We start from the raw sequence: 57,671 nt of genomic DNA, 5'->3' as shown, positions 1-57,671 counted from the left end.
TGGGCAAGATTGAGTACAATTTTTCTAATGGACTTAGGTATTTCCCTGTAATTAAGGAAAATATAAACGACGAATCTAGTCCTACTTTAGGTTTGGAATATATTTATATGGATCCCAATGAGTATAAAGAGCTCACAGGAGATAAAAGTATAATGTCCTATGGATTTGATGTGGCGGATAGCGAAAAGGAAAATTTTGATAATTTATTAAAATCATTTGAAAATGAACCAGACTTTTCCTACGATTCAAGGGATCTTCAAATAAAGTCCATAATGAATTTTAAAAATCTAATAGAATTTGCTGGCTACAGTCTATCTATAGTATTATTCTTAATATCTGTACTGAATTTTATTAACATTATTGCTACTGAAATTTTGAGAAATATGGTTAACTTATCAATTCTTGAAGCAATTGGAATGACTAAGAAAAATATTAAAAAATATTTAGTAAAAAAGAATTTGATATATTCAATTTCAAGCTTAGTGTTTTCTTTTATAGTTATGCTACTTGTAAATAAATTTATATTGATAGATTTTATGGAAGAGACGAAGTGGACTTCCTATAAATTTGTAATCATGCCACTTATTATTGTAAACTTTGTAAATATAATCATTGGAATAATATTTACTGGCAAGTTCTATGAAAAGCACAGCCAAAATAGTCTTGTAGATAGGATAAAAAGTTTAGAATAATATCTTCCGAAAACAAAAAATAAAGGCGTGAGCTTTTAAACTCATAGCCTTTATCTAGCTTTAGGGAAAATTTTAAATAAATTAATTTTTTAATCTAATTTTCCTCTGTCAATATTTTTAATATTTCTGAATAAATATTTTCTGCATTCTTTTTAAAGTTTGCAGAAATTTTTTTTGCCATTTCCTCATCGGATGTTTCAATTTTTAAATCTAAGACATCTATTTCATCGTCTTTTATTTTTAGATGAGCATAGTTTGCGCCACTTTCTTCAAAGGTTTCTGCTAAAACTGAATTTTTTAGGACTAGTTCGTGGCCATAAATTTCTATTTTTTCGTCTAAAAATTTTATGTTTTCTTCAGGAATTTGTTCATAAAAAATATTTAGGGTATTAACTCCATCTTCTGATAGATAATATTTTTTGTCGCCGTCAAAGAGAACTAAACCTGTTGACTCTAACTCCTTTAAATATTGTTTGAAGTAAAAGTAGTTAAAGAGTTCTATGTCTAAGACAAAAAAACTAAGGTCATTTTCCTTTAGCTTATGATTGAAATTATCTATTATATATAGGATTAATAATTTATTTAATGCAAGTTCAAAGGAACTTTTTTTCATATAATCACCTTCTCTGTAATTATACCAAAGCAAGGCTTCTAATAGCAATTAAAGATGAATTTTCAGCATTTTTTGATATAATGTAAGTGGAGGAATTATGGAAAGACAAATTTTATTTTCTCGGGAAGAGATTAAGGAAAAAGTAGAAAGCCTAGGCAAAAGAATAAGCAAAGACATGGGAGATGATTTCGTAGTGATTTCTCTTTTGAGAGGGAGCTTTATTTTTGCGGCTGATTTAGTTAGAGAGATTGACAAGTTAGTTGAGATAGATTTTCTCACAACTTCATCCTATGGACATAGTGAATCTTCTAGTGGAGAAGTGAGATTTTTAACAGAACTTAGAACAAATATAGAGGGAAGAGATGTTCTTGTTGTTGATGATATTTTAGACACAGGTAACACTCTTTATGCAGTGAAGGAAAAACTTTTAAGTTATAAGCCAAAATCCTTAAAGACTTGTGTGCTTTTAGATAAGCCTTCAAGAAGAGAAGCAGATGTATCTGCTGATTATGTTGGCTTTGAAATTGATGATATTTTTATTGTTGGCTATGGTTTAAATTATGGCGATTATTATAGGAATGTGCCATACATTTACACTTATAAGGAAAAAAATGAAGCGTTATAAAAAAAGAACTTAAATGTTATGAGTGTCAACACATTGACACTTATTCTTGCAATTATTTTTTTAACTATTGGTTTTAATATTCAAGAAAAATACAGTTTTTGGGGCACTTTTATTACAGAAATTTTTATAATTTTACTTCCTGCAATTTTTATTTCTTCAACGGGAAATATTAAAGAGGTTTTAAAAGTAAAAAGGATTTCTTTTGAAAATATTTTAAAGGCTATTATCCTTGTGATTTTGGCTTATCCTCTTATTTTGCTTTTAAATGGAATTTTTTTGTCCCTTCTTTCAAATTTTATTGAATACAAAAATTTTCCCATGGAATTAATGCTACAAAATGTTCCAATTTTTAATTATTTAATATTTATGTGCCTTGTGCCTGCAATTTGCGAAGAAGTTTTCTTTAGAGGAACTTTAACTAATGCCTATAATGTCTATGGCGAGAAATTTGCCATTATTGTATCGGCTCTTGTCTTCGCCTTATTTCATTTTGACATACAAAATTTTATAGCCCCCTTCTTGTTGGGACTTTTGTTTTCAACTTTAATAGAAGTTACTGGTTCTATTATTCCAGCTATTGTGGCTCACTTTGTTAATAATGTCATTGCAGTTTTGACGGCAAGATATGTAAATGAAAGGCTCTTTGAATTTTTGCGCAAGACAAAACTTTCACGTGAAATTGGTTCTCTTGAGCTGTCAATTATAATTTTATTAATTGTAATTTCAATTATTTCTGTAATTTTAATTAGACTTATCCTTAAAAATTTGAAAAAGGAAAATGAAGAAGACAAGGAAATAAAAATTATGTATAGAGATGTGGAAGGCATTGATTTATTTAACTTCGTGCCAATAATTGCCCTAGTAATTTTGTATTTTATATATCACTACATTGTTTTTTAGGAGATAGGATATGGATAAGATAAAAGAAGCAGCTAATTTAATTTTAAAGTCAAAAAAAGTTTTTGCCCTAACTGGTGCAGGAATTTCTACGGATTCAGGTATACCTGACTTTAGGTCTTCCTCTGGCTACTATTCAAAGATGGACCCAACGCTTGCCCTTTCAAAGGATAGACTCTTAAATCATCCAGAAATTTTTTATAAGGAAGGCTACAAAATTTTGGAAGACTTAAATGACCAAGAGCCAAATGGCGGACACAAGGCACTGGCAAAAATGGAAGAGCTTGGTTATCTTGCAGGAATAATTACACAAAATATTGATAATCTTCACGCTAAGGCTGGCTCAAAAAATATTTACGAAGTTCATGGCGAAACTCGTGGCACTCACTGTATGAAGTGTGGTCATGAATATCCCTTCGCGATAATGCGTGAAAAAGTTGAAGAGGGAGAGATACCACCTAAGTGTGGACATTGTGGCGGCACAATTCGTCCAAATGTAGTAATGTTTGGGGACATGATGCCTGACGATTTTGAAAGAGGGGCAAGAGAGCTTGATGACGCAGACACCTTAATAGTTGTTGGCTCATCACTTACAGTGTCTCCAGTAAATTTTTTGCCAAATTATGTTGATCATTTGATTATAATAAATAATGACCCTACACCGATGGATCGCCGTGCAGATGTAGTTATTCATGAAAATTCTACAATAGTGCTCCAAGAAATTTTAAAGGAGATTGAAAATAGAAAATGATGTACGGAGATTTCGCATATTTTTACGACAAGCTCATGTACGATTTGGACTACGAGAAAATTTATAAATTTATAAGAGATCTACTAGAGAAAAAGTCTTTAGAGCCTAAATTAATTTTAGAAATGGCTTGTGGGACAGGTGGACTTACAGAAAAAATTGCAAAGGACTACAAGCTTCATGCCTTTGATTTGTCCGATGATATGTTAAGCGTCTGTGAAAATAAAATAAGAAGTAAAAATTTAAAATTATTCAAGCAAAATATGGCGGGTTTTTCTGCACCATCAACTTACGATGCAATAATTTCTGTTGGCGATAGCCTAAATTATGTGACAGATACGAAGGACTTTGAAGCTGCAATAAAATCTACCTACGCTCATTTAATGGAAGATGGAATTTTTATTTTTGACTTAAACACAGAATACAAATTTAAAAATATTCCACCAGTGACAGTGGACGAAGTGGAAGATGTCTTATATATTTGGGAAAATATTTATGATGAAGAGAAAAAATTAAACACCTACGGAGTTAATTTTTTTAGAAATATAAAGGACAATGATTACAAGAGATTTTACGAGGAACACTTAGAGAGGGCCTACGACTTAACTTTCGTGAAAAATTTATTGGAAAAAATTGGATTTAAAGAAATAGAAATTTATGACGATTATGAATTTAAAGCAGCTGGAGAAAAAACTTCAAGATACACAATAGCGGCAAAAAAATAAAAGGAGAAGTAAAGTTATGATTAAAAATATAAATAAATTAATATTTAGACTTGCTGAATTATGCCTAGTTATAGCTGGTTTATATTTACTACTTAGATGATAAAAAAAGCTGAGGAAAAAATAAAAATAAATTGAAATTAAGTACAAAACATTGTACAATAACTTAAAAGAGGTGAGCTTATGTTAGCTGTTAATTATAGTGAACTTAGAAAAAATTTGAAGGATTATTGCGACGCAGCCGTTGATAATTTGGAAACAGTTTTGGTTACAAGAAAAGATGACAAAAATGTTGTTGTAATAAGTTTAGATGAATACAATAATTTAATAGAAAATGCTCATATTATGAAAGATCCAAAGTATTATAAAGAATTAATTTCAAGAGCAGAGGATATTGAAAAGGGAATTTATAAAGAAAGAGAACTCATTGACATAGAATGAAAATATTATTTCACGACAAGGCTTTTTTAGAATATTTATCCTGGCAAAATACTGACAAAAAAACTTTAAAGAGAATAAATGAATTAATAAAGGATATAATGAGAAACCCTTATGAAGGAATTGGAAAACCTGAGCCTTTGCGTTATCAATTAAGTGGATATTGGTCAAGGAGAATCAATAAAGAAGATAGACTTATTTACAAAGTTGAAGGGGATTTATTAATTATAATTTCCTGTTCAGAACATTATAAGAAAAATAGATAGCTCAAGCTATCTTTTTTTAGGAGGAAAATTTGGGATATATTTTAAGAGCAATAGATGAAACTGAAACTATAAAAATTTCTGCGGCTATTACAACTGATGTTGTTGAAGAAGCTGCGAGAATTCATAAATTATCAAAGGCTACAAGTGCTGCTTTGGGTAGAGTATTAACTGCTGCTGCAATTATTGGCTCATGGCAAAAAAATGAGAAGGACTCAATAACTCTTTCTATTAAGGGAAATGGTGCGGCAGGAAGTATTGTTGCTACTTGCAAAAATGACGGATTTGTCAAAGGCTATGTGACAAATCCTCAGGCAGACCTTCCTATAAGAGAATCAGATGGTAAAATTGATGTGGCAGGCATTGTGGGAGATGGGAATTTAACTCTAACTATAGATACAGGAATGAAAAAACCCTACACTGGCACAGTAAATCTAACTACGGGCGAGATTGCAGAAGATTTAGCTGTATATTTTCTTCAATCTGACCAAGTGCCTTCTGCCGTTGGTTTAGGAGTCCTCGTTGATGTCGATTATTCAATAAAGGCTGCTGGTGGATTTATTATTCAACTAATGCCTGATGCAAGTGAAGAGCAAATTTCTAAGTTAGAGGAAAATTTAAAGGGACTTCCAAGTGTAACTTCAATTTTGGACGAGTATCACGATGCAGAAAAATTAATTGAGATTTTAATGAAGGACATTGATTTTAAAATTCTTGAAAAGAGAGATATTGATTACAAGTGCAACTGCTCTCGTGAAAAAGTTGAAGATGCAATTGTATCTGTTGGTCCAAAGGAAATTGAAGAAATTTTAAGAGAAGAAAAAAAGGCTGAAGTGTCCTGTTATTTCTGCGACAAGGTCTATAATTTTGAGGAAGAAGATTTGGAAAGAATGTTAAAGAAGGCAAAGGACATTAATAAAAATCGAGAAATTATTATTAATGATGATTTTTAAGTAAAAATTTGCAAAAGAAAAAGATAGCAGTTCAGCTATCTTTTTTTAATGCTCTTCAAAAATTAATTAAAGTTTTTAAAAACTTTTTCCATTGGCTTTAATACTACAAGGACAATTACAGATGAAACTGCAATTTGAATGATATTACCTGGTATTGATGCCAGTGGTGTTACAAAAGATGAAAGTATAAAAATTTCTCCAATGTAGTAAACTAGAACCTTTACTAGGGCAACTAGGATAAAGGAAAGTAGTAAATTTTTTAATTTCAAGTGTTTGTAATTAAATTTGTTAAGTATGTAACCCATGATGAGTGCTGATATAACTGTCATAGGAGACCACAGGACCCAGCCGCTTGTGAGGTCAAAGAGTCCCATGCCGAGAGCACCTGCTGTCATGCCAACTCTTTTGTCAAAAAAAATTGCAGCTAAAAAGAAGGGAACATTGCCAAGGTGGATGAGTCCTCCATTAGGTGCAAAGGGCAGCTGAATTTTTACAATCCATGTAAATACATAGACAAGTGCGATAAAAAGTGATGTGATAACTAAGTCTTTTACTTTAAAATTTTTCATGATTGCTCCTTTTTATTTTGTTAATTCTATAATAGCACGATTTATGTCACAAATAAAGTAAAAAAAGGTCGACAATGCGACCCTTTGTAAAAATTTTTTTACTCTTCAAAATTTTAACAATAAAAGACAAAATAATATATTTAGATACAAACAATAATAGAAAGAATAATTCAGCATAAAAATACCAGAGAAGATACAAATTATCTCTGGCATTTTATTAACTTTATGTGCTCATGGCAAAATTCTATATTTTTTAGAATATTTAAAAATATATATTAGTCTACAAGTCTAATTTGATAGATGAAACCACAAGTGTACAAATCTTAATTTAAGCATAGAATAGAGTTTCTTAAACAAATCGGTATATAAAACAAAAATTAATTATAAAAGTTATTATAAATTTTTTTCTTTAAGATACTTCAAATTTTTTTCTACTAAATTTATTCCTTTTTGGAAGGCACTTAAATAGTATTTTAGAATTAGATTTAAAGTTGATTCTGAGTAACTGCTAAGCTCGCCTTTAAAGTAATATTCTATTGTTGTCCTAGCTGCACTTTGTGATGGATTGTACAAGTCTCTATTGTTATCTAAGAGTTCAGGATTATTCTTCTTTATTTCTTCTTCCCAATTCATGTAAATTAGCATTATTGAATTGACAGTATTTTTTTTATAATCTGAAATCGGTGGTAGATGCTTTTTTATTTTGTTAAAATATTCAGGGTCGGTGTATTGCATCATATAGGCGTATTTTTCTGTTACCAAGTTTCTATTGTTATTTTTTGCATTTTCCAAGTCATTAAGATAAGAAGTAAGGATTATGTCATTGTATATATTCCAATAGCAAAGGCGAGAGTATATGAATGTGAAAGAATTATCTTGGCAGTAAGCTCGTTTGCCTATGTTATTTACATTTGTAAAAAAGTTCCATTCATTTATTACAATTTTTTTCAGCGTCTCTTCTCTTTTTTTTGACATAAGTTCATTTTTCATATTCCACCTACTTTATCCAAGTGTCTTCATTTCTCAATTCTTCATTGTTTATTCTTTTTACGATTTCTGAAGAGTGATACTTTAAAAAATCGGCATTAGAATTTGAAAGTTTTGTTTTGTTTAAGTGGTCTACTAATGTTTTGCACATTTCTTCAATAATTTCAACTTTCTTTTGAGATTCATTAGTGTCATTAAAAGACAATAATTTGTCAAAATTTAGGCAAGTATATTCTCCGAGTAAAGGCAATGTTTTTAATGACTCGTATTGCCATTTATAGAAAGGCATATACTTTTTATTGATAAGATGTATAAATTCACAATAGTATTGTAAAAATTCACTTAGGGCAATTTGTGCTCCCATATAGTTATTTCTTTTTAAACATCTTGAATAATTATATTGACCTGATTGTGCGATTTTATTGCAAAGGTAGGCTAGTTTTTTTAGTATCAAGTCTTTTGGATAATAGGCAAGAAGTCTTTGCCTTGTGTATGAAAATTTTCCATAATTATCTTCAAATACTTTTCCATTTGTTGCCACTGATAAAAGATCTTGTGGTACTTTTCTAAATTCTTTTATAGACAAAGGCCCTTTTTCAAAAAGAGTGTAGTATTTATAAAAATCTTCTATTGCAATAATTTTTACAACTCCACCTGATAAGTTAAGTTCACTCAAAGGAACTTGGTTTATCATATCTTTTGGCAAGAACCAAGAGCATCTTTTGATAAAATCATGGTCTCGAGATATTTCATCATCAAATCCGTAACATTCTGAGCCTTCTCCGACTAAACCAAAGGCAGAATATCTTATTAATTCTGGATAATTTTTTAATATAAAGGGTTTTACTTCATTAAAATAGAAATCTTCAGATATTTCCAGACCTTTTTTTATATTGTCAGTGGGCAAAGATGTTTTGCTTTTGTGGGTTGTGTTTGAGTTCTTTTTTATGAAGTTTAAGTTGCTGTTTATATTTTTGTAAGCTTCGCTTTCTTTTCCGTAAGTGCTTTCAATAATTGTTTTAGATATACTGTAAAGAGATTCACTTTTTTCTATCTCGCCTATGTTGAAATAATATTTTGCAAGATTATTAAGCACGCTTGCGTAAAGGGGATTAGCTGGCGAAATTTTACTTTCGAGAAAGTCTTTTGCTTTAAAAATATATTCCTTTGCTTCATCATTCTTTTTAAGAAGAGTGCAAACTTCAAAGAGATTATTATATGTAGTTGCAAGTTGGATGCTGTGATGAGGAATTTCTGATAAAATCTTTTCTGAGGACTTTAAAAGAACATAGGCTTTCTCAGGACTTCCATCTTCTAAATAAAGAAGAGCTAAATTGTTAGCATTTGATGCATAAGAATAATTGTAAAGATTTAATTTTTTGAAAATGTCATCGGCTTGTTGGAATAAAATTAAAGCTTCTTTTCTATTGGAATTCATTCTGTACGCATTTGCTAAATTCATTAGAGTATTTGCATAGGCTTCTGAATCTTTGTTAAAGTAAGTTTCCATAAGACTTTTTGCAGTTAGCAAGCTTTGGATACTCTTAGCATAATTACCTGTATTTCTAAGGGCACCACCGTAGTCGTTGAGAAGTTCTACTAATTTGCCAAAGTCTTTGTTAGAAAGTGAAATTTCAATAGCTTCTTCGAGAAGAGGAAGCATTTCAACTTCTTTACCATCTCTTAAAAGAGAGTGGTATTTTTTTTGTATATTTTCTATTTTTTTTAAATACATTTTATTAATTCTCCTACTGGATTTTCTATAATTTCTAAAGCAATGATATCTCTGTTTGAAAAGTTATCTAAAATAATTTTTTTCGAATTTTCAAGACCAGACAATAGACCGCTTAATATTGTAATACCTTTTCCAAAAAGTCCTATTTGAAAATGAATTTTAACAAGAGAGATATTAGACTCCTTTAAGCATAAGTCAGAAGCTTTTATTGCTGAAATGCTGTCTTTAAATTCGCAGATCATTAAGGATGATATTTTTAATGATTTATCAGCAGTATTTATTCTTTTCATAATATCTTCGTGTATATTTAGGACAGGTATAGCAGAAATATTTTTTTCTGTTAAATATTTTTTTATTTCTAGTACATCGTGGTCGCCACCTTTAAAAATAAAGAGTATATGACCAGGACAAATATTTTTCGTCATAAAAAGTTCCACTGGATAATTTAAAATTATAAAATTTACTTCTTTATAACCAATAGCTATACTTGAAAATTCAACAAGTAAATAAGAAGAATCCATAACAATCACTTCCTTATATAGAATTAATTTTATTTAAAGAAGTAATTAATTTCAATAAGCTACAAGGAAAAGGTTTTGATTGTATAACAAAAAGTTTGTTTTGTCACTTTTTCGAAAAAAAACTATTAAAAGAATACTTAAAGAGCACAAGAAAACTATAAAATAAAAGTTTAAATTTTACCTTATAAAGGTTTGCATAATATTTCTAACATAAAATGGGCAAAGTATATAATTTACTCAAGCTTGTTGATTATACATAAGCACAAATAAAATTTAGGAGGTATTCTATGTTAGAAAAAGGGTTTTCACAACCTACAGAAAGAGTGAAAAGACTTAGACAAGTTATTATTGATGCAACACCTCAAGTTGAATCTGACAGAGCTAGATTAATAACAGAGTCTTACAAAGAAACAGAAGGTCTTTCAAACATATTAAGAAGAGCGAAAGCAGTTGAAAAATTATTCAATGAACTTCCAGTAACTATTAGAGAAGATGAATTGGTAGTAGGTTCAATTACAAAAGCTCCAAGATCAACAGGTCTTTGCCCTGAGTTTTCTTATGAATGGGTAGAAGCTGAGTTTGATACTATGGCAACAAGACTTGCCGATCCTTTTGTAATTCCAGAAGAAACTAAAAAAGAATTACATGAAGTTTTCAAATACTGGAAAGGAAAAACTACATCAGAATTTGCAGATTCATTAATGAGTACAGAAGCTAAAGACTGTATAGCAAATGGAATTTTCACAGTAGGAAATTATTTCTACGGTGGAGTAGGACACGTAAATGTTGATTATGAAAAGATAATCAAAAAAGGTTTCAGAGGAGTTCTTGAAGAAACAGTAAAAGCAATGTCTGAACTTGATGATTCTCAACCTGAAGCAATCCAAAAGATGCAATTCTATAAAGCTGTTATTATTTCTTACAATGCTGCAATTAATTTTGCTCACAGATATTCTAAGAAAGCTGAAGAACTTGCAAACCTTGAAATGAATCCTCAAAGAAAACAAGAACTTTTAAGAATTGCAGAAAACTGTAAGAGAGTTCCTGAATATGGTGCAAGAGATTTCTGGGAAGCTTGTCAAGCATTTTGGTTTATACAAATAATGGTTCAAATCGAATCAAATGGACACTCAATTTCTCCAGGAAGATTTGACCAATATATGTATCCTTCTTATAAGGCAGATAAAAATATTACTAGAGAGTTTGCTCAAGAATTAGTAGATTGTATTTGGGTTAAATTAAATGATATAAATAAAACTCGTGATGAAGTTTCGGCTCAAGCTTTTGCTGGATACTCAGTATTCCAAAATCTATGCGTAGGTGGACAAGATTCTCAAGGTTTTGATGCTACTAACGATGTATCTTATATGTGTATGGAAGCTGTTGCCCATGTTGCATTACCAGCACCATCATTCTCAGTAAGAGTACACCAAAATTCTCCTTATGAATTCTTGCTTAGAGCTTGCGAAGTTTCAAGATTAGGATATGGCGTTCCTGCTTTCTATAATGACGAAGTAATTGTACTTAACTTAGTATCAAGAGGAGTTAAGATAGAAGATGCAAGAGATTATTCAATAATCGGATGCGTTGAACCTCAAGCAGGACACAGAACTGAAGGATGGCACGATGCTGCATTCTTTAACATTGCAAAAGTTCTTGAAATTACATTAAATAATGGTAGATGTAATGGAAAACAACTTGGACCTAAGACAGGCGAACTTACTGATATGAATTCAATAGAAGATATATTCCTTGCATATCAAAAACAAATGGCTTACTTTGTAAAATATTTAGCTGAAGCTGATAACTGCGTTGACTATGCTCATATGGAAAAAGGAAATCTTCCATTTATGTCAGCAATGGTTGATGATTGTATCAAGAGAGGTAAATCAGCTCAATCAGGTGGAGCTATTTATAACTTCACAGGACCTCAAGCTTTTGGTGTAGCAGATTCTGGAGATTCTTTATACGCTATTTACAAGAATGTATTTGAAGATAAGAAAATTTCTCTTGCTGATTTAAAACAAGCATTAGAAGAAAACTTTGGATTTACAGATTCATTAATGCCAGGATGTGGATGCAATACTCAAACTGTTTCTGCTAAAGTTGGAGAAATGAATGAAAGCGAAATTTATGAAGCTGTTAAGAAGATTTTAGCTTCTACAGGTTCTATAAATGTAGATGAACTTGAAAGCAAATTAAATGGCGAATGCCTAGTAACAAATGATTGCGGTTGTGGTTCTCAAGAAACTACTGGAAAGTTCAGAACAATTCAAAAAATACTTGATAACACTGATAGTTTCGGAAATGACAATGAACTTTGTGATGAATTTGCAATCAGAGCTGCAAAGATTTATTGTGATGAAGTTGACAAATATGTTAACCCAAGAGGAGGAGCATTCCAAGCAGGAATTTATCCAGTATCTGCCAATGTACTATTTGGTAAAGATGTAGGAGCACTTCCTGATGGTAGACTTGCATACGCACCACTTGCTGATGGAGTATCTCCAAGACAAGGTAAGGATGCTAATGGTCCTACAGCTGCTGCAAACTCTGTAGCTAAACTTCCACATATGCAAGCTTCAAACGGAACTCTTTACAATCAAAAGTTCTCTCCTAAGGCTGTTGCAGGAGATCAAGGTTTAAGAAACTTCGTATCAATAGTTAGAAGTTATTTCGACCACAAAGGAGCTCATGTTCAATTCAATGTAGTAGATAAAAATACTCTAATTGAAGCTCAAAAGAATCCTCAAGACCATAAGGACTTATTAGTTCGTGTAGCAGGATATTCAGCTCACTTTGTAACATTAGCTAAGGAAGTACAAGACGATATCATAAATAGAACAGAACATACTATGTAAGTTGGAGGTGACTATGGATTCTATAAATTACAATGAAGAGGGTGTCGTATTTGATATTCAAAAGTATTCAATAAATGACGGACCTGGGATTAGAACCATAGTATTCTTAAAAGGCTGCCCCTTGAGATGTATTTGGTGCTCAAATCCTGAATCGCAAAGAAAAGGAAAAGAGCTTATGTTTAGAGAAATTCTTTGCATACATTGTGGGATGTGTATTAAGGTTTGTAAACAAAAGGCACTTGACCCTAAGAACCCAAACTTTATTGATAGAGAAAAATGCGTAATGTGTGAAGAATGTGCAAATGTGTGTCCTTCCAGCGCATTAGAGGTTAAGGGAAAAGTTATGAATGTAGAAGAAGTTATCAATGAACTCAAAAAAGATGATTCTTTCTATTACAGGTCAAACGGAGGTATAACACTCTCTGGTGGAGAAACTTTAATGCAACCGAAGTTTGCAAAAGAAATCTTTAAAGCTTGCCGTTCAAGAGGTTGGCATACTGCAATTGAGACTGAAGGATACGCTCCTGAAGAAGTCGTAAGAGATGTCATTCCACACATTGATTTGGTTTTACTTGATATTAAAGCTAATGATGATGAACTACACAAGAAAGTTACTGGTGTTAGTAACGAAATTATAAAGAGGAATGCAAGAATTATTCAGGAAATTGCAAATACAATAATAAGAGTTCCAACTATCCCTGGTATTAATGCCGATGAGAAGGAATTTGGGGATATAGTTGATTTTGTAAAAACTTTGCCAAATGTAAAAGAGCTACACATATTGCCTTATCACAATTATGGCGAAGGAAAATATAATTTGTTAGGTAGAGAATATGAATTATCTAACACAAAAAAATTAGAAGAAGACCACATAGATAAATTAAAGAATATAGTTGAATCTAAAGGGTTAATTTGTAAAGTCGGAGGTTAAGGAGGAAACAATGGATAAAGATTTATTAGAAAAAATAATGGGACAAGTATCTAATGAATTAGGAATTGATAAAAAAGATACTGAGTGCTGTTCTTCTAACGGATGCAAAAGAGTAGATGTTACAGAATTTGTAGGAACAGCAATAGGAGATACAATCGGTTTAGTAATAGCAAGCGTTGATCCAATGCTAGTAGATAAGTTAAATCTTGGCAAATATAAATCAATAGGTATTATTGGTTCAAGAACTGGAGCAGGCCCACAAATTATGGCTGTTGATGATGCTGTAAAGGCAACTAATACAGAAGTAATTACTGTTGAACTTCCAAGAGATACAAAGGGTGGAGCAGGTCACGGATGCTTAATCTATATTGGTGCAGATGATGTATCTGATGCAAGACGTGCTGTTGAGATTGCTTTAGATGTTCTTCCAAAATATTTTGGAGATGTTTATTCAAATGATGCAGGACACTTAGAATTCCAATACACTGCAAGAGCAAGCTATTGCTTAGAAAAAGCTTTTGGAACTCCTAATGGAAAGAGTTTCGGTATGGTAATCGGAGGACCTGCTGCTATAGGAACAGTTCTTGCCGATGTTGCTGTTAAAGCTGCAAGTGTTGAAGTTGTAGGTTATGCTTCTCCAGCACAAGGCACAAGTTTCTCTAACGAGGTTATATTAAGCTTCACAGGAGATTCAGGTGCAGTTCGTCAAGCTGTAAAAGCAGCTATTGAAGTTGGTAAAAAGTTACTTGGTGCTTTAGGTGATGAACCTAAATCAACAACAAGTCCATATATTTAATAAAAATCAAACGGAGGTAAATTATGAATTCAGACGCTTTAGGAATGGTTGAAACAAAAGGTTTAGTAGGAGCTATAGAAGCAGCAGATGCTATGGTAAAGGCTGCAAATGTAAATCTAGTAGGATATGAAAAAATCGGTTCTGGTTTAGTTACTGTAATGGTAAGAGGAGATGTAGGTGCAGTTAAAGCTGCAACAGATGCAGGTGCTGCTTCAGCTAGAGCTATTGGCGAAGTAGTTTCAGTTCATGTAATCCCAAGACCACATTCAGATACTGAAAAGATTATTCCTCACTTCGATAAATAATATTTAGTCATAAGATAATTTAGAAAAGTTAAAATATCTTTTTAGGTATTTTAACTTTTCTATTACTTAAATAAGCAAGGTGATTAAATGAATATAAGTAAAAAAGAACTGGAAGAAATTATTAAGCTTATAGTAAAACAAATTTCTGAAAAGAAAAAAATTAATTTTATATTCTCAAAGCCGTGGAACAACAAATATTATATTGCACTAGATGTTTTGAAAAGATTCAAATTAAATGCAAATGCAGTTATAAGTAAAGATTTAGAAGAAAGTTATAGAGATATAGTAAAAAATTATTGTAACTGGAAAGAGATAATAGATTTGGATGAAGACAATCTTGATTTGATTTCCCAAAACGATACTTTTTTTCTGGATATAAAAATGAAAAACATAACAAATATCATTATGTTTAACGAAGATGAACTTGAGTCTGCACTTGTAATGAAACTTTTTGAAATGGGCAAAGAAGTATATTTGTGGAAAGAAACAGTAAAAAATGTAACAGGGAAAGAACCTGAAAATTATATAAAAAAACTATTAAGTTATTATGACGAAATTTTGAGTTATGGAATAAAAATAGTTGATATAGAGGAAGTGAAAATTTATGAATAGAGCACTGGGACTTATAGAAGTAGTAGGTCTTACAAACGCTATTATAGTAGCGGACACAATGCTTAAAGCTTCAAATATAAAAATGGAAGATGTAGAAATCACAAAGGGAATGGGCTTTGTTACTGTAAAAGTATCTGGGGATGTAGGAGCTGTAAAGGCTGCTATAGATTCTGGTAAAAGTTTGGCTGTTTCTTTTGATAAATTTGTTTCATCTAAAGTTATACCAAGACCTGCAAATGGCCTTGATGGTGTGTTTAATTTAGATAAAGAGGAGTCTTTAGAAGTTAAACCAGAAAAAAAAGATGAAAAAAAAGAAGAAATTGTTGAAAAAAAATCTGAGCCTGAGAAAAAAATAAGTGAGACAGATGTTAAGGAAGTTGAATCTAAAATAGACTTAAGTAAGGATAACAAAAAGCCTCAAAACAAAAAAGTTACAAAAGATTTAAAGAATCCTAAGACAAGTGAGTAGTGATATTATGTTTATCGCAAAAGTAGTTGGAAATGTTGTAGCAACAAGAAAAAATGATACTTTAGTAGGATACAAGCTTATGATTATACAACCTATTAATGCCAATGGAGAAAAATATAGAAATGAATCCGTTGCAGCTGACTATGTAGGAGCAGGTATAGGCGAACTTGTTCTTGTTGGATCAGGTTCTTCGGTTCGTGTTGAAGATGATAGAAAATCTTCAGTTATAGATTTGGCAATTATAGGTATAATTGATGATTTAATTGTGTGAGGTAGATTATGAACAAAAGAGCGGTTTTTGATACAGTATGTGATGCAATAGATGCTGTAAAATCATCCTTTCAATTGTATAAAGAACTTGGTATTTCCAATAGAGAGGAAATAATAAGAGAAATAAGAAAAGAGCTTTTAAATCATGTAGATGAGCTTGCACAAAAAAGTTTTGATGAAACTTGTATGGGAAATGTTGAATCAAAAGTTGCAAAAATAAAATTGAGCATAGAAAAAACTCCAGGAACAGAAGATTTAGTTTCAGAAGTTTTAACTAAAGATAGAGTGATGACTCTTTATGAATATTCTGCTTTTGGAATAGCTTGTGCAATTATGCCAAGTACAAATCCTGTGGCAACTGTTGTAAATAATGTAATAAGTCTCTTGGCTGCTGGAAATGCAGTTATACTTTGTCCTCATCCAAGAGCTATTGAGGTAACGAAGTATTTAACAGATATAATAGCGACAACTATACTTAGAACATCAGGTATTGATAATTTAGTAACTACCTTGTCTGAGGTTAGTATGAGGAATATTTCAGAAATAATGCATCACCCAGATGTCAATTTACTTGTTGTAACTGGTGGAAGTGATATTGCCAGATCTGCAAATAAGTGTGACAAGAAAGTAATATCTGCGGGAGCAGGTAATCCGACTTTCATGGTAGATGAAACTGCGAATATTGAAAAAGCGGCAAGTTGCATAGTAAAGGGTGCAAGTTTTGATAACAATATACTTTGTGTAACTGAAAAGAACATAGTAGTTGTTGAGTCAATTTATGATAAGTTTAGAGAAGCACTTGAAAAAGAAAAAGTTTTTTACATAGATACAATAGAAAATATGTTAAAACTTTCTAAAGTTCTTTTAACAGAAGATTTGAAACCAAATAAATTTTTGGGTGGAAAAGATGTTAAAGAAATTTTAAACTTTGCAGGAATTGAATTTTATGGAGATTATAAATTAATAGCTGTTGATGTTCCTAAGATTCATCCTTTTGCAACAGAAGAGTTGTTAATGCCAGTTATTTCGATAATTAAAGTTAAAGATTTTGAAGAAGCGCTTGATACATCATTAACTCTTGAACAAGGCTTACATCATACTGCAGGTATCCATTCTAATAGTATTGAGAGACTCAATATAGCAGCTAAAAAAATGCAAACATCTATATTTGTAAAAAATGGTTGCTCATTAGATGGAATAGGTTTCTCAGATGATAATCCTGTAAGTTTTACTATAGCAAATAAAACCGGAGAAGGTTCAACAAGTGCTAGGAATTTTGCACGCAGGAGAAGATGTGCTTTAGTTGATGCCTTTTCTATAAGGTGATGAAAGATGAAAGATTTAAAAAACAAAACAGAGATTGTATTTGAAGTCAACGCTCTTAGTAAGTTAAAAGAAATTGAAGATAAAAAAATTTTAATAATGACAGATTCTTTTATTGCTAAGAGTGTCCTTATGAAAGAGCTTTTAAAAAATATAAATTCTTCAAATAAAGTGATTATATACGACAAAGTAATGCCAGATCCAAGTCTTGAAATAGTAGGACAGTCCCTTGCCTTATATATAAAAGAGGATATTGATATTATAGTGGGTTTTGGAGGAGGATCTTCAATAGATTCTGCAAAGGGTGTGATTTATTTTGCATCTGAAGTTTCTCACAAAGATATTTATTTTATAGCGATACCAACGACAAGTGGAACAGGTTCTGAAGTTACAAGCGTTGCTGTACTAAAAGATAATGACACTCAAGTAAAGCATCTATTACAATCAGATGATATGTTACCAGATTTAGCAATACTGGATCCTTGTCTTGTAAAGGAACTGCCAAAAAAAATTATTGCTAATACAGGTATTGATGTTTTAACACATGCGATTGAAGCCTATGTTGGTAAGAATAGAAGTTCCTATTCTGATGCTTTGTCTGAAAAAGCTGGAGAATTAGTTGTCAAATATCTTTATAGAAGTTACAACAATATAAGAGATGTTGAAGCTAAAGAAGAGATGCATTTGGCGTCAATGATGGCAGGCAAATCTTTTGAGATGGCAGGACTTGGAATAAATCATGCCATAGCACATCAATTAGGAGCTGAATTTCATATACCGCATGGACTTTGCAATGGACTTCTCTTAACAAGTGTTATAGATTTCAATTCAAGTAAAAAGAATATCAAAAAAAGATATGCCAATTATGCAAGAAAAATTGGAATAACAAAAGCAAAGGAAGATACTGAAGCTGTAAATAATTTGAAAACATTTATAAAAAGCTTACAAGGAATAATGGAAATGCCAAAAAGTTTAAGCGAATGTAATGTTTCAAAGGACAAATTATTAAAGGCAAAGGATAAGCTTGCTGAAAATGCTTTAAAAGATAATTGTATGAAATCTGCACCTATGAGCATAGATATTAAAGCGACAAAAGAAATTATTGAAAAGATATATTAGATTTTATAATATTATTGTAATAATAAATCATCGTGGAGGGGTTTATGAACACTAATAAAAAATATAAAGAAGATATACCTAATATAAAAATCAATGAAAAATATACTGATGGAAGAACTGATGTTGATATATATTCAATATTTGGGAAAGAGTATTTAGAAGAGATACAAAGAGTTATTTCTGATGTTACAGGGCTTGCTTTTGTAACAATAGATTACAAGGGAGAACCTTTAACAGAGATGACTAATTTTTCCAAAAGGTGTAGTCACATAAGAGAGAACTCTATGTGTAAAAAGATATGTGAATTATCGGATGCCTCTGGTGCCATAAGAGCAGCAGTCGCAAAAAAGACTTCTATATATTTTTGTCCATTTAATCTATTAGAGGTTGCAATTCCAATAATAATTAATGACAAATATCTAGGTGCTTTTATAGGAGGACAAGTAATATGCGAAGATGCTCCTGATAGGGTACTTAGAATGCAAGATCAACTTTTGCTTGATGAAATAGATTTTGAGAATTTACACTTAAATGCAATAGATGTAAATTCAAAAAAATATACTTTTAGAGAGTTTGAGTCAATAGTAAAGTTGGTTGAACTTATAATTTCAGAGATAGTGAAGAAAGAATTAATTTCTAGTTATCATGAAAATAAAAACAAAAAGAGAATAAAAGATTTAGAAGAAAATATAGAAAAACTTGAAGAAAAAAACTTAGAACTTAAAAATAAAATTTTAACTATTAATAATAATTTGAATAAACTTTTTTTAAACAATATGATGGAATCACTTTCAAATCTTGCTTTAATAGAAGAAGCGGAAAATACTAGCAAATATAGTGAGTATTTGAGGAATTTTTTTATAAATTCAATTGAAATTGATTCCGATTCTATAAATGTTGTTTACAAAACTTTAGTAAATTATTTTAAGATGAAAGAAATTCAATATAAAGACAGATTTAAGTACGAGATTAATATTAATGATGATATTAAGGATTATACTATGCCTTTAAAGATATTAATTTCCTATGTACTTGCAATGTGTTATTTAGGGCTTAACTTTAATGATGGCGATTACTACATAAGAGTTGATTTATCAAAAGATGGAGATGAAGTAAGCGCATTAATTGAAGATAATGGAGTAGGAATTTCTAAGGAAGCATTTGAAAAATTAAAAGATATTCACAATATAAGTGGAGAAGTTGGAAAAATATTTGACCATATAAGAAACTTGGAAGAAACTTTTAAAAATATTTCGAATGAAAAACATAAGATAAATATATTTGAGTATTATAAAAAGACAGTTATATCTATAAAATATCCTATAAAAAGCTAGGGTGATTATATGCACAGCGTTTTATTAGTAAGTAATCAATTTTTAACGAGAAGCGCTTTAAGAAAAATAATAGAAAAGAATGAAAAATTCAGTATATTTGCGGAAACACATTCGCCTAAAGAAGCAATAGAGTTAGTTAAAAATAATGATATTGATTTAGTTTTTTCTGACTTTTTACTACCAGGAATTAGTGGCGTAGATTTTATAAATAAGGTTGAAGAAGCAAATAAGGATACTAAGGTATTTTTATTGACATTTCCTCATGATTTGGTTTTTGAAGAAAATGCAAATGTTAATTTAAGTCAAATTATACTGAAGCCTCTAACATTTGAGAAAGTAAATGAAAAACTAATAAGATACGATAATATAAGTCACAGCAGTTTTCAAAAAGATTTTATATTGGAAATGGAAAAGTCTGTAAATATGAATGACTTCCTTGAAGTTTATGAGTATTTAACTGAGCAAATAAATGAATTTGATTTTGAAAATAAAGATGTAGAAGTTAGAAATCAGATAAAAGATAAGTTAATCAACTATGGAAATAGAATAATTAATTTGAATAGTTTAGTTGAAGAAACAGAAGTAATAGATAGAGATTTTCCTTTGAAAGATGTAATGGTTAAAGATAAGAGACTTTGCAATATATGGATGTTTAAGATTGTTGATTATTATTTTAAAAAGAAAAGTATTACCAAGTATCCTATATTAAAAGATATTTGTGATTATATCAACAATAATTTAGATAAAAACATTTCTCTTAACGATGTTGTAAAAGAATGCAACATATCTCAAGGGTATTTGAGCAGACTTTTTAAGAATGAATACAAGCTTACAGTTGTAAATTATATTCACTTAAAGAAAATAAATTTAGCGAAAGAATACATAATATTAGAGAATAGAAGTGTCTTAGATACCGCTTTTAATTTGGGATATAACGAGTATGGATATTTTAGCAAAATATTCAAAAAGTATGAGAACATGACTGTTGAGCAGTTTAGAAAAGCTAGGTGATATAAATGAATAAATTTATTATTACATCAGAATCAGTAACAGAAGGTCATCCAGATAAAGTTTGTGATTTAATATCAGATTCAATTTTAGATGAATATTTGAAACAAGACAGCAATTCCAGAGTAGCTGTTGAAAATATGATTTCAAACAATCTTCTTGTTATTGCAGGGGAAGTAACTTCATCTGCAAAAGTAGATGTGGAAAAAGTTGCTTTAAATACAATAAAAGAGATAGGCTATTCAACTAGCGAATCAGGGTTTGATGTTGAGAAAGCCATTGTTATTACAAATATAAATGAGCAGTCAAAGGATATAGCTATGGGAGTAAATCGTGAAAAGATTTGCGCAGGTGATCAAGGTCTTGTTTATGGATATGCTACAAACGAAAGCAAATCTTATTTACCTCTTGCAGCTGAATTATCTCATGCACTTGCAAAAAGACTTTCAAAAGTAAGAAAAGAAGGTATAGTGGAAGGACTTTATCCTGACGGAAAATCACAAGTAAGTTTGGTATATGAAAATGGAATACCAAGTTATGTTAAGTCAGTAGTTCTTGCAGCACATCACAAAGAAAGTAAAGACATTGCAACTTTGAGATATGAGCTTATTAAAGAAGTAATAATGAAAGTTATAGATAGTTCATTAATAAGGAAGGATACATCAATTCACATAAATGCCACTGGTAAATTTGCTATTGGAGGACCTATGGCTGATGTAGGACTTACTGGAAGAAAAATTATTGTAGATACTTATGGAGGTTTTGGACGACACGGTGGAGGAGCATACTCTGGAAAAGATCCATCGAAAGCAGATAGATCGGCTTCTTATATGGCAAGATATGTTGCTAAAAATTTAGTGGCGGCTGATTTATGTGATAAGTGCGAAGTACAATTAGCCTACGTAATTGGAAAAGAAAATCCAGAAAGTATTTATATAGATACCTTTGGAACAGAAAAATATGATTTAGAAAAAATTTATGATGTAACTAAAAAAGTTTTTGATTTAAGCATAGACGGTATAATTAAAAATTTAAGCTTACAAAGACCAATATATAAGAAGACAGCGGCGTATGGACATTTTGGCAGAAATGAAGATGAATTTACATGGGAGAAAACAGATAAAAAATATGAAATAAAAAATTTAATCGGGTAGGTGTACTATGGATATTTTAACAATACTTGCAGGCTTTACAGGAGGAATATTTGGAACAGCTTTTGGTTCTATACCAGCCTTTATTTTAACAGGCGTATTTGCTTTAATAGGCTCTGTTTTAACTCTTTCAGGAGTAACAGATTTTATTGTAGGTACTGTGGCGTTTGGACCTTTCTTTGGACCTCATGTATCTTTTGCAGCTGGAGCTGCAGCAGCAGCTTATGCAGCTAATAAAGCTAAGAAGTTAGATAGCGCACAAAATGTTTTGGCAGCACTTTTTGGCATTAATGACATAAAAACATTACTGGTAGGCGGACTTTATGGAATTTTAGGTATAGTTACTTTTACTCTTATAACAAAACAATCTGTATTTGTAACTGATTATCCCGCTTTTTGTGTATGTGTAGTTTTGTTTTTAAATAGAATAATTATGGGCAAAACTTCTATTATTGGCACATTAAAAGAAGGAGAAAAAAGAGATATATTTCCAAAAGATGAAATACTATTAAATTCTGTAAATGGTCTTCTATTTGCATTAGGAGTAGCAGTTATTGGACAAAAGCTTATTGAGGCTGGGGTTAGCCAAGATGCAATGGCTATTTATCCTGTTTTTGTTTTTGGGATTTCTGCTTTATCACTTATATTTTTACAAATGGGATTCGCAATTCCTATAACTCACCACATCACATATCCTGCTGCAACTGTATTTATTATGACACAAAATATATATTTAGCAGCAATAACAGGATTTATAAATGCAATACTTTGGGTAATTGCAGGAAAAGTATTTAACTCTAATTGTGATACATACATCGATCCACCAGCAATAGTAATTGTAATCAGTATGTTTGTAATTAATTTAATTTTCTAAGTAAGAAAAAGGGAGTAATATGTTGAATAATAATGAACTTGTAGAAAAAATTTCAAAGGAAGTTTTGAAAAGAATAAATGACATAAATAATCACAAAATTGTTGTAGGTGTTTCAAATAGACATGTGCATTTATCCAAAGAAGATTTAGAAAGCTTATTTGGGAAGAATTATGAGCTTACTGTTAAATCAACATTAAAACAGCCCGGACAATTTGCAGCACAAGAATGTGTAACTATACGCGGACCAAAAGGCGAGTTTAACAATGTAAGAATTTTAGGACCTATAAGAGATAAATCACAAGTTGAAATTTCTCTTACTGATTCTTTTAAATTGGGAGTAAAGGCACCTATAAAAGAATCAGGAAAGCTTAAAGGAACACCGGGTATAGAGATTATAGGGCCTTGTGGGCGAATAAGTATGCCTGAAGGAACAATTATTGCTCTTAGACATATCCATATGAAGCCTGAAGATGCAAAATTTATGAATGTAAAAGATGGAGATTTTGTAGATGTGCAGTTTTTTGGAGAGAGAAAAGCTGTAATGGGCAATGTACTCATTAGAGTGAGTGATAAATACGCACTTGAAATGCACTTAGATACTGACGAAGCTAATGCTGTTGGTATAAAAAATAACGATTATGTAGTTTTAAAAAAATTTGTTAGGTGAAAATATTGATAAAGAATAAGGATGTATTAAAGCTTTCAAAACTAATAAAAGAAAATAAATTTATTGAATTTAAAGATAGGGAATTGAAAGTTGGAGTGGATCTTGGCACTGCAAATATTGTACTTGTAGTAACAGATATGAAAAACAACCCAATAGCAGGTTTAATTGAGCCTGCTAAAGTTGTAAGAGATGGAATAGTTGTTGATTATATGGGTGCAATAAAGATTGTTCGAGATCTTAAAGAAAAATTAGAAAAATTAATCAATAAAGAACTTGTATATGCGGCATGTGCTATACCACCAGGAATAGATCCTAGAAGTGTAAAATCTATATCAAATGTAGTTGAGTCGGCTGACTTTGTAGTAACAAATATAGTTGATGAACCGACAGCAGCAGCAAAAGCTTTAAAAATAAAGGATGGAGCAATAGTTGATTTAGGTGGCGGAACAACTGGTATAAGCTTATTAAAAAATGGCAAGGTTGTTGGGACCTGGGATGAGCCTACTGGTGGTCATCATATGAATTTGACTATTGCTGGATATTATAATATAGATATTGATGAAGCTGAAAAGTTAAAAATAAATTCCAATAACAGAGAGATATTCACTATTATAAAGCCAGTTTTAGAAAAAATGGCAAGCATAGTAAAAAATGTTTTAGACGATAAAGATGTAGAGAATTTATATTTAGTTGGCGGGGCATCAAATTTTAACGGAATAGAAGAGTTATTTGAGAGGATAACTGGAATAAAAACGCATAGAAGTGAAGAAGCTCTATTGGTAACACCTTTAGGTATAGCAAAGAGTTGTTTAGGAGGAAAAAATGGAAAATAACATGATTGATGATGTTATAAAACAAGTAATTGAAGACTTAAAAAAAGATGGAAGCATAAATGAATCTTGTATAGATTGTCAAAAAAATTATGGAGTTTTTGACAATATTAATGATGCAATAGAAGCTGCAGATAAGGCTCAAAAACAACTTTATAATCTTTCAATAGATGAACGAGATAGATTTGCAGATGTGATACGAGAGACAGTATTAAAAGAAGAAAACTTAAATTTAATTTCCAAAATGGCAGTTGAAGAAACTGAAATAGGAAGAGTAAGTGACAAAATAATAAAAAATAAAGTTGCGGCAACTAAGACTCCTGGAAAAGAAGATTTAAAGACAAATGCACTAACGGGTTCTAATGGACTTATGCTAGAAGAATTTTGTCCTTTTGGAGTTATAGGATCCATAACGCCAACAACAAATCCTACAGAAACAATAATATCAAATTCGATATCAATGATAGTAGGAGGAAATTCTGTTGTATTCTCGCCACATCCTCGTGCAAAAAAGACATCAATAACTCTTATAAAAATGTTAAATAAGGCATTAGTTGAAAGTGGAGCTCCTGATAATTTAATAACTATGGTTAAGGAACCATCAATTGAAGCTACAAATGATATGATGAAGCATCCAAAAATAAGACTTTTGGTGGCAACAGGTGGTCCTGGAATTGTAAAGACAGTTCTTTCATCAGGGAAAAAAGCAATAGGAGCAGGAGCAGGAAACCCTCCAGTAGTTGTAGATGAAACTGCAAATATAGAAAAGGCGGCAAAAGACATTGTAGATGGAGCAAGCTTTGACAATAATGTGCCTTGTATAGCAGAAAAAGAAGTTTTTGTAGTAGAATCTCAAATTGATAATTTAATTTACTACATGAAGAAGAATGGAGCTTATCTTTTAACCTCTGAAAGTGATATAAAAAATCTTGATAGTACAGTGAGTCAAGAAAATGGAAAACCAAAAACTGAGTTTGTTGGAAAAGATGCAAAATTTATTTTAAGTAAAATAGGCATTGATGTTCCAGATGATATAAAACTTATAATTTTTAAGACACATAGAGATCATCATTTAGTAACTGAAGAAATGATGATGCCAATACTTCCAATAGTTCCAGTTCCTAATGTTGATGAAGCTATAGAGTGTGCACATAAAGCAGAACATGGAAATAGACATACTGCAATAATGCACTCAAAAAATATTGACAAATTATCAAAAATGGCAAAACTTTTAGAATGTACAATTTTTGTAAAAAATGCACCTTCATATTCTGGGATTGGTGTTGGTGGAGAGGGATCTACTACATTTACCATTGCAGGACCTACTGGCGAAGGTATAACAAGCGCAAAGAGTTTTTGTAGAATAAGAAGATGTGTAATTAAAGATTCATTCAGCATTAGATAAAATACAAAAGCAAAAAAATTATATTTATTTTAAAACCCCTAAATTTTTAAGATTTAGGGGTTTGTTATATAAACATGAAATATATTTTATAAAGTTTTCGTTTTTACCATATATCTATATTGAGCTTTGGAAAAAACTGAATATAGGAAGACTCTTAATAGCGGATTATAGTATAGAGACTCTTTATTTTTAAATGATAAAAGCACCATTATTATCTATTTCAAGTGGCAAGACTTTGTAATCGCCCTTTAATTCCTTTACTTTGTTTTTTATAAACTCTTCAGAAATTTTGTCGGCATAGTCAAGAAGTATCATAAGTGTTGAGCCTGCACCACTTAGGTAGTGACCAAGGGCATGGCTTTCATCTATGATTTCTTCTATTTGTTCAATCTCTGGTATAAGTTTAAATCTGTAAGGTTCGTGGATTTTATCTTCTAGGGCAACTTTTAAATTTTTTTCATCTCCAGATATTAGTGACAAGATTAAAAGTGATAGGCGAGAGAGATTAAAGACTGCATCATCTTTAGTGTAAGTCTCAGGCAGTGCTTGGCGGGCAAGCTTTGTGCTGAGTTTAAATTCTGGGATTAGTGCCAAAAATTTTATCTTGTCAGAAACATTAAATTTTTCAACAAAAACTTGACCATGATCATAAATCGCTGCTGTTGCACCGCCAAAAATTGCTGGTGAAACATTGTCGGGATGTCCTTCTATGACTGTTGCAATTTTTAAAATTTCTTTTTTGTCAAAATCTTTTTCCATGACATCAAAGGCAGCCATTATGCCCATGACTACGCAGGCTGCAGAAGAGCCAAGTCCACGAGACATGGGTATGTCTGATGATAGTTTAAATTTTACTGGAGGAGTTTTTTCTCCGTAAACTTCAAAAGTATGAGCGTAAGATTTATAAATCAAATTGCTCTTTATATTTTCTTCAAAAGCTTTCCTGTCTTCACTTATTTTAAATTCACAAGTGTTATATAAGTTTAAGGAAAGTCCAAGAGTGTCAAAGCCTGGTCCAAGGTTGGCAGAAGTTGCAGGCACAGAAATTCTCTTGCCACGACTTGCAAATTTTAAAAGCTCTTCATCTATTTCACTTTTATTTATTCTTGTCTTGTGAATTATTTTTTTGTCCATCAATTTTTTTATTTCAGAAGGGATTTTTACACCAGATAGTTTATAGAGAGCGTCTATATTTTTAAATTCATCTTGTGAAAGATTTTCGCCAAGGGCAGATAAGACTGATGAAGAAAATTTGTAGGGGCTGGCAGTGGAAAGAATCACTGTATTTTTTAAAGAAAGCTCATCTACTATGTGCTTTGCCACAGCTGTATGTGGGTCAATTAGATAATTTTCTTCTTTAAAAGTTTTTGCAATAGTAGATTTTGTATCATCTTCACTTGCGTAGCCACACAAAAATTCATTGAAGTCATTTTTAAATTCAAAAATGTGATTTTCAGCAAGCTCTTTCATTTTTTCTATTACAACTTCATCAGATGACTTGTGATAGATAAGCCTCTCCAAATTACTTGATACCAAGATGTCCATTGATGGCGAAATAGTTTTTTTGAGTTCTCTATTGGCATCGTATCTTCCAGTTTTGAAGAAGTCTGTCAAGACATTGTTTGAATTTGATGCGATAATAAGCTTGTCTACTGGAAGTCCCATTTGTTTTGCGTAGTAGCCAGCCAAGATGTCGCCGAAGTTTCCAGTTGGAACACAGAAAGAAATTTTATGACCACATGAAATTTTTTCTGCCTTAACTAAGTCAGCATAGGCATAAAAATAATAGACAATTTGTGGCAAAAGCCTTCCAATATTTATTGAATTGGCAGAGGAAAGGTAAATATTTTTTTCCTTTAACTTCTTTTTTATGTCTTTATCGGTAAAAATTTTTTTCACAGCAGACTGAGCGTCATCAAAATTTCCGTCAATGGAAATAACCTTTGAGTTAAGTGAGTCTGTTGAGTCCATTTGCCTTTTTTGAATTGCAGAAACTCCCTCTGTTGGATATAAAACTAAAATATCTATATTTTCTGTGTTGTAAAATCCTTCTAGGGCAGCCTTACCTGTGTCGCCAGAAGTTGCAGTTAAAATTAGCGTCTTGTCTTTTATGCCAAGAGATTTTTTGGCGTAGGACAAAAGGTTGGGAAGAAGGCAAAGGGCAAAGTCCTTAAAGGCAGCAGTTCTTCCGTGATAAAGTTCTAGGTAAAAATCTTTTTTACAAGTCACTTTTGCAATTTCATTTTCAAAACTTGCGTAAGATTTTTCTATTATTTTTAAAAGTTCTTCGCTGTCGAAGTCAGTCAAATATAGGGACAAAATTTTATGGGCAAGGTCAATGTATTTGAGACTTAAATTTTCACTTATGTCAAATTTGGGGAAGTACTCTGGAACAAAAAGACCGCCATCATCAGAGATACCTTTTACAATTGCTTCCCTAGCCGATATTTTTAAGTTGGAATTTCTAGTTGATAAAAACTTCATATTTCCTCCTCTATTTCTGCAATGAAAATGTCTTTTAAGCCATCTATTGCATAAGTTAATTTCTTGAGCTCAATTTTTTTGGTAATAATGTGGTGATCCTCGCCAATAATTTTTTCTGATGAAGTTAGATTTTTAAGTTCATCAGAAATTTTTGATGTCCTAAGGTAATATTTTTTTTCTAAATTATTTTCTACTGGATAGGAATTTTCTGCCCTATAAAAAGTTGCAATTTCTCTTTTTGCAAGAATTCTAAGAAGGTCACGCATAATTGCATCAGCTGTCTCAAGCTTACCTGCACCAGGACCTTTTAATTCGCAGCTTTTAAAATTTTCGCCGAGAACTTTTATTGCATTTGTGCTAGCAAAAGTTTTTGCAAAAAAATCATCTTTCAAAAATCTTGGCATGACAGAAATATTTATCTTGCCATCTTTTAAAGAGGACTTGCCAAGAAGCCTAATAGAGTAAGCCATATCCTTTGCAAAATTAAAATCTGATTTTTTTATAGTGCTTATACCAAAAGTAAAAATTTCATCTTCAGCTATTTTTGCATCGTAAATGAGAGAGGATAGGATCCTAATTTTTCTCATGGCATCAAGTCCATCCACATCGGCAGAAGGGTCAGCCTCTGCATAGCCAAGCTCTTGTGCTTCTTTTAAAACTTCTTCATAATCAAGTCCTTCTCTTTCCATTTTTGACAAGATGTAATTTGAAGTGCCATTTAAAATTCCTGAGATTTCAGAAATATCATTAAAAAAGACTTCCTCCATGAGGGGATGAATTATTGGAATTGCGCCAGCAACGGAGGCTTCATAGGCTAAGTAAACTTCATTTTCACGAGCAAGCTCACTTAATTCTTCAAAATATTTTGAGACCACAGCCTTGTTGGCAGTGACAATATTTTTTTTCGCCTTCATGAGTCTTACAATTCTCTCATGAGTTTCTTCTAGGTTTGAAGTCACATCAATGACAGTATCAAGGTCTGAATTTAAGATTTCATCAAAGTCATCTGTGAAAATTAAATCTTTGTCGTGAGGCTTTCTCTTCTTATTTTTATTTTTTATTAAAATTCTTTCTATTGTTATATCAAAATTATTTTTTAATAGTGATTTTCTCTTTTTGTACAAAATTTCTTCGACGCCTGTTCCCACAGTGCCAAAGCCCATTATTGCAATTTTCAAATCAAACCTCCAAGAGTTTCTTTGCTATTTGCACTGCATTTGTGGCAGCACCCTTTCTAATGTTGTCGGCACAGGACCAAAGGTTGATGCCATTTTCCACAGTGAAGTCTCTTCTAATTCTTCCAACGAAGACTTCGTTTTTGTCCTTTGCCATTAGGGGCATGGCATAGATTTCATTAGTTGGGTCATCTTCCAAGATCATGCCAGGGTAGTTAGCTATAATTTTTTTCACATCTTCAATTTCAAAAGGCTTTTCCACTTCAACATTTATAGAAATGCTGTGAGAATTTCTCACAGGAACACGCACTGTTGTAGCTGTCACAAGAAGGGAGTCGTCATGAAGAATTTTTTTAGTTTCGTTAATCATCTTCATTTCTTCCTTTGTGTAGCCATTGTCCAAGAAGACATCAATTTGTGGTATGCAGTTATTTTTAATTGGATACTTGTAGGCAAGATTTGTTTCTTCTTCAAGGTCAGAAATTCCCTTGATACCAGAACCAGACACAGATTGATAAGTTGAATAGATAACTCTTTTTATCTTGTATTTGTCATGAATTGGTTTGAGAGGAAGGACTGACTGAATAGTAGAACAATTTGGATTTGCAATAATTCCCTTGTTCAATTTAATGTCTTCAGGGTTTATTTCTGGAACTACTAGAGGAACTTCTGGATCCATTCTAAAGGCAGAGGAATTGTCAACTACAATTGCACCAGCTTTTGCAGCAAGAGGAGCAAATTTTTCACTGACAGAGCCGCCAGCAGAGAAGAGGGCAACTTTTATATTTCTTCCGTCAAAGGAGTCTTCCTTTAACTCTTCAACTGTGTAATCTTTTCCGCAGTAGTTAATAGTTTTTCCTGCAGATTTTTTTGAGCTAAAGAGATATAAATTGTCAATTGGGAAATTTTCCTCGCTCAAAACCTTTAACATTGTACTCCCAACTAAACCAGTTGCTCCAACAACTGCTACATTATATTTCATTTTTTTCCTCCTTATAAAACTCTCTGTAAATAGCTTCAATAGCCTTTTCAAAATCTTTAGTTTCAACACCAATAATAATATTTATTTCGCTAGAACCTTGACTAATCATTTTTATGTTAATTCCATTTCTAGCAAGAGCAGTAAAAGTTCTTGAAGACACGCCCTTTTCATTAATCATTCCTCGACCAACTACAGCAATAAGGGAAATGTCACGCTCCCAACTAATGCTATCAACATTAAGATAAATTTTTAATTCTTCAAGGACTTTATTTAATTTTGCTGCAATTTGAGAATCAGAAACAATGACGGAAACTGAGTCAATGCTTGAAGGCATGTGCTCAATGGAAATATCATTAGATTCAAAGACAGTAGTTAGCTTTCTGAAAAAGTCCTTTTCAGTGTTCATATTTACCTTTTCAAGATTTATAACAGTAAAATCTTTTTTGCCCGAAATTCCAGTTATAATATTTTTATTTCTATAAGCACATTTAGATACAATTAAAGTTCCTTCGTCATTAGGTGCATTAGTGTTTTTTATATTAATTGGAATATTTTTATCGCGAAGAGGGAAGATTGCTTCCTCGTGAAGGACCTTGGCGCCCATGTAGGAAAGCTCGCGAAGCTCCTTGTAAGTAATAGTGCCAATTGGAGTGGAGTCCCTTACAATTTTTGGGTCGGCAACTAAAAAGCCACTGACGTCAGTGAAATTTTCATACATTTCTGCATCGAGGGCAGAAGCAATGACAGAGCCAGTTACATCAGAGCCGCCACGAGAAAAGGTGTGGACTTTGCCAAACTCGTCAAGGCCATAAAAACCAGGGACAACAGCTCTATCGTGCTTAATCAAAATATTTTTAATATTTGCCGTAGACTTTGGAAGGTCTAAGGCCCCATCAGTAAAGACAATTAAATCTCTGGCATCAACAAAATCGTAGCCCAAAAACTTTGCGAGGACTTGGGCACTAATAAATTCGCCGCGACTTATAACAAAGTCATAACTTGCTCCATTTGTAATTTCATTTTTCACATCTTGCAAAATCCCATCAATGTCAATATCCAAAACAAGATCATCAACAATATTTTTAAAAACATTCTCGATGATCTTGTAAACTTCGTTAAAATTCAATTCATGCGCACTTAGTTCGTGGCACATTGCTAGAAGGTCAGTAACCTTGTGATTGTTGTTTATGCCCTTTCCAGGCGCAGACACGACGATGTACTTTCTGTCATCGTCTTTAATAATAATATCCTTAACTTTTTTCAGTTGAACAGCATCGGCAAGAGAACTGCCACCAAATTTTGCGACTTTCATCTTTTTCTCCTTTATAAGTATAAATAAAAACAATTTATAAGATAACTAAAGAATTACTTTAAAATTAAATATTTTAGAAAAATCAAACAAGTAAAAAGTAATTTTTACGATTATACAATTATTTAGTCAGATTGTCAATGAAAGAAGGTGGATCAATAAAAGTAATAACAAGAAAAATTAATAAAAAATAAAGAAAGAATAGTATGATAAAATGAGATTAGAATTTTTGAACAGAAAAATTATTATTTATAAACAAAGGAGATATATTTGGCAAGAGAAGTACAAATTAAGGGAAGTAAAAGAGAAAAGGCTTTTAAACTTTGGATAAAAGCATCGAATCCAATGGTTACTTTTTTTAAGAATATTGATATAAGTAATTTGGTTAAAATTAGCAATAAGAAAAATATGAAATTAAATATGCTTTTAAACTATTGTATTGGAAAAGCAGCTTTTGATATTAAGGAGTTTTATTTTTTACCAGTGGGAGATAAACTTATTAAGTTTGATACTATTGCAGTCAATACTATTATAAAAAATAAAAATGATGAAATTAATTCTTGTGATATTTTATATCTGGATAATTTAGAAAAATTTAGTAAAAATTATGAAAACTGTACTTCGAAAGTTAGAAATAATTGTGAGGATATAGATTTATCAAAAGATAGCATGGTAATTGGTACATCAGCAATTTTAGAAACCGAGCTTGATGGTGCCCTTGGAATGAATAGTGGTATTTATAATAATCCATTTATAATTTGGGGCAAGTACAAGAAGAAATGGTTTAAATATTATTTACCAATTTCTTTTCAATTTCATCACGCTCAAATGGATGGATCTCACGCTGGAAAATTTTTAGAAAATTTACAAAAAGAAGTAAATAATTTAAAGTAGATATTAAAAAAATTTTTTGATTATTTTTTATTTAGATTAAATTAGGTTAATAACCTATTAAAAAGTAAAAAGGAGAATGTTGTTTGATTAAGTATAATTTATTGGATATTGTGGGATAGTTAGGAGGTTACAAATGATAAAGTGCTTCCTAAATTAATGAAATGAAAAAATATTTAAGGAGTAAAATAGTGAATAAAAAAGATATTACAATAAGGCTAGAAAAAGAAGAAGATTATAGAGAAGTTGAAGAACTTGTTAGAAAAAGTTTTTGGAATGTATATAGACCTGGATGCACAGAACATTTCGTCTTGAAAAAATTAAGAGAAGATCCAAATTTTATTTCTGAACTAGATTTTGTCATGGAAAAAAATGGAAAAATTATAGGACAAAATGTTTTTGTAAAAGCTCACATTGACTTAGACGACGGCTCAAAACTTCCTATTATGACAATGGGTCCAATCTGCATTGCAAATGAGTATAAAAGATTAGGATATGGTAAAATGCTTTTGGATTATTCAATCGAAAAAGCAAAAGAATATGGATGTAAGGCTTTATTTTTTGAAGGGAATATTGATTTTTACGGTAATAGCGGGTTCATTTATGCATATTTAAAAAGAATTAGATACCACGGCTTACCAGAAAGTACAAAGGCAGATTTCTTTTTGTGTAAAGAACTTCAAGAAAATTATTTAGATAATATAAGTGGGGAATACAAAACACCTAAGATTTACTTTGTAGCAGAAGAAAATCCAAAGGATTTTATTGAATATGAAAAATCTTTTTCTAATAAAGAAAATTTTGATTAAAAGAGTTTTCTTAAATTTAAAATAAAAATTATAATGGTTCAAGATTAGTTTCTTGAACCATTATTTATTGTGCACTTAGATTTTAAATTGGTTTATTTAAGCTATTTATAAGTTATAATATTTTATTCCCATTCAATGGTAGCAGGTGGTTTTGATGTTATGTCATATACTATTCTATTTATATGGTCTACTTCGTTTACTATTCTATTGGAAACTTTGTCCAAGATTTCCCATGGGATTCGTGCAAAGTCTGCTGTCATGAAGTCTGTTGTTGAGACTGCGCGAAGGGCTAGGGTGTAGTCGTAGGTTCTGAAGTCGCCCATTACTCCTACGGTTCTATTATTTGTTAGGACTGCGAAGTATTGGTTGATGTCTTTTACTTTTGCAGCTTCTAATTCGTCTCTAAAGATTTTGTCTGCGTCCCTTAGTATGTCTAGTTTTCCCTTTGTGATTTCGCCCATTACTCTTATGGCAAGTCCTGGTCCAGGGAAGGGTTGTCTATCTACTAGGTAGTCTGCAAGGCCAAGTTCTCGTCCAAGGTCACGAACTTCGTCTTTAAAAAGCATTCTTAGTGGCTCGATTATTTCTTTGAAGTCTACAAAGTCAGGTAGTCCTCCTACGTTGTGGTGAGATTTTATAACTGCTGAGTCGCCAAGTCCTGATTCGATTACATCTGGGTAAATTGTTCCTTGTGCTAAGAAGTCCACTGATTTTATTTTTTGTCCTTCTTCTTCAAAGACTCTTATAAATTCTTCGCCGATTATTTTTCTTTTTCTTTCTGGGTCTGTTATGCCAGAAAGTTTTTCTAAAAATCTTTTTTCTGCATCTACTCTTATGAAGTGCATTCCGGAATCTTTAAAGGCTTCTTCTACTTCGTCGCCTTCGTTTTTTCTCATTAGTCCATGGTCTACAAAGATGCAAGTTAAGTTTTCGCCAACTGCTTTTGATAGGAGGGCTGCTGTTACTGATGAGTCAACGCCGCCTGATAGGGCAAGAAGAACTTTTCCATCGCCAACTTTTTCTTTTATTTCTTTTATTGCTTTCTTTGCATAATTTTCCATTGTCCAGTCTTTTTTTGCGCCACAAATATTTACTGCAAAGTTTTCTAACATTTCTTTGCCGTGAACTGAATGGTTTACTTCTGGATGGAATTGTAATGCGTAAAGTTTTTTGTCTTCATTTGACATGGCTGCTACTGGACAGTTTTTGCTATGAGCTATTACTTCAAAGCCGGTTGGCACTTTTTCTACTCTATCCACGTGACTCATCCAAACTGTTTCTTCTTCTGATAAGTTTTTAAATATTTTGGATGTTTTTGTTTTTATTTCTGTCTTTCCAAATTCTCTTTCTTTTGGTGCGTTTACTACTTCTCCGCCTAATGTGTGAGCCATGATTTGCATGCCGTAGCAAAGTCCAAGGATTGGAATATTTTTGTCGAAGATTTCTTTTTCGATTTTTGGTGCACTTTCTTCATATACTGAGTTTGGTCCACCTGTAAATATTATTCCTTCTACATTATCTCTATTTTCTAATTCTTTTAAGGTCTTATTGTAGGGCACAACTTCGCAGTAAATATTAAGATCTCTTATTCGTCTTGCTATTAACTGATTGTATTGGCCGCCAAAGTCAACTACTAATATCATATTAACCTCCTCTTCATTTAATATATTTTATAATAAAATTTTTATTTTGTATAGCTAATGGAGCTTTAAATTCAATTTGACGTAAGTATTTAAGCTAATTATATTGACATTAAATATTAGTAACAATATAATTTATAGAGGTAATGATTAAAGTTGTTTTTATTGTAAAATATGCCATTTAATGATAGAATATAACGTCAGGTAAAAGGAGTGGTAAAATGGGTTTAATGGAAAAGATTTTTGGTACCTACAGCGATAGGGAACTAAAAAAAATCGAGCCCCTTGTAAATAAAGTTATGAGCCTCGAAGGCGAAATGGAAAAGCTTTCAGACGCTGAACTAAAAGAAAAAACTGAAGAATTTAAGAATAGAATCAAAAATGGTGAAACTACAGATGACTTACTTCCAGAAGCTTTTGCTGTTGTAAGAGAAGCTGCATGGAGAGTCCTTGGCATGAAGCACTTTAGAGTGCAAGTTATCGGTGGCATTGTTCTTCATCAAGGAAGAATTGCCGAAATGAAAACTGGGGAAGGTAAGACACTTGTTGCTACACTTCCAGCTTACTTAAATGCTCTTGAAGGCAAGGGCACACATGTTGTAACTGTCAACGATTATTTGGCAAGTCGTGATAGAGACTGGATGGGCAAGGTTTATGAATTCTTAGGACTTACTGTTGGATGTATTATCCACGATATGGACCAAGACGAAAGAAAAGCTGCCTACAATTCTGATATAACTTATGGTACAAATAATGAGTTTGGTTTCGACTACCTTAGAGATAACATGGTTATCTACAAAGAAGAAATGGTACAAAGAGGACTTCACTTCTGTATTGTCGACGAAGTTGACTCAATTTTAATTGATGAAGCGAGAACGCCTCTTATTATTTCTGGTCAAGGAGACGAATCTGTTGACTTATATGTTAGAGCAAGAGATTTTGTAAACACACTTTCTCATAGAGTTAAGAGCCAAGATGAAATTGATCTTGAAAGATTTAACAGAGAATTTGAAGAAGAAACTGTTGACTATGTTATAAATGAAAAGGACAAGACTGCAACACTTACTGATAAGGGTATTGAAAAAGCTGAAAAATATTTTGGAATCGAAAACTTATCAGACGCATCAAACATGGAATTATCTCACCACATTAACCAAGCCCTAAAGGCTGCTGGTACAATGCACAAAGACATTGACTATGTTGTTAAAGATGGCGAAATTATAATCGTTGATGAATTTACTGGACGTTTGATGTATGGTAGAAGATACTCTGAAGGACTTCACCAAGCAATCGAAGCTAAAGAAGGCCTTGAAGTAAGAGCTGAATCAAAAACTCTTGCTACAATTACTTTCCAAAACTACTTTAGAATGTATGACAAACTTTCTGGTATGACAGGTACTGCCATGACAGAAGAAGGCGAATTCAGAGATATTTATAACATAGATGTTGTTGAAATTCCTACTAATAAACCAGTTGTTAGAGAAGATGACAATGATCACATTTATATAAGCGAAGATGCAAAATTCAAAGCTGTAACAAGAGAAATAGCTGAAGCAAATGAAAAGGGACAACCAGTTCTAGTTGGTACAATTTCAATCGACAAGTCCGAACAACTTTCAAAATATTTGAAACGTGCAGGGATCAAGCACAATGTATTGAATGCTAAAAAGCACGAACAAGAATCTGAAATAGTTGCACAAGCTGGTCGCTTTGGTCAAGTAACTATTGCCACAAACATGGCTGGTCGTGGTACCGACATTGTACTTGGTGGTAACCCAGATTATCTTGCTAAGAAGGAACTTAAAAAACAAGGTATGGAAGATGAAATGATTGAATATGCAGATTCATACTTTAAGACTGAAGATCCTGAAATTTTAAAGGCAAGAGAAGATTATCAAAATCTTGTAAAAAAATTCAAAGAAGAAACTGACAAGGAAGCTGAAGAAGTTAAAAAAGTAGGCGGACTTAGAATAATTGGTACAGAAAGACATGAGTCAAGACGTATTGACAACCAATTACGTGGTCGTTCAGGTCGTCAAGGAGACCCAGGTTCTTCAAGATTTTATATATCAGCAGATGATGATTTAATTAGACTATTCGCTGGAGACAGATTCAAAGAAACAATGGAAAAAATTGATTCTCCAGAAGATGAACCAGTTGAAGCAAAAATTTTAACAAGACTAATTGAATCAGCACAAAGAAAAGTAGAAGGAAACAACTTTAGTATTCGTAAAAATGTCCTAAAATATGACGATGTTATGAATAAGCAAAGAGAAGTAATCTACGCTGAAAGAAGAAGAGTTCTTGAAGGAGAAAACCTAAAAGATGACATCACAGCAATGAGAAATGATGTAATAGATAAAACTATAGACTTCTACAATAAGCTTGATGACAACAACAAAAACTATTTGGACTTTGAATCAATTAGAACTTTCGGAATAAATACTTTTGGTTTCGAAGAAGATTTCTTAAAGGGAATAGAAAATCCAACAGTAGAGTCTTTGAAAGAATATATAAAAGAACTTGCTGATGAAAAATATAAGGAAAAAGAAGAAGACTTTGGAGATGAAAAATTCAGAGAAATTGAAAGAGTTGCTTTACTTCAAAATGTTGACCAAAAGTGGATGGATCACATTGATGCAATGGACCAACTAAGAAAGGGAATTGGACTTCGTGCAGTTGGACAAACTGACCCAGTAAGAGCCTACGCAGAAGAAGGATTTGACATGTTTGAAGGCATGAACGAATCAATTAAAGAAGACACAGTAAAAATGCTTTATCACGTAGTGAACCCTGAAAGAGTAAAGAGAGTTAGAGTTGCAAAAGAAGTTGAAACTGTAAATCCAGATGACGGAAAACAAAAACCTTTTGTTAGAAAAGAAAAAAAGGTTGGAAGAAATGATCCGTGTCCATGTGGAAGTGGAAAAAAATATAAAAACTGTCACGGAAAATTTGAATAAAATTTGATTTAGTTTTGAAAAATAAAAAAACTCTGACAACTTTATAGTTGCCAGAGTTTTTTTATACTCATAAATTGAAATTAAATGAGAAAATTTAATAATAAAACAAAAAGGGCGAGTTCTCTTTATAAAAAATTTATTTTAGATTTATAAAATAAATTTTAAGTTCTCTTTTAAATATTTTCTATTAAGAAGTCTTAAAAGTTCTCAAAAAAAAGAGAGGTTTTATCCTCTCTTAAGATTAAATACTCAATTACATATCTTTTTCTAAAAGTTTACCTGTTTCAAATTCGTATTTGTAGGTTACGTCTTTATTTCCATTAACAACTTCAACATTAACTACATACACACCATTGTCGAATTCAACTTCGTATTCGCCAGCTTCAAAGCCTTGACCGGCGTCCTTTAAGGCAAGTTCCATAAATTTATCAACTGATTCAACCATTTCTAATTGTATGTCTGCTGTCTTAGCTGAAGTGTTTTCTGCTTCAGACTCATCTTTAACAATGTCACCTGTCATTGCATTAACAGTAACTTCATATTCATTTTTGGCATCATAACCATCAACTTTGTAGTAGGCATTTTCATTTTCAACTTCAAGTTGGAAAGATTCAACTTTTGCATCAGGGTGAAGTTTTTTAAATCCATCAAAGGCAATTCCTCTGTCTAAGTTTGCAACTGCGCCTTTATTTACTGCAGTTTCTTCCTTTGTTTGTGCATCAGTCATATTCTTGTTTGCATTTTTATTAACATTTTCTTCAACTTTCACTTCAGGATTTGTTGGTTCTGCTTTTTCATTTTTTTGTCCACAAGCAGAAAGTGTTAGTACAAGTCCTAGTCCAAGTGTTGTAATTAAAATTTTTTTATTCATTCTTCCTCCTAATTTAATAACTAATAAATTTTCTTTCTCTAATTACATACCCATAAAAATATTTAGTAAACTTTTTGTCAATTATTATAATAAATAATGAATAAATTATATATGAAAATACTTTTTATGTGTTATAATGAAAAAAAGATACCTGCGAAAAAGGAAAACATTTTATTGAAGAGGAGAGTTGGTTTTTTGGATCTTCGAAGCAACAAAAAATCTCTTAGCAATTTAGTTTATAGAGATTTAAAAGAAAAAATTTTGAAAAATAAATTACTTCCAGGAGATAAATTGATTGAGATGGAAATCGCTTCTAATCTTGGCGTGAGTAGAACTCCAGTGAGAGAAGCTCTTAAAAAACTTGAAGAGGATGGACTTGTGACAAGTTTTCCAAGAAAGTCTTTTATAGTTTCTAAAATTTCAGTTAAAGAAGCCAAAAATCTATATATTGTAAGAAAATCATTGGAGCCTCTTGCTGTTGAACTCTTGGCAGAGAAGGGATTTACTGAAAAGACAAAATATTTTCAAGAAGTAAATGAAGAGCTTAGAGTTGCAATAGAAGACAATGATGAAGAATTGGCACAAAATTTAATTATCGAATGGAATATGGCTCTTGTGAGTTCTCTAAATAATGAAATTTTAGTTGAAGTCATGACCATGATTAACAAGAGACTTTATAGGTTTGGAAATTTTATTTTTAGAGATAAAAGAAATTACAAAAAGCATTACAATAATTTGCAAAAAGTTTATAAATTAATAGAAGAAAAGAAGCCACAAGAGGCGAGAAGAGCTAGCGAAAAGACAATTGAAAATATTTATACAATGTTCGAGGAACAGGCAGATTATAAAATGTTTAGAAATTAAAAAAAGCACTTGACAAGAGTGTTTTTTTTAATTATAATTATTTTTGTTGCATCGGCAATGTAAAAAAGTAAAAATTTCATAATGAAATTGTAAAATTTGCACCTTTAGCTCAGTTGGTAGAGCAACTGACTCTTAATCAGTGGGCCTACGGTTCGAGTCCGTAAAGGTGCACCACTTAAAACCTATTAACTTTGTTAATGGGTTTATTTTTTTATAATTATAAAAGTATTGACTTCTACATAATTGGCGACATTGATAAGTTTCGCTACACAATGGAAAAGATTGTAGATTTAAGTGAATTTGATGTAAAGTTTCATAATATTGAAATTGAAGATTTAGAGAAGTATAAAAAATAAGGCTCCACTTAGGAAGCCTTATTTTTGTTTAAGTCATAAATTATTTTTAGTCCATCAATTCCTAGAGATTGATACTCTTTTATTGGATAATCTTCACTTTCGAGAAGGTGTGCATTTGAGCCAGTAACTAATATTTTTGTTTTTTCTTTGTTTAAAGAATATGTCTTTATTATTTCATCGACTATTCCAAAGACGGCTCTTGTGTATCCAAAATAAATTCCTCTTTGAATTGCCTTTTCTGTATTTTTGCCAATAATATCATCTACTTTTTTTATTTCAACTAGCTGAAGCTTTGCAGAGCCTTTTACTAATCCTTCTTGAAGAAGACTAATGCCAGGGAGAATTAATCCACCGAGAAATTCTTTTTTTGCATTGATATAGTCAATAGTGGTAACTGAAGATGCAGATATAATTATTATATTTTCCTTGTATCTGTGAGTAGCTGCCACTGCTCTTATTATTCTGTCTGTGCCAACTTCTCTTGGACTCTCACATTTTATATTTAAACCAGTTTTCACTCCAGCAGAAATAATTATTGGACTTCTGCCGATTATGTCTCTTGCAATGCCTTCGTAACTTGAATTTAGCTCAGGAACAACTGATGAAAGTATAATATCAGATATGTCAGTGAGCTCTATTTTTTTGTCCATGAGTATTAGTTTAATTGTGAGTTTAATTTCTTCAGTGGACCTATTTTTGTCAGTCATTATAGAAAATCTCGTGACAAGTTTTTCTTCTTTAAATATGCCAAAATTGGTATTTTTATTGTTTATATCAATTGCAAGTAACATATTAACCCTTTCTTGCTTTTAAAGCTTTTATAACTGCAGTAGTGATAATAACAGATAGAATTGCTTCAGGTATGCCTGATGTCACTGAAACACCAAGGATTGCTGACTTTGCACTTTCCATTGGAATATTTAGTGCCTCCACATATCTCTTAGCATAGATAACATAAATTCCTCCAAGGACTAATATTGTGTTAGTCATTGAGCCAACAAAGGCACCAATGGCAATAGGAAAGTCCTTTTCGCTTGACTTAAAGGAGTAAACTAAAAAGCCAAGACAAAGTATGAGAAGAATTACTACAAAAGTTATGTTAATGGTCGAACCTCCATTAGTAATATTCTTATAAAGTAGGAATGCCAAGAATAGTGATACAAGTCCCCACAAAATTTTTGTAAGAGTTCTTAAATTTTTGTCTTCAAGCTTTTTCATTGCATTGTATGAGTAGTAAGAAGTTATACCAATTAGAACTCTGGGCAAAACGGAAATAAGTGGATTGTAGAAGACAAAGGCAACGGGGCTTGCATTTCTTAATATTGCATTTAAAAGAGATGACACTCCAAATATAAGTCCTACCATTGCTCCAACAAGAGGACCTTCAGCTATTGCTCCAATTATGACTGGGATGTGCATTGTAGTTGCATTTATTACTCCAAGTGGAATAAGTCCAAGGGGAGTTAGACTAAGTACAACAGTGATTGCACCAAGCATAGCAGCTATTACTAGCTTTCTGTTACGTTCATTAGTTTTATTCATTTTTACCTCCAGATAGGGTTCATTAAGATACCCTTCACGCATCATTAGATGCTCTTATAACTTACAAGCCCACCTGCACTTTCTGCTGAATAAATTGCATTTGCAATAGACCTAGAAATTGTTTTTGCAGCAAGTATTCCAACTAAATTTATATCTGTTTCTACTTCGCCACTTGCAAGAGTAAAAATAGTATCTCCATCGTTCATGGTATGCACTGGATTAATGGATCTTCCATAACCATCATGAGCCATTTGTGAGATCTTGTTACAGTTTGCCTTTGTTAGCTTTGCATTTGTCGCAATCACAGATATAGTTGTGTTGGCTGGGCTAAATTGATTATAGTCCTTTAAACTCTTTTCGTAAAGGGCACAGGTGTCTAAAAATTTTTTATTTTTTCTATCATAAACTCCTGCGATTCTCTTTCCAGCTTCGTAATCAAAAATATCTCCCAGAGCATTTAGGGCTACGATAGAAGACACAACTAGGTCGCCAACTTTTATTGAAGATTGACCTACGCCTGACTTCATGGCAAAGTCATTGCCGAGAATTTTTCCAACGCTTGCGCCACATCCTGCACCAAAGTTTCCCATAGTTTCATCTTTTTCACTTGCATTTTTTGCTGCAGCATAACCCATATTAAAGTCAGGTCGAACTTTTGAGTCGCCTAGAGCAAGGTCAAATAAAACTGCACCAGGAACTATGGGAACAATTCCCACACCAACATCAAAGCCCACATTTTTTTCTTCCAAGTATTTCATGATGCCGCCACCAACATCAAGACCATAGGCAGACCCGCCAGTTAAAAAAACTGCGTGAACCTTTTGAACTAAATTTTCAGCTCTCAATAAATCAGTTTCACGAGTGCCAGGTCCAGCACCGCGAACATCAACTCCTGCCGTAAATCCATCTTCACACAAGACTACGCTTGTGCCAGTTAAGGCAAGCTTATCTTCTGCGTGACCAAGTTTAATTCCATTGACATCAGTTAAAAAGCCTTCGTACATATTTCCTCCTCAATTCTATAAGTCAAAATAAATTTATCAAAAGCCCCATCACTGATGAGGCTTAATTTTTTCCTATTTATTTTTTCTTTTTTCATTTACAGACTTTACTTTATCCTTAAAAGTATAATCCTTGTCTCGTCTGTCATCTATTTTAACAACAGAGTAAACTCTATTTGCTCCAGCTTCAAAAACAGACTCTTGCATCTTTCTTATTACTTCATAAATTACAGAGAGGTCTTCATGTGAAATAACTGTGCCCATGGGATTTAATTCATAAGTTAGTCCTTCAACTTCTCCAATTGCATCAAGAGCACCAGCTATGTACTTGCTCACAGATGTATTTTCTGTTCCAATTGGTACAAGTGTTAATTCTGCTACTGCCATATTATTCCTCCTTTGATATTCTCGGCAAATTCCAATTCATTTTCACAGCCAATAGTCTAATGATTAAAACTGAAAAAAAGCAAATTATCATTGAAATTTGATAACTCAAAAAGTGTCTTGCGATAATAAAAATTGCTGCACCCATTATGCAGGCACCTGCATAAATTTGTTCACGAAAGATGAAGGGTATAGTCCCAGCCAAGATGTCACGAATCATTCCACCGCCAACTCCAGTAATTGATCCAACAAAAATCAAAAGAAACTTATTGTCATAACCTAGAGAAATTGCCGTCGCCATACCCGTTATGGTAAAAGATGCAAGGCCAATAGTGTCTGTAATTACCATAAAGCTATTCATGATTTTAGCCAAGTGCTTGTTCGAAAAATTTTTCTTGGAAAAGAAAAATATAAAAACTAAAATTGAAAATACAGTTGATATAAGAGCGTTAGTTGAATTTTGAAACATATTTGGTGGAGTTATGCCAAGGACTAAATCTCTTATAAATCCACCTCCAAGAGCAGTTACAAGACCTAAAACAATTACACCAAGTATATCCATATTCTTTTTGCAACCAAGTATGGCACCAGAAATTGCAAAGGCAATCGTGCCAATTATGTCGAAAAACACATTAAATTCTAAATAATTTCCATTCATGCATTCATTATATCAAAGTTTATTTTAATGAAGTGAGAAATTTCAATAATTTGAAAAAATTTTTCAATCTTTGTTATAATAATACTAAATAATACTATTGGAGGGATTATGAGCATACTTATAAAAAATATTTCTTATTTAGATATAGAAAAGGAAAAAATTATTGACAATGCTGATATTTTTATTGAGGAAAATAAAATAAAAAGAATCGGAGAAAATTTGAAAATAGATGCAGATCAAGTTCTTGATGGAGAAAATAAACTTTTGACACCAGGCTTTGTCAATGCTCACACTCATCTTGGCATGTCTTATTTTAGAAATTATGCCGATGACTTGGCACTTATGGACTGGCTTAAAAATGAAATTTGGCCAATTGAGGCAAAACTCAATGCGGAAGACATATATTGGTCATCAATGCTTTCTATTATAGAAAACATAAAGTCTGGTGTGACAACTTTTTGTGATATGTATTATGAAATGGATAGAGTAGGCGACGCAGCTCTTGAATCTGGAATCCGTGGAGTCTTAACTCGTGGCATGACAGATGTAGATGGCAAGGGCGAAGAAAAGTTACAAGAGTTTGATGCACTTTATAACAATTATCACAACAGAAGTGATGGCAGAATAAGAGTTGTGCCTGCACCTCATGCGATTTACACTTGTTCTACAGAGTTTTTAAAAGAAATTTCTGAGAATGCTAAAAAGTTGTATGATAATATAATTCACATTCACTTATCTGAAACTCTTACAGAAGTGGAGAATTCAAAAAAAGAATATGGCATGACGCCAATAGAATATGTAAATTCACTTGGACTACTTGATAGCCAAATAATTGCAGCTCACTGCGTTCACATAACTGATGAAGAAATTGAACTTGTAAAAAATAAAAAATTCTACCCAGTGTATAATCCTAGTTCAAACTTAAAACTTGCCAGCGGCTTTACTCCAGTGGATAAAATGTTAAAGAATAATATTAAATTGGCGATGGGAACTGATGGCGACTCATCAAACAACAACCAAGATTTTGTAGAAGAAATGCACATAGGTGGCATTGTCAACAAGGCTGTTACTATGAATGAAAAAGCTGTGCCTGCAATTGAAATTTTAAAAATGGCAACAATTAATGGAGCAGAGGCACTTGGCTTTGAAAAACTTGGGCTAATAAAGGAAGATTATATGGCAGACCTTACAATTTTTGACTTAAATTCAAATTCCTTTACACCTAAAAATAATCTAATCTCAGCCCTTGTCTATTCAGCAAACTCATCCGATGTGGAGTCAGTAATTTGCGATGGAAAATTTATAATGAGAGATAGAAAACTTGTTAATGTAGATGAGAAAAAAGTTAGAGATATTGTAAATAAGAGATGGGAAGATATAAAGGTAAGATAAAAATTTATGAGAGAAAAACTTAATATTAAAGAGATTTTTAAAGTTATTTTAAAAATAATAATTTTACTTGTGGGAATAGCTCTACTAACTGGTGGAGCCTTGCTTTTATTTTCACTAATATTTTATGGACAAACTCATTTTAAAAGTGATTATAAAAATGCTAATCTTGTCATGTTATTAGGAACAACGGGACAAATTTCGGCAGCAATATTATTTGTGAAATTTATTTTAAAGAAGAAATTTGACTACATCTATTTCAAAAAAGATAAGCTTGCAAAAAACATTGCTCTTGGCTTATTTTTTGGATTTTTGCAAATTTCTCTTTATGTACTTGTAGATTTAGGAAGAGGAGTTCTTGGATATGATGGAATTAATCTTGGAAATCTTAATTTAATTTTCTTAGGGTACTTTGTTGGATTTTTCATTCAATCAACATCAGAAGAAGTTTTGGTGAGAGGTCTTTTAACAAGAGCCTTATTTGATAAATATGGAAAGAAAATTGCAATAATTTTGCCATCAATTTTCTTTGGACTTTTGCACCTTGGCAACGAAGGGGTAACAATTCTATCCACCCTAAACACAATATTAGTGGGAATATTTTTTGCAAAATTATTATTTTACACAGACAATATCATGTTGACTTCTGGAGTTCACGCAGGCTGGAACTTTTCCATGGCGATGATTTATGGCTTAAATGTAAGTGGCTTTAGTGGCTTTGACAGCCTACTTAATTTTAAAATTTTAAATTATGCTCTCTATGACAAAGCTTATGGGCCAGAGGGCAGTATAGTAGTAACTTTTATTGAAATCATAAGCATTATCATTATATGTTATTTAGAAAGAAGAAAGGAAGTAAAAAATGGATGAGAAAAAAATAGTTTACTCTGGAATTCAACCTTCAGGTTCCCTAACTATTGGAAATTATATTGGAGCTTTAAAGAACTTTATTGGACTTCAAGACGAATACAACTGCCTATATTGCATAGTTGACATGCACGCAATAACTGTGGCACAAGAGCCAAAGGACTTGAGGAAGAACACCCTTGATGTCCTTGCTCTTTACCTTGCAGCAGGTCTTGACCCAAAGAAGTCAATAATTTATATTCAATCTCATGTGCCAGCTCACGCTGAACTTGGCTGGGTTCTAAATACAATGACAGGTCTTGGTCAACTTCAAAGGATGACACAGTTTAAGGATAAGGCAAAAAAATACACTGATGTCCAAGCAGGACTACTTAATTATCCAGTCTTAATGGCGGCAGATATTTTGCTTTACAATACGTCTTATGTGCCAGTAGGCGAAGACCAAAAGCAACATATTGAAATTACAAGAGATCTTGCTCAAAGATTTAATTCAAGATACTCTGAAACTTTTACAATTCCAGAAATTTTGACGCCAAAGGTTGGAGCGAGAATTATGTCTCTTAAAGATCCATCTTCAAAAATGTCTAAGTCCGATGCAAATAAAGACTCCTTTATTTTAATTTTAGATTCAGAAGATGATACTAGAAAGAAAATAAAAAGAGCAGTAACTGATTCATCTGGCGAGTTTAGGTATTCTGATGAACAAGCTGGACTAAAGAACTTAATCAATATTCACGCTTCCTTCTCCGGCATGAGTCCAGAAGAAATTGTAAAGAAATACGAAAATCTTGGTTACGGAGAATTTAAGGAAGACTTGGGGGAAGTTGTAGTTGAAGGACTAAGACCACTTCGCCAAAGATTTAAAGAAATCAGAGATGACAAGGCCTACCTTGAATCTGTTTACAAAGAAGGAGCAGAAAAGGCATCCTACCTTGCCAACAAAACTTTAAGAAAAGTTTATAAAAAAGTTGGATTTATCCCTAGATAATGGAATTTATATTGATTTAAAAGGACTTTTGTGGTATCTTTTATATAAATTGGGAGGTGTCCTATGAATAAAATAATAATTGTAGTAGCCATTAACTTAATAGGTGCAGGAGTCTTATATGGATATAATGCTAATGAAGCTGGAGCTATTGGAATAATTGGTGGAGCAGACGGTCCAACTCAAATCTATACAGAAACAAATAAAAAGACTGACAAAGATAAGGGTATAGAAATAATTGGTGGGGCAGACGGTCCGACACAGATTTATACTGAAAAGAAAGAAAACAATGACAAAGATAAAGGTATAGTAATTATTGGTGGAGCAGATGGTCCAACACAGATTTATACTAAATCAAAATAAAAACAAGCAATAAAAAAGAGGATTGTAATAATTTATATTTAGAGAGAGACCATTTGCTGAGAGGTCTTTATAAACTTTACAATTGTAGCTTTTTTGCTTCTTTGGTGAAAGAAGTAGCCAGAGACGACTTATCTCGTTAAAGATTTTAAAGTGTTTATTGAAAAATAAAAATTAAGGTGGTACCGCGTCTTTCGTCCTTAGGGATGGAGGACGCTTTTTATTTTTAAATTATAAAAAATATACAAAATATAAATTATGAGGAGGAAAAATGAAAGACTTAAACAAAACTTATGATCCAAAGGATTTTGAAGAGAAAATTTATGACTATTGGATGGAAAATAATTATTTTAGAGCAGAGGTTGATGAAAATAAAAAACCTTACTCCATTGTAATGCCACCTCCAAATGTAACTGGCAACCTTCACATGGGTCACGCTCTTAATAACACAATTCAAGATGTCTTAATTAGGACAAAGAGAATGCAAGGCTACTCTGCACTTTGGATTCCAGGCACTGACCACGCATCTATTTCCACTGAAGCAAAAGTTGTAGAAAAACTTAGAAGAGAAGGCATAGACAAGGAAGATATTGGAAGAGAAAAATTCTTGGAGAAAGCTTGGGAATGGACTCATGAATACGGTGGAAATATTGTAAATCAACTTAAAAAACTTGGGATTTCCTGCGACTGGTCAAGACAAAGTTTTACTCTTGACGAAAATTTATCCAATGCAGTAGAAGAAGTTTTTATAGAGCTTTATGAAAAGGGATTAATTTATCGTGGCAACAGAATTATAAACTGGTGTCCATCTTGCGAAACTTCAATCTCTGATGCAGAAGTTGAGCACGTTGAAAGTGATGGAAACATCTGGTACTTCAAATATCCTTTTGCAGATAGAGAAGGTGGAATTGAAATTGCAACTACAAGACCAGAGACAATACCTGGAGACCTTGCCATTGCAGTAAACCCTAATGACGAAAGATATACTGACCTAGTTGGCGAATATGTAATGATTCCAGTAATGGGCAACAAAAAAATTCCAATTATTGCAGACGATTACGTTGAAATGGACTTTGGCTCTGGTGCAGTAAAGATCACTCCATCTCATGACCCTAATGACTTTGAAGTTGGCGGACGCCACAATCTTGGTCAACTTGTAATCATGGACGGCAAGGGATACTTAAATGAAAATGCAGGCGACTATGCTAGCATGGAAAGATACGAAGCTAGAAAGAAAATCATAGAAGACTTTGAAAAGCTTGGCTGCTACATTGGCAAGAAGCACCACCACAACGCTGTTGGTCACTGCGAAAGATGTAAGACGGTAATTGAGCCACTAATTTCAAAACAATGGTTCGTAAAGATGGCGCCACTTGCCAAGCCAGCTCTTGAAGAATATAGAAAGGGTAACCTCAACATAATTCCTGAAAGATTTGGAAAAATTTATGAAAATTGGCTAGAAAATATCCGTGATTGGAATATTTCAAGACAATTATGGTGGGGACACAGACTTCCAGTTTGGTATTCTGACTCTGACGATGAAATTGTGATTTCAAAAACTGACCCAACAAATACAAAGGGACATGAAGGCAAGACTTACACTCAAGACGAAGATACATTAGACACTTGGTTTTCATCTGCCCTTTGGCCTTTCTCAACAATGGGTTGGCCAGAAAAAACTCCTGAATACGAATATTTTTATCCAACAAATGTACTTGTAACTGGCTACGATATAATTTTCTTCTGGGTAATAAGAATGGTCTTCTCTGCCCTTGAACAAACGGGCAAGCTTCCTTTTAAAGATGTACTTTTAAATGGACTTGTAAGAGATGACCAAGGAAGAAAAATGTCAAAATCTCTTGGCAATGGAATCGACCCACTTGACATCATAAGAGACTACGGTGCTGACGCCCTTAGATTTACACTTGTAACTGGAAATACACCAGGCAATGATATGAGATTTTACACAAAAAGAGTTGAAGCCAACAGAAACTTTGCCAACAAACTTTGGAATGCAACAAGATTTCTCATGATGAATATGTCTGATGAAATTACAGATTCCAACTTTGATTTGGAAAAACTTCACTACGAAGACAAGTGGATTCTTTCAAAATTACAAAAAGTTATAAAACAAATTACAGAAAAAATAGAAAAATATGACATTGGACTTGCAGCAGATGACATTTACGACTTTATCTGGTCTGATTTCTGCGACTGGTACATTGAAATTGTTAAACCAGTTTTATATTCTGATAATCTTGAAGAAAAAATTAACACAGTAAAAGTTTTACTTTATGCTCTAGAAAATATTTTGAAACTTCTTCATCCATTTATGCCGTATATCACAGAAGAAATTTGGCAAGCCCTACCTAATAGAGAAGATGCCCTAATTGTTTCTAAATGGCCAGAATATAAGGAAGAACTTGTCTTTGAAAAGGAAGAGAGAGCCACAGAATACATTGAAAATGCAATTCGTGAAATTAGAAATGCAAGAAGTGAAATGAACATCGAAAATTCAAAAAAATCCAACACTCTTGTCTACACTAAAGATGAAGAGATAAAGGAAATTTTTGAAGAAATGAAGGGACTTTTATTAAGCCTTGGCTATTCAAATTCCGTTGAAGTAACTGATGATGAAGGCAGAAAAAATTCAGAAAATATTGCTATAGTTCTCGACAAAGCAGAAATTCAACTTCCATTAAAGGAACTTGTGGACTTTGAAAAGGAATTAAAAAGACTTCAAAAAGACAAGAAAGATGCAGAAGCTGAACTAAAAAGAGCCAAGGGTAAATTATCTAATCAAGGTTTTGTAGCAAAGGCTCCAGAAAAATTAATTGAAGAAGAAAAAGAAAAAGTTACAAAGTACGAAGAGATCTTAAAGACAGTGGAAGCACAAATTGCAAAGGTTGAAAAAAATCTATGACATACACTGAAGTTGTAAAAAACATTGAAAAGAGAATTGGAAAATTTAAGTCCAAGGGCAACCTTAGAATAAAAAAATTTTTGGAAAAAATTGACTCTCCTCACAAAAATCTAAAAGTAATTCACGTGGCAGGGACCAATGGCAAGGGTTCAACTGTAAATTTCATAAAGGACATCCTAAAGGAAGAATACAAAGTTGGATCCTTTGTCTCTCCTCATCTAATAACTTATTGTGACAGAATAAAAATTGGAGACGAAGAAATTTCACAAGAAGACTTTGCAGAAATCGGCGAATTTATAATAAGTAAGGAAGCAGAAATAATAGAAGACTACGGCGAGCTTAATCTTTTTGAATTTTTGACCATAATGGCGATAATTTACTTTGACAGAGAAAAAGTTGATTTGGCAGTATTGGAAGTTGGCATGGGAGGTCGTGCCGACTCCACAAATATTTTCACAAGCCGCGAAAAATTAATTTCCATTATCACATCAATTTCCATGGATCACATGGAATATCTTGGAAGCACCATAGAAGAAATTGCTGATGCCAAGGCTGGCATCATAACAGATCATGGGCTTGCTCTTACAAATAATAAAGATCCAAAAATTCTAGGTGTAATAGATAGAGAAGCAAGAGAAAAGTCTGCGGAAATTTATTACACAAAGGATTTAGAGAGTGAAATTTTAAAATCTGACTTAAAGGGAATTGACTTTAAAGTAAAATTAGATGACTGGGAAGAATTTTCTCTTACACAAATTGGAGACTACCAAGTGGAAAATGCCCTTGGAGCAATTTATGCCCTATATTTATTAAACAAGAAGGGAATTTTAAAAATTTCCACAGAAAAAATTAGAGAGAGAATAAAATCTTCAAGATGGAAGGGCAGAATGGAAATTGTATCAAGAGAACCACTAATAATTTTAGATGGAGCCCACAACTTTGACGGCATCAAAAAATTAGTGGAGTCCATTAAGAGTTTTAAATTCAAAAAACTTTATCTAATCATGTCAATTTTGTCAGACAAGGAGCACAAAAAGATGCTTGAAGAAATTTCATCCTACACAGATGAAGTTGTCTTTGTAAACTTGGACTACAAAAGGGGAACAAAACCTGAAGAGTTAAAAAAAGAAGCAGCTTCTTATGGACTTTCTGCAGAAATTATGAAATTAGAAGACGCAATTTCTCACTATAAAGAAAAATATAGTGATGGCGATTTAATTTTAATAACAGGCTCTCTCTATTTTGTAAGTGAAGCAAGAGCAGAAATTTTAAATTACGATTACAGGGTTTAAAAATTTTATTATTTAGAGAATTTGTAAGAACTTTGGAATAAAGTTTTAAAAATAATTTTATATAATGATTGCGGTGATAATATGAAAAAGATTAGATTCGCAGTCATTATTTTTTTAATAATTTTTCTTGTAAGGGGATTTTCCATCCACAGAAATAGGATTTCAAGTGAGATAAGTTTAAAAGACAGTGAAAATTTTACAAGAGGCGAAGATTTGTCAGACAAAATAAAAATAATAAAGGAGAAGGCAAAAAAAGATGAGGGCTATGAATTTGTCTATGAAAATATTGACAAGCTCCCAGACAAAATGATAAAGCTTGCCGCAAAAAGGGAAGAGGCCCTGGGTTTTATACTTGGATACTTAAAAGATGATAAAAGTCTTGCGAAAAAAAGTGAAAGTTTTGGTGTAAATAATCCAGTGAAATTTTATCTTCAATTTGATCCTCGTTGGGGATACGAAAAATATGCAGGAGGACTAATTGGAACAAGAGCTTGTATGCCAACTACTCTATCCATGGCTTTAAGCGGCTGTGGGATAAATAGGAGTCCAAAAGAAATTGCAAAGTTTGCAGAAAAAAATGCTTATGTTGAAGCGGGCATGAGTTCATGGAATCTTATAGAAGATTATTTAACAAAAGAGGGTTTAGGAGTTCGAGGAATTATGAAAAGTGAAACAATTAGTGAACTTGAAAGGGGAAATCTTGTAATTTTATCTTTCAAACCAGGCATTTTTACAGACACAGGACACATAGCTTTGGCATGCGGACTTGATAATGAGGGGAGAATTATTTTAAATGACCCAAACTCTGTTTATAATTCAAAAAACAGATGGCAGTACGATAAAATAAAAAAAGAAATAAAAGCAGCTTGGGCTGTTGAAAAAAATAAATGATAAAAAATAATAGTTCGTCTTCTATTAGGAAGATCTTATACACAAAAATTTTCAAACATTCACGCATACTCAAAAAACTTCACAAAATCAAAAAAATAAGACCATGGATTTTTTTCCATGGCCTTTAAAAGTTTAAGTTAAATTATTTTGTTTCTTTAACTTCTTTTTTCATATCGTCTTTCTTTTCTTCTTTCATTTCTTTTTTATCAGCTTTTTCTTCTACTTTAGCGTCAGCTTTAAGTCCAAGTTTTTCATGAGCTTCTACAAGAGCTTTAAGAGCATTTTCAATTTGTTCTGGTTTAGCTTCTTTGTCAGCAAGGATTGATTTTGCAGCTGCAATTGCGTTTTCGTAATTAGTAACTACATCTTCTTTTGCATTTTTGAATTCTTCAGATTCACGAACTGCTTTTTCTTTAGCGATTTCTTTTTCAAGAGAAGCTTTAACTTCTTCTACTTTAGGTGCAACTTTTTCTTCAGCTTTAGCATCTTTATCTGACATTAATAAAATAGTGTTAGTAGCCTTGTCAAAGTCAACGCCAAATCCAAGAGCTTCGCCTAGATCTCTAAGCTTGTAGTAATTGCTGTCATCAACCTTATATGCAGTAGCAGTAAGAGCTTTGTCGCCAACCATTACTTTGTCATTAGTAAGCATTCCCTTAGACATAGCCTTAACTTCTTTTTGGTCAGTTTCAGCAACTTTGTAGTCAGCGCCCTTAGTTAAAGTAACCATTGCATCTTTGTATTCAACACCAAATTTAGCTTTAGAATCTTTTAATACAGCAGCTAAATCTCTTAATTTGAAGTAGTTGTAACCTTCGATATTGTATCCGTAGATAACAACATCTTTTCCGTCAAGCTTAACTTTTTGGTTAGTAGCTTTAACATCCATAGATTTAACTTCTTCTTTTTTAGCATCCTTCATTTCTTCTTTGTAGCCAAGTTTTTCTTTAGCTTCAGTAAGATTCATTAAAGCATTTTTAATTTGTTCTAATTCAGCTTTTTCATCATCAACAATTGATTTTGAAGCAGCAATTGCATTTTCATAATTAGTAATAGCTTCTTCTTTTGCATTTTTGAAAGCTTCAGATGCACGAATTTTTGACTCCATAGCCATTTCGTCTTTAAGAGCCTTAATAGTTTCTTCCTTTGATGCCATATCTTTTTTTACTTCTTTTGCTTTTTCTTCAACTTTTTCTTTAGCATCAGTCATAGCTTCTTTTGCGTCCTTAGCCATTTCTTTGCCAGCTTCTTTTGCTTCAGCCATTTTTTCTTCGCCTTTTTTAATAGCTTCTTCAATTTTGTTAGGTTGTTTTACTTCAGCATTTCCTGCTGGAGCAGCAAAAACTGGGCTTGCAGTAGATAGTAGCATAATACCTGCTAGTGATAGTGATGTAATTTTTTTATTCATTTTATTTATTCCTCCTAAAATGTATTTAACTATATTATACAGAATTGCAAAATGAAATCAATTCCAATAACTTAAATAGTGACTTAATTTTACATTTTTAATAATTTTGTAACATTACTTATTAGAATAAGCGTAGACAAAACCGCCGCTTGCATCTACAGCAATGAGGCTAGATTTTGTGTAGAAATTATAAGTTCCAGCTTCAGGCGTAACTTGTTGATTTGCATTTAACTCATTTTCCTTTAAAAATCTTTTCTTATCGCCAACAATATCCATAAATTCTCTTGCGACCTTCTTTGATTCCTCTTCACTTAAATGCTTTTCCAAGAAAGGATATTTTTCGCAAGGGAAGTAGTCAAACTTGTAAAATTTTAAATTATTATTTTTATCAAAGACAAATCTCATAGAAAGCTTGTCCTTAGCATAATCCTTTAAAAATAATTCATAAACCTTGCCATCTTCCACTTCTTCAACCCTAATTACTCCATCCTTTAAATAGTCAGAAAGGTCAGTTACCTTCCTTAGCTTATTAATAAGAGCAAGGTCCTTGGCGTCTTTAGAAAGATCCACATCGCGAGTAGGATCTTTTTCGTAGCCATTGTCAATTGCACAGTAAAACTTTTCTTCATTCCACTCAAGATTAGCACCCATAGCATTGGCAAGAGCCCTTGCAGGCACATAAGTAGTGTCCTTAAGGATGAAAGGTGCAGAATCAATTGTGTAGACCATATTGTCAATCCTGTACTCATTGGAATTAATATAAAAAACAATTTTTTTGCCCTTGTTTAAAATTTCAACTTCACTTGTGTCTGACTTCCAATTGACATCGGCACCTAGATTCTCAGAGACAAGGCGAAGTGGAATATGAATTCTATCATTTTTTACAATAAAATCCCTCTCAAAGACCTTGTTATTTATAACTAGAGTCATCTTTTTTTCGCTCCTTGCATTGACGCTTGTAAACAAGAAAAGAAAAGCAAGCATAAGTATAAATTTCTTCTTCATAAAATCACTCCTTTAATTTATTATAACATTAAAAAATTTTAAAGAATTTACAAAAAGGTTAAGATTGTAATTAAAAAAGCTTCTGGAGAAAATTCCAAAAGCTTAACTTTTTATTATGAACTTGTTGCCACAGCTTTTACAAGTGACTTTTATCTTGCCCTTGCCCTTTGGCACTTTCATTTCAAGTTTACAACTTGGGCACTTGATGTACTTGTAAACTTTTCTATTCTCATACTTATTTTTTGATGTGAAAAATTTTCTCCTAAGAGGTTCTATTGTGTCGAGGAATTTTTTATTTTCAGAATATCTTGCACTTGTGTCGCGGGAAAAAATTCTGTAATAGGAATAAAAAATTAACATCAAAGCCACAGCAGATAGGGCGGAGGTCTTTACAAATAAATTTATAACTAGAAGAATTAAAGTTAGATATAAAATAAATTTGCCAAGCTCATCTTGACCATATCTTCCAATCATAAAATTTCTAATTTTTTCTTTAAAATTCAAAAAATCACTCTTTCTAATATGTATTATATTTTTATAACTTACCCAAATAAGAATAATTAAATCTAGTAATAACTAATAAAAAAGTGATAAAATAATAAGGGAGGTGAGAACATGGCAATTATTAATATTATGATAGAGGAGAATTTAAAAAATGAATTTGAGGAAGTTTGTGATTCTATGGGTATGACAATGGAGGAAGCCTTTGAAATCTTTGCTAGAGAAGTTGTTAAAGAAGGAAAGATACCATTTGATGTGGAGAAAAATCCAATACTTGAATAATTTGATGATATAGATAGCTTTAAAGTCTACACAAAAAATCGAGTGCAATTTCATAATTTTTTGACAAAATAATAAAAGCTGCAAACGAAAAACTTGAAAGGGAAAATAAATTATTGTGGCAATATTTTTTATACCATGCTATAATATGAAAACAGCAAATTTATATGCTCTGTAAATTTTTATTTAGCTTTTACATGAAATGTAAAAAATATAAAAAAATTTTCAAAAAGTATTGACAAAGAATAAAAGCTCCAGTATAATATATTCTGTTGTTAAAACTTCATGCGGGAATGGCGGAATTGGCAGACGCGCTAGACTTAGGATCTAGTTCCAACGGAGTGGGGGTTCAAGTCCTCTTTCCCGCACCATTGATAAGCACACAAGTTAGCTTGTGTGTTTTTTTTGTGCCATTTTTTATTGATGAGATTACTACATAAGAGAAATTTTATAGAAAATCTTTTACAAAAATATTCATGCCAGCACCAAAATATTTACAATTCAATTACATTTGCAATAATCCTTTAAAATCTCTTTTTTAAAAATTTCTATAGAGTATAATGTAATGTATTGGAGGAATTATGAAGAAAACTTTAAAAATATTTTTTGCATTTATAATTATAATTTTAATTTTTATATATATTACTGGACTTTATTTCTTTAGAGATAGATTTATGCCAAGGACTTTCGTCAACGGACGAGACTTCGGTCTTACGAAAATTTCTGAATTCGAAAAAAATTATGAAGATATTTCAAAAAACTTTGTCCTAGAAGTTATTGCCAAGGACAAAAAAAATAATGACAAAATTACAGCAGACGAAATAAAATTTGAAGAAAAAATTGGCAGCGGCTTTGTGGAGCAAACTCCACTGTATTGGCCTGTGGCTGCTTTAATCGACAAACACTATAAGCTTGACACAGATTTAAAATATGATGATTTGGCTCTTACAAATAGAATAAACAGCCTAAAGGCAGTGCAAAATGAATCAGTTCATTCAACTGATGCCAAAATTGTTTTTGACAAGGATGAATTTAAGGTTGAAAAAGAAGTTCATGGCGATTTTTTAAAGCGAGATGAACTTAGACAAGCTATATTAGGTCATTTTTCCGACAAAAAGGAAAAATTAAATCTTGAAGAAGAAAATCTTTATATTGAACCGAAAATAATAGCAGATAGCGACTACATCAAAAATCAACTTGCATCTTACCAAAATCTTTTTACTAAAAAAATAACTTTTGACTTTGACGATAGAAAAGAAGAAGTGACAGGTCAGGGCATAATCGCCATGTACTCCAAATCAGAAGATGGAAGCTTAGTCATTGACGAAGAAAAAGTTGCAAAATTTGTAGAGAAACTTGCAGCAAAGTATGACACATTTAGAACATCAAGAATTTTTAATGCAACAGGAATTGGGAAAATAAAAGTAGATGGCGGAATTTATGGTTGGCTCACAGATAGACCCAAAACGAGAGACGAAATAATTGCGGCATTAAAAAAAGATGAGCCAGTGACATTAAAACCAATATACAGACAAGACGCAGTCTCAAGAAGAGTGGACGATGTAGGCAACACTTATATTGAGGTTGACCTTGCAAGGCAAAAACTTTGGTACTATAACAAGGGTAACTTGGAGTTAGAGACCAATGTTGTTTCAGGCAATCCAACTCATGGCAACGGAACACCAACAGGGACAGATAGAATATGGTCACGTGAGAGAGACAGATACCTCACTGGCGAGGACTATCGTTCAAGGGTAAGCTATTGGCTACCTATAAATTGGTCAGGCGTTGGACTTCATGATGCAGACTGGAGATCAAACTTTGGGGGAAATATTTATATGTCAAACGGTTCTCATGGTTGTGTAAATGTTCCGCCACAAGTTATGAAAAACCTATATCCAAAAACCTTTAACGGTATGCCGGTAATAGTCTATAACTCAGCGACACAAAAAATTACCGTCCCAGCACCAACAACACCAGCCCAACCGCAAGGGCAAGTGCCAGCACAACAATAAAGAACCATAAAAAAATTTTTCTAAACTAATGAACTAGGCAATTTTGTCTAACTCATCGGTAACTTATAAAGAGAACACCTTTAGTTACAATTGTAGACTAATGGGAGTGTAT

At 32.2% G+C, this 57,671-nt stretch carries 57 protein-coding genes, 2 tRNA genes and 1 other annotated feature (1 of these 60 running past the window's edge); of the genes, 40 read left to right on the top strand and 19 right to left on the bottom strand.

Annotated elements, in window-relative coordinates; all coding sequences use genetic code 11:
* A protein-coding gene (locus PTSHG_RS05315) for an ABC transporter permease (protein WP_026088848.1) crosses the window boundary here: on the top strand, positions 1 to 692 show its 3' end. 1,810 nt of this gene lie to the left of the window's left edge; the window shows 692 of its 2,502 coding nt (coding positions 1,811-2,502); the start codon falls outside the window, past its left edge; it ends in the stop codon at positions 690 to 692.
* Between the two features lie 94 nt (positions 693 to 786).
* Here PTSHG_RS05315 and PTSHG_RS05310 read toward each other — a convergent pair whose 3' ends face one another.
* Complete coding sequence (locus PTSHG_RS05310) at positions 787 to 1,305, bottom strand: DUF4364 family protein (RefSeq protein WP_019107850.1); 519 nt, start codon at positions 1,303 to 1,305, stop codon at positions 787 to 789.
* 97 nt (positions 1,306 to 1,402) lie between these two features.
* Between PTSHG_RS05310 and hpt the strand changes: the two genes are divergently transcribed.
* The 7 genes from hpt to hslO all read left to right on the top strand — a co-directional run bounded on the left by hpt (position 1,403) and on the right by hslO (position 5,951).
* Positions 1,403 to 1,930 (top strand): hypoxanthine phosphoribosyltransferase, encoded by a 528-nt coding sequence (hpt, locus tag PTSHG_RS05305; protein ID WP_019107849.1) that lies wholly within the window; start codon positions 1,403 to 1,405, stop codon positions 1,928 to 1,930.
* A gap of 33 nt (positions 1,931 to 1,963) precedes the next feature.
* Positions 1,964 to 2,830 (top strand): type II CAAX endopeptidase family protein, encoded by an 867-nt coding sequence (locus PTSHG_RS05300; protein ID WP_019107848.1) that lies wholly within the window; start codon positions 1,964 to 1,966, stop codon positions 2,828 to 2,830.
* 10 nt (positions 2,831 to 2,840) lie between these two features.
* Positions 2,841 to 3,578 carry an SIR2 family NAD-dependent protein deacylase gene (locus PTSHG_RS05295; protein WP_019107847.1) on the top strand — a complete coding sequence of 246 codons (738 nt, stop codon included), beginning with the start codon at positions 2,841 to 2,843 and terminating at the stop codon, positions 3,576 to 3,578.
* Positions 3,575 to 4,300 carry a class I SAM-dependent DNA methyltransferase gene (locus tag PTSHG_RS05290; RefSeq protein WP_019107846.1) on the top strand — a complete coding sequence of 242 codons (726 nt, stop codon included), beginning with the start codon at positions 3,575 to 3,577 and terminating at the stop codon, positions 4,298 to 4,300. The genes PTSHG_RS05295 and PTSHG_RS05290 overlap by 4 nt, the downstream gene beginning before the upstream one ends.
* A gap of 180 nt (positions 4,301 to 4,480) precedes the next feature.
* Positions 4,481 to 4,738, top strand: a complete 258-nt coding sequence (locus tag PTSHG_RS05280; RefSeq protein WP_019107845.1) for a type II toxin-antitoxin system Phd/YefM family antitoxin — start codon at positions 4,481 to 4,483, stop codon at positions 4,736 to 4,738.
* Positions 4,735 to 5,001: a Txe/YoeB family addiction module toxin gene (locus tag PTSHG_RS05275; RefSeq protein WP_019107844.1), complete on the top strand. Its 267-nt coding sequence runs from the start codon at positions 4,735 to 4,737 to the stop codon at positions 4,999 to 5,001. The genes PTSHG_RS05280 and PTSHG_RS05275 overlap by 4 nt, the downstream gene beginning before the upstream one ends.
* A 29-nt stretch (positions 5,002 to 5,030) precedes the next feature.
* Positions 5,031 to 5,951 (top strand): Hsp33 family molecular chaperone HslO, encoded by a 921-nt coding sequence (gene hslO / locus PTSHG_RS05270; protein ID WP_019107843.1) that lies wholly within the window; start codon positions 5,031 to 5,033, stop codon positions 5,949 to 5,951.
* 62 nt (positions 5,952 to 6,013) lie between these two features.
* Here hslO and PTSHG_RS05265 read toward each other — a convergent pair whose 3' ends face one another.
* The 4 genes from PTSHG_RS05265 to PTSHG_RS05250 all read right to left on the bottom strand — a co-directional run bounded on the left by PTSHG_RS05265 (position 6,014) and on the right by PTSHG_RS05250 (position 9,763).
* On the bottom strand, positions 6,014 to 6,520 hold the full coding sequence (locus PTSHG_RS05265; protein WP_019107842.1) for an ECF transporter S component: 507 nt from the start codon (positions 6,518 to 6,520) through the stop codon (positions 6,014 to 6,016).
* A 393-nt stretch (positions 6,521 to 6,913) separates the two neighbouring features.
* Positions 6,914 to 7,510 (bottom strand): DUF4125 family protein, encoded by a 597-nt coding sequence (locus tag PTSHG_RS05260; RefSeq protein ID WP_019107841.1) that lies wholly within the window; start codon positions 7,508 to 7,510, stop codon positions 6,914 to 6,916.
* A 7-nt stretch (positions 7,511 to 7,517) separates the two neighbouring features.
* Positions 7,518 to 9,242, bottom strand: a complete 1,725-nt coding sequence (locus tag PTSHG_RS05255; protein WP_019107840.1) for a DUF4037 domain-containing protein — start codon at positions 9,240 to 9,242, stop codon at positions 7,518 to 7,520.
* Entirely contained in the window at positions 9,233 to 9,763 is a 531-nt protein-coding gene (locus tag PTSHG_RS05250; RefSeq protein WP_019107839.1) for a hypothetical protein, read from the bottom strand. The genes PTSHG_RS05255 and PTSHG_RS05250 overlap by 10 nt, the downstream gene beginning before the upstream one ends.
* 287 nt (positions 9,764 to 10,050) lie before the next feature.
* On the opposite strand from PTSHG_RS05250, the gene PTSHG_RS05245 reads away from it, so the two are divergent.
* The 16 genes from PTSHG_RS05245 to PTSHG_RS05170 all read left to right on the top strand — a co-directional run bounded on the left by PTSHG_RS05245 (position 10,051) and on the right by PTSHG_RS05170 (position 25,718).
* The gene (locus tag PTSHG_RS05245; protein WP_019107838.1) at positions 10,051 to 12,624 is read left to right on the top strand and encodes a glycyl radical protein; all 2,574 of its coding nucleotides are present in this window, start codon (positions 10,051 to 10,053) and stop codon (positions 12,622 to 12,624) included.
* Between the two features lie 13 nt (positions 12,625 to 12,637).
* Positions 12,638 to 13,555, top strand: a complete 918-nt coding sequence (locus PTSHG_RS05240) for a glycyl-radical enzyme activating protein (protein ID WP_019107837.1) — start codon at positions 12,638 to 12,640, stop codon at positions 13,553 to 13,555.
* 10 nt (positions 13,556 to 13,565) lie between these two features.
* Positions 13,566 to 14,351, top strand: a complete 786-nt coding sequence (gene pduB, locus PTSHG_RS05235; protein WP_019107836.1) for a propanediol utilization microcompartment protein PduB — start codon at positions 13,566 to 13,568, stop codon at positions 14,349 to 14,351.
* A gap of 23 nt (positions 14,352 to 14,374) precedes the next feature.
* Positions 14,375 to 14,656 carry a propanediol utilization microcompartment protein PduA gene (gene pduA, locus PTSHG_RS05230; protein ID WP_005957821.1) on the top strand — a complete coding sequence of 94 codons (282 nt, stop codon included), beginning with the start codon at positions 14,375 to 14,377 and terminating at the stop codon, positions 14,654 to 14,656.
* 87 nt (positions 14,657 to 14,743) lie between these two features.
* A complete protein-coding gene (locus PTSHG_RS05225) occupies positions 14,744 to 15,268 on the top strand; it encodes a hypothetical protein (RefSeq protein ID WP_019107835.1) in 525 nt (174 codons plus the stop codon).
* Positions 15,261 to 15,737, top strand: a complete 477-nt coding sequence (locus PTSHG_RS05220) for a BMC domain-containing protein (protein ID WP_019107834.1) — start codon at positions 15,261 to 15,263, stop codon at positions 15,735 to 15,737. Before PTSHG_RS05225 ends, PTSHG_RS05220 begins: the two co-directional genes overlap by 8 nt.
* A 7-nt stretch (positions 15,738 to 15,744) precedes the next feature.
* A complete protein-coding gene (locus tag PTSHG_RS05215; protein WP_019107833.1) occupies positions 15,745 to 16,008 on the top strand; it encodes a EutN/CcmL family microcompartment protein in 264 nt (87 codons plus the stop codon).
* Between the two features lie 8 nt (positions 16,009 to 16,016).
* The gene (locus PTSHG_RS05210; protein ID WP_019107832.1) at positions 16,017 to 17,333 is read left to right on the top strand and encodes an aldehyde dehydrogenase; all 1,317 of its coding nucleotides are present in this window, start codon (positions 16,017 to 16,019) and stop codon (positions 17,331 to 17,333) included.
* A gap of 6 nt (positions 17,334 to 17,339) precedes the next feature.
* The gene (locus PTSHG_RS05205) at positions 17,340 to 18,449 is read left to right on the top strand and encodes a 1-propanol dehydrogenase PduQ (protein WP_019107831.1); all 1,110 of its coding nucleotides are present in this window, start codon (positions 17,340 to 17,342) and stop codon (positions 18,447 to 18,449) included.
* A gap of 44 nt (positions 18,450 to 18,493) precedes the next feature.
* The gene (locus tag PTSHG_RS05200; protein ID WP_019107830.1) at positions 18,494 to 19,783 is read left to right on the top strand and encodes a PocR ligand-binding domain-containing protein; all 1,290 of its coding nucleotides are present in this window, start codon (positions 18,494 to 18,496) and stop codon (positions 19,781 to 19,783) included.
* 9 nt (positions 19,784 to 19,792) lie between these two features.
* Entirely contained in the window at positions 19,793 to 20,794 is a 1,002-nt protein-coding gene (locus tag PTSHG_RS05195; RefSeq protein WP_019107829.1) for a helix-turn-helix domain-containing protein, read from the top strand.
* Positions 20,795 to 20,799: 5 nt separating this feature from the next.
* Complete coding sequence (gene metK / locus PTSHG_RS05190; protein ID WP_019107828.1) at positions 20,800 to 21,945, top strand: methionine adenosyltransferase; 1,146 nt, start codon at positions 20,800 to 20,802, stop codon at positions 21,943 to 21,945.
* Positions 21,946 to 21,952: 7 nt separating this feature from the next.
* Positions 21,953 to 22,816 carry a DUF7973 family transport facilitator gene (locus tag PTSHG_RS05185; protein WP_019107827.1) on the top strand — a complete coding sequence of 288 codons (864 nt, stop codon included), beginning with the start codon at positions 21,953 to 21,955 and terminating at the stop codon, positions 22,814 to 22,816.
* Positions 22,817 to 22,835: 19 nt separating this feature from the next.
* Positions 22,836 to 23,483, top strand: coding sequence for a phosphate propanoyltransferase (gene pduL, locus PTSHG_RS05180; RefSeq protein WP_019107826.1), 648 nt, complete (start codon positions 22,836 to 22,838; stop codon positions 23,481 to 23,483).
* Positions 23,480 to 24,316, top strand: a complete 837-nt coding sequence (gene eutJ / locus PTSHG_RS05175; protein WP_238318733.1) for an ethanolamine utilization protein EutJ — start codon at positions 23,480 to 23,482, stop codon at positions 24,314 to 24,316. Before pduL ends, eutJ begins: the two co-directional genes overlap by 4 nt.
* Complete coding sequence (locus PTSHG_RS05170; RefSeq protein WP_019107824.1) at positions 24,306 to 25,718, top strand: aldehyde dehydrogenase family protein; 1,413 nt, start codon at positions 24,306 to 24,308, stop codon at positions 25,716 to 25,718. Before eutJ ends, PTSHG_RS05170 begins: the two co-directional genes overlap by 11 nt.
* A 189-nt stretch (positions 25,719 to 25,907) precedes the next feature.
* Here PTSHG_RS05170 and thrB read toward each other — a convergent pair whose 3' ends face one another.
* From thrB to PTSHG_RS05150, 4 genes are read right to left on the bottom strand one after another with little or no spacing between them, the layout of a single operon-like run.
* Positions 25,908 to 28,202 carry a homoserine kinase gene (gene thrB / locus PTSHG_RS05165; RefSeq protein ID WP_019107823.1) on the bottom strand — a complete coding sequence of 765 codons (2,295 nt, stop codon included), beginning with the start codon at positions 28,200 to 28,202 and terminating at the stop codon, positions 25,908 to 25,910.
* Positions 28,199 to 29,380 carry a homoserine dehydrogenase family protein gene (locus PTSHG_RS05160; protein ID WP_019107822.1) on the bottom strand — a complete coding sequence of 394 codons (1,182 nt, stop codon included), beginning with the start codon at positions 29,378 to 29,380 and terminating at the stop codon, positions 28,199 to 28,201. The genes thrB and PTSHG_RS05160 overlap by 4 nt, the downstream gene beginning before the upstream one ends.
* Position 29,381: 1 nt before the next feature.
* A complete protein-coding gene (locus PTSHG_RS05155; RefSeq protein WP_019107821.1) occupies positions 29,382 to 30,359 on the bottom strand; it encodes an aspartate-semialdehyde dehydrogenase in 978 nt (325 codons plus the stop codon).
* Complete coding sequence (locus tag PTSHG_RS05150) at positions 30,349 to 31,671, bottom strand: aspartate kinase (RefSeq protein ID WP_019107820.1); 1,323 nt, start codon at positions 31,669 to 31,671, stop codon at positions 30,349 to 30,351. Before PTSHG_RS05150 ends, PTSHG_RS05155 begins: the two co-directional genes overlap by 11 nt.
* Positions 31,672 to 31,938: 267 nt before the next feature.
* Here PTSHG_RS05150 and PTSHG_RS05145 point away from each other — a divergent pair, with 267 nt between their 5' ends.
* Together PTSHG_RS05145 and PTSHG_RS05140 are read left to right on the top strand one after the other, a co-directional pair.
* Entirely contained in the window at positions 31,939 to 32,562 is a 624-nt protein-coding gene (locus tag PTSHG_RS05145; protein WP_019107819.1) for a CatA-like O-acetyltransferase, family 2, read from the top strand.
* Positions 32,563 to 32,750: 188 nt separating this feature from the next.
* Positions 32,751 to 33,368, top strand: a complete 618-nt coding sequence (locus PTSHG_RS05140; RefSeq protein ID WP_148498676.1) for a GNAT family N-acetyltransferase — start codon at positions 32,751 to 32,753, stop codon at positions 33,366 to 33,368.
* Between the two features lie 122 nt (positions 33,369 to 33,490).
* Here PTSHG_RS05140 and guaA read toward each other — a convergent pair whose 3' ends face one another.
* Entirely contained in the window at positions 33,491 to 35,011 is a 1,521-nt protein-coding gene (gene guaA, locus PTSHG_RS05135) for a glutamine-hydrolyzing GMP synthase (protein ID WP_019107817.1), read from the bottom strand.
* Between the two features lie 218 nt (positions 35,012 to 35,229).
* Here guaA and secA point away from each other — a divergent pair, with 218 nt between their 5' ends.
* A complete protein-coding gene (secA, locus tag PTSHG_RS05130) occupies positions 35,230 to 37,968 on the top strand; it encodes a preprotein translocase subunit SecA (protein ID WP_019107816.1) in 2,739 nt (912 codons plus the stop codon).
* Between the two features lie 253 nt (positions 37,969 to 38,221).
* On the opposite strand, the gene PTSHG_RS05125 is transcribed toward secA, so the two are convergent.
* Complete coding sequence (locus PTSHG_RS05125) at positions 38,222 to 38,839, bottom strand: PepSY domain-containing protein (protein ID WP_019107815.1); 618 nt, start codon at positions 38,837 to 38,839, stop codon at positions 38,222 to 38,224.
* Positions 38,840 to 39,034: 195 nt separating this feature from the next.
* Here PTSHG_RS05125 and PTSHG_RS05120 point away from each other — a divergent pair, with 195 nt between their 5' ends.
* From PTSHG_RS05120 to PTSHG_RS09785, 3 genes are all read left to right on the top strand, one after another.
* On the top strand, positions 39,035 to 39,703 hold the full coding sequence (locus PTSHG_RS05120; protein ID WP_019107814.1) for a GntR family transcriptional regulator: 669 nt from the start codon (positions 39,035 to 39,037) through the stop codon (positions 39,701 to 39,703).
* 98 nt (positions 39,704 to 39,801) lie between these two features.
* A tRNA-Lys gene (locus PTSHG_RS05115) sits at positions 39,802 to 39,877 on the top strand.
* 23 nt (positions 39,878 to 39,900) lie between these two features.
* A complete protein-coding gene (locus PTSHG_RS09785; protein ID WP_019107813.1) occupies positions 39,901 to 40,059 on the top strand; it encodes a hypothetical protein in 159 nt (52 codons plus the stop codon).
* Between the two features lie 8 nt (positions 40,060 to 40,067).
* On the opposite strand, the gene PTSHG_RS05105 is transcribed toward PTSHG_RS09785, so the two are convergent.
* The 5 genes from PTSHG_RS05105 to PTSHG_RS05085 form a co-directional block, all read right to left on the bottom strand.
* Positions 40,068 to 40,850, bottom strand: coding sequence for a type III pantothenate kinase (locus tag PTSHG_RS05105; protein WP_019107812.1), 783 nt, complete (start codon positions 40,848 to 40,850; stop codon positions 40,068 to 40,070).
* A gap of 1 nt (position 40,851) precedes the next feature.
* Positions 40,852 to 41,601, bottom strand: a complete 750-nt coding sequence (locus PTSHG_RS05100; RefSeq protein WP_019107811.1) for an ECF transporter S component — start codon at positions 41,599 to 41,601, stop codon at positions 40,852 to 40,854.
* 44 nt (positions 41,602 to 41,645) lie between these two features.
* Positions 41,646 to 42,605, bottom strand: coding sequence for a P1 family peptidase (locus PTSHG_RS05095; RefSeq protein ID WP_019107810.1), 960 nt, complete (start codon positions 42,603 to 42,605; stop codon positions 41,646 to 41,648).
* 72 nt (positions 42,606 to 42,677) lie between these two features.
* Positions 42,678 to 42,989, bottom strand: a complete 312-nt coding sequence (locus tag PTSHG_RS05090) for an MTH1187 family thiamine-binding protein (RefSeq protein WP_019107809.1) — start codon at positions 42,987 to 42,989, stop codon at positions 42,678 to 42,680.
* Between the two features lies 1 nt (position 42,990).
* Complete coding sequence (locus PTSHG_RS05085) at positions 42,991 to 43,644, bottom strand: trimeric intracellular cation channel family protein (RefSeq protein WP_019107808.1); 654 nt, start codon at positions 43,642 to 43,644, stop codon at positions 42,991 to 42,993.
* A gap of 108 nt (positions 43,645 to 43,752) precedes the next feature.
* Here PTSHG_RS05085 and PTSHG_RS05080 point away from each other — a divergent pair, with 108 nt between their 5' ends.
* The 7 genes from PTSHG_RS05080 (at position 43,753) to PTSHG_RS05050 (ending at position 52,351) form a co-directional block, all read left to right on the top strand.
* Positions 43,753 to 45,036 (top strand): amidohydrolase, encoded by a 1,284-nt coding sequence (locus PTSHG_RS05080; RefSeq protein ID WP_019107807.1) that lies wholly within the window; start codon positions 43,753 to 43,755, stop codon positions 45,034 to 45,036.
* Positions 45,037 to 45,042: 6 nt separating this feature from the next.
* Entirely contained in the window at positions 45,043 to 45,903 is an 861-nt protein-coding gene (locus PTSHG_RS05075) for a CPBP family intramembrane glutamic endopeptidase (RefSeq protein ID WP_019107806.1), read from the top strand.
* Positions 45,896 to 46,888 (top strand): tryptophan--tRNA ligase, encoded by a 993-nt coding sequence (gene trpS, locus PTSHG_RS05070; RefSeq protein WP_019107805.1) that lies wholly within the window; start codon positions 45,896 to 45,898, stop codon positions 46,886 to 46,888. The genes PTSHG_RS05075 and trpS overlap by 8 nt, the downstream gene beginning before the upstream one ends.
* 63 nt (positions 46,889 to 46,951) lie before the next feature.
* Positions 46,952 to 47,248, top strand: coding sequence for a sodium ion-translocating decarboxylase subunit beta (locus tag PTSHG_RS05065; protein WP_019107804.1), 297 nt, complete (start codon positions 46,952 to 46,954; stop codon positions 47,246 to 47,248).
* Positions 47,249 to 47,450 (top strand) — a binding site (T-box leader).
* Between the two features lie 66 nt (positions 47,451 to 47,516).
* Positions 47,517 to 50,168 (top strand): valine--tRNA ligase, encoded by a 2,652-nt coding sequence (locus PTSHG_RS05060; RefSeq protein WP_019107803.1) that lies wholly within the window; start codon positions 47,517 to 47,519, stop codon positions 50,166 to 50,168.
* Positions 50,165 to 51,460, top strand: a complete 1,296-nt coding sequence (locus PTSHG_RS05055; protein WP_019107802.1) for a bifunctional folylpolyglutamate synthase/dihydrofolate synthase — start codon at positions 50,165 to 50,167, stop codon at positions 51,458 to 51,460. Before PTSHG_RS05060 ends, PTSHG_RS05055 begins: the two co-directional genes overlap by 4 nt.
* A gap of 81 nt (positions 51,461 to 51,541) precedes the next feature.
* Positions 51,542 to 52,351: a C39 family peptidase gene (locus PTSHG_RS05050; RefSeq protein WP_019107801.1), complete on the top strand. Its 810-nt coding sequence runs from the start codon at positions 51,542 to 51,544 to the stop codon at positions 52,349 to 52,351.
* A gap of 142 nt (positions 52,352 to 52,493) precedes the next feature.
* On the opposite strand, the gene PTSHG_RS05045 is transcribed toward PTSHG_RS05050, so the two are convergent.
* The 3 genes from PTSHG_RS05045 to PTSHG_RS05035 all read right to left on the bottom strand — a co-directional run bounded on the left by PTSHG_RS05045 (position 52,494) and on the right by PTSHG_RS05035 (position 55,268).
* Positions 52,494 to 53,759 carry an FIVAR domain-containing protein gene (locus PTSHG_RS05045; protein ID WP_019107800.1) on the bottom strand — a complete coding sequence of 422 codons (1,266 nt, stop codon included), beginning with the start codon at positions 53,757 to 53,759 and terminating at the stop codon, positions 52,494 to 52,496.
* A gap of 114 nt (positions 53,760 to 53,873) precedes the next feature.
* Positions 53,874 to 54,764 carry a copper amine oxidase N-terminal domain-containing protein gene (locus PTSHG_RS05040; protein ID WP_019107799.1) on the bottom strand — a complete coding sequence of 297 codons (891 nt, stop codon included), beginning with the start codon at positions 54,762 to 54,764 and terminating at the stop codon, positions 53,874 to 53,876.
* A 102-nt stretch (positions 54,765 to 54,866) separates the two neighbouring features.
* On the bottom strand, positions 54,867 to 55,268 hold the full coding sequence (locus PTSHG_RS05035) for a hypothetical protein (RefSeq protein ID WP_019107798.1): 402 nt from the start codon (positions 55,266 to 55,268) through the stop codon (positions 54,867 to 54,869).
* Between the two features lie 111 nt (positions 55,269 to 55,379).
* Here PTSHG_RS05035 and PTSHG_RS09650 point away from each other — a divergent pair, with 111 nt between their 5' ends.
* The 3 genes from PTSHG_RS09650 (at position 55,380) to PTSHG_RS05020 (ending at position 57,559) form a co-directional block, all read left to right on the top strand.
* The gene (locus PTSHG_RS09650) at positions 55,380 to 55,547 is read left to right on the top strand and encodes a type II toxin-antitoxin system RelB/DinJ family antitoxin (RefSeq protein WP_019107797.1); all 168 of its coding nucleotides are present in this window, start codon (positions 55,380 to 55,382) and stop codon (positions 55,545 to 55,547) included.
* Positions 55,548 to 55,831: 284 nt separating this feature from the next.
* Positions 55,832 to 55,915 (top strand) — tRNA-Leu (locus PTSHG_RS05025).
* 210 nt (positions 55,916 to 56,125) lie between these two features.
* Positions 56,126 to 57,559: a L,D-transpeptidase family protein gene (locus PTSHG_RS05020; protein ID WP_019107796.1), complete on the top strand. Its 1,434-nt coding sequence runs from the start codon at positions 56,126 to 56,128 to the stop codon at positions 57,557 to 57,559.
* Positions 57,560 to 57,671 lie beyond the last annotated feature (112 nt).

Source organism: Peptoniphilus senegalensis JC140, assembly GCF_000321025.1.
Lineage (GTDB): Bacteria > Bacillota > Clostridia > Tissierellales > Peptoniphilaceae > Peptoniphilus_A > Peptoniphilus_A senegalensis.
The sequence above is the reverse complement of the archived record's forward strand: the minus strand, read 5'-3'. Positions and strand labels throughout refer to the sequence as shown.

Bases quoted from the DNA above. Each gene is read 5' to 3' on its own strand.
- PTSHG_RS05185 (WP_019107827.1), top strand. From the start codon at position 21,953: ATGGATATTTTAACAATACTTGCAGGCTTTACAGGAGGAATATTTGGA.
- PTSHG_RS05090 (WP_019107809.1), bottom strand. From the start codon at position 42,989: ATGGCAGTAGCAGAATTAACACTTGTACCAATTGGAACAGAAAATACA.
- PTSHG_RS05080 (WP_019107807.1), top strand. From the start codon at position 43,753: ATGAGCATACTTATAAAAAATATTTCTTATTTAGATATAGAAAAGGAA.
- PTSHG_RS05125 (WP_019107815.1), bottom strand. From the start codon at position 38,839: ATGAATAAAAAAATTTTAATTACAACACTTGGACTAGGACTTGTACTA.
- PTSHG_RS05265 (WP_019107842.1), bottom strand. From the start codon at position 6,520: ATGAAAAATTTTAAAGTAAAAGACTTAGTTATCACATCACTTTTTATC.
- guaA (WP_019107817.1), bottom strand. From the start codon at position 35,011: ATGATATTAGTAGTTGACTTTGGCGGCCAATACAATCAGTTAATAGCA.
- PTSHG_RS05275 (WP_019107844.1), top strand. From the start codon at position 4,735: ATGAAAATATTATTTCACGACAAGGCTTTTTTAGAATATTTATCCTGG.
- PTSHG_RS05250 (WP_019107839.1), bottom strand. From the start codon at position 9,763: ATGGATTCTTCTTATTTACTTGTTGAATTTTCAAGTATAGCTATTGGT.
- PTSHG_RS05155 (WP_019107821.1), bottom strand. From the start codon at position 30,359: ATGAAATATAATGTAGCAGTTGTTGGAGCAACTGGTTTAGTTGGGAGT.
- hpt (WP_019107849.1), top strand. From the start codon at position 1,403: ATGGAAAGACAAATTTTATTTTCTCGGGAAGAGATTAAGGAAAAAGTA.
- PTSHG_RS05200 (WP_019107830.1), top strand. From the start codon at position 18,494: ATGAACACTAATAAAAAATATAAAGAAGATATACCTAATATAAAAATC.
- PTSHG_RS05050 (WP_019107801.1), top strand. From the start codon at position 51,542: ATGAAAAAGATTAGATTCGCAGTCATTATTTTTTTAATAATTTTTCTT.
- PTSHG_RS05085 (WP_019107808.1), bottom strand. From the start codon at position 43,644: ATGAATGGAAATTATTTAGAATTTAATGTGTTTTTCGACATAATTGGC.
- PTSHG_RS05060 (WP_019107803.1), top strand. From the start codon at position 47,517: ATGAAAGACTTAAACAAAACTTATGATCCAAAGGATTTTGAAGAGAAA.
- PTSHG_RS09785 (WP_019107813.1), top strand. From the start codon at position 39,901: ATGGGTTTATTTTTTTATAATTATAAAAGTATTGACTTCTACATAATT.
- PTSHG_RS05215 (WP_019107833.1), top strand. From the start codon at position 15,745: ATGTTTATCGCAAAAGTAGTTGGAAATGTTGTAGCAACAAGAAAAAAT.
- PTSHG_RS05045 (WP_019107800.1), bottom strand. From the start codon at position 53,759: ATGAATAAAAAAATTACATCACTATCACTAGCAGGTATTATGCTACTA.
- PTSHG_RS05210 (WP_019107832.1), top strand. From the start codon at position 16,017: ATGAACAAAAGAGCGGTTTTTGATACAGTATGTGATGCAATAGATGCT.
- PTSHG_RS05065 (WP_019107804.1), top strand. From the start codon at position 46,952: ATGAATAAAATAATAATTGTAGTAGCCATTAACTTAATAGGTGCAGGA.
- PTSHG_RS05150 (WP_019107820.1), bottom strand. From the start codon at position 31,671: ATGAAAGTCGCAAAATTTGGTGGCAGTTCTCTTGCCGATGCTGTTCAA.
- PTSHG_RS05040 (WP_019107799.1), bottom strand. From the start codon at position 54,764: ATGAAGAAGAAATTTATACTTATGCTTGCTTTTCTTTTCTTGTTTACA.
- PTSHG_RS05220 (WP_019107834.1), top strand. From the start codon at position 15,261: ATGAATAGAGCACTGGGACTTATAGAAGTAGTAGGTCTTACAAACGCT.
- pduA (WP_005957821.1), top strand. From the start codon at position 14,375: ATGAATTCAGACGCTTTAGGAATGGTTGAAACAAAAGGTTTAGTAGGA.
- PTSHG_RS05245 (WP_019107838.1), top strand. From the start codon at position 10,051: ATGTTAGAAAAAGGGTTTTCACAACCTACAGAAAGAGTGAAAAGACTT.
- PTSHG_RS05240 (WP_019107837.1), top strand. From the start codon at position 12,638: ATGGATTCTATAAATTACAATGAAGAGGGTGTCGTATTTGATATTCAA.
- PTSHG_RS05020 (WP_019107796.1), top strand. From the start codon at position 56,126: ATGAAGAAAACTTTAAAAATATTTTTTGCATTTATAATTATAATTTTA.
- PTSHG_RS05280 (WP_019107845.1), top strand. From the start codon at position 4,481: ATGTTAGCTGTTAATTATAGTGAACTTAGAAAAAATTTGAAGGATTAT.
- PTSHG_RS05105 (WP_019107812.1), bottom strand. From the start codon at position 40,850: ATGTTACTTGCAATTGATATAAACAATAAAAATACCAATTTTGGCATA.
- PTSHG_RS05205 (WP_019107831.1), top strand. From the start codon at position 17,340: ATGAAAGATTTAAAAAACAAAACAGAGATTGTATTTGAAGTCAACGCT.
- metK (WP_019107828.1), top strand. From the start codon at position 20,800: ATGAATAAATTTATTATTACATCAGAATCAGTAACAGAAGGTCATCCA.
- PTSHG_RS05310 (WP_019107850.1), bottom strand. From the start codon at position 1,305: ATGAAAAAAAGTTCCTTTGAACTTGCATTAAATAAATTATTAATCCTA.
- pduB (WP_019107836.1), top strand. From the start codon at position 13,566: ATGGATAAAGATTTATTAGAAAAAATAATGGGACAAGTATCTAATGAA.
- PTSHG_RS05095 (WP_019107810.1), bottom strand. From the start codon at position 42,605: ATGTACGAAGGCTTTTTAACTGATGTCAATGGAATTAAACTTGGTCAC.
- PTSHG_RS09650 (WP_019107797.1), top strand. From the start codon at position 55,380: ATGGCAATTATTAATATTATGATAGAGGAGAATTTAAAAAATGAATTT.
- PTSHG_RS05100 (WP_019107811.1), bottom strand. From the start codon at position 41,601: ATGAATAAAACTAATGAACGTAACAGAAAGCTAGTAATAGCTGCTATG.
- PTSHG_RS05075 (WP_019107806.1), top strand. From the start codon at position 45,043: ATGAGAGAAAAACTTAATATTAAAGAGATTTTTAAAGTTATTTTAAAA.
- PTSHG_RS05290 (WP_019107846.1), top strand. From the start codon at position 3,575: ATGATGTACGGAGATTTCGCATATTTTTACGACAAGCTCATGTACGAT.
- thrB (WP_019107823.1), bottom strand. From the start codon at position 28,202: ATGAAGTTTTTATCAACTAGAAATTCCAACTTAAAAATATCGGCTAGG.
- PTSHG_RS05260 (WP_019107841.1), bottom strand. From the start codon at position 7,510: ATGAAAAATGAACTTATGTCAAAAAAAAGAGAAGAGACGCTGAAAAAA.
- secA (WP_019107816.1), top strand. From the start codon at position 35,230: ATGGGTTTAATGGAAAAGATTTTTGGTACCTACAGCGATAGGGAACTA.
- PTSHG_RS05255 (WP_019107840.1), bottom strand. From the start codon at position 9,242: ATGTATTTAAAAAAAATAGAAAATATACAAAAAAAATACCACTCTCTT.
- pduL (WP_019107826.1), top strand. From the start codon at position 22,836: ATGTTGAATAATAATGAACTTGTAGAAAAAATTTCAAAGGAAGTTTTG.
- PTSHG_RS05170 (WP_019107824.1), top strand. From the start codon at position 24,306: ATGGAAAATAACATGATTGATGATGTTATAAAACAAGTAATTGAAGAC.
- PTSHG_RS05225 (WP_019107835.1), top strand. From the start codon at position 14,744: ATGAATATAAGTAAAAAAGAACTGGAAGAAATTATTAAGCTTATAGTA.
- PTSHG_RS05055 (WP_019107802.1), top strand. From the start codon at position 50,165: ATGACATACACTGAAGTTGTAAAAAACATTGAAAAGAGAATTGGAAAA.
- PTSHG_RS05195 (WP_019107829.1), top strand. From the start codon at position 19,793: ATGCACAGCGTTTTATTAGTAAGTAATCAATTTTTAACGAGAAGCGCT.
- trpS (WP_019107805.1), top strand. From the start codon at position 45,896: ATGGATGAGAAAAAAATAGTTTACTCTGGAATTCAACCTTCAGGTTCC.
- PTSHG_RS05295 (WP_019107847.1), top strand. From the start codon at position 2,841: ATGGATAAGATAAAAGAAGCAGCTAATTTAATTTTAAAGTCAAAAAAA.